Here is a 57,671-nt window from a genome sequence, read left to right as displayed (position 1 = left end):
ATGAGCTTGTTTCAAGAATTGTTCCGTTTCTTCGACCGTCCACGCTACGGTCAGTGTCCGATCATCGCGAAGCTGTGGTTTGGCCTGAGACTTACGAGTGTAATCCTTAGGCAATGCCTCTTGTGCAGCACCAGCTCGCTCCACCTGCTCCCAATACGCACGCTCCTTCTCTAATGCTGCGCTAGTCGCATAGGTTGACAGCTGATCCGCCCACAGACGGAAGGAATCCGTCTTATTCGGTAAACGGACAGACTCGCCCCGTAAAGCCTGTTCATAGCCGGATGCCAGATCCTCCAGCAAAATACGCCAAGACACGCCGTCGACCACCAAATGGTGGATCGCTACCAACAAATGGTCTCCATCGGTGCAACGGAACAGACCCAGCTTCACTAGCGGTCCTTCATGTAGATGGATGCTACTTTGAATTTCGCTAGCTTTGCTCTCCAGCAAATGGGCAAAGTCAGACTCCTGGGTATAATCCACCACTTCGAGGTTATACAGCTCTCCTTCTTGCACGCCACGGTTCCATGCTTCATAACCACCCTCTGCATTTTGGCGGAATACGATGCGCAAAGCATCATGATGCTCGACAATGCATTGCAATGTTTGATGAAGCGCCGTTTCGTCCAAACGATCCTCACGGTGCAGCATCAGAGCCTGGTTATAGTGCTCAGGATTAGATGGCTGCTGTTCAATAAACCAGTGCTGAATTGGTGTCAAGGCCACGTTTCCTCTGACTTCTCCTTGATCGGACACGCGGGTCACCCGCTGCACCCGTCCATTCAGCTCAGCAATCGTTGGATACTGGAACAGTTCTCTCATTTCCAGCTTGTAACCATTTTGCAGCAATCTCGAAGACACCTGGATGGCCTTAATCGAGTCGCCTCCCAAATGGAAGAAGTTATCCAGTACACCAATTTGTTCGATACCCAGTACAGATTGCCATACCGATACCAATATCCGCTCTACCTCATTACGGGCGGCTACATAATCCTCGCCGGAATCCACGCTTCCCTCCGGCTGTGGCAACGCCCGCCGATCCACCTTGCCATTCGGTGTCAACGGCAATTGCTCCATCTGTACAAAATACGACGGCACCATGTAACCTGGCAATTCCTGGCTCAAGGCGCTTCGTAGCTCACTTGCCGTAATATCCGCAAGGGTGACTACATATGCGCAAAGCTGTTTTTGTCCCTGCTCATCCTCACGTGCAATGACGACGGCTTCTTGCACCGCCTCCAGCTTCAACAGCTGCGCTTCCACCTCGCCCAATTCAATCCGGTAGCCACGGATTTTCACTTGCGCGTCGATCCGTCCTTTGTATTCCAGCGTCCCGTCCTCATTCCAGCGAACCAAATCGCCTGTACGGTAGCAACGCTCTCCACTGCGGAACGGACTATCTATGAACTTTTCAGCTGTTAAATCAGGACGATTCCGGTAGCCACGTGCCACCCCGTCGCCGCCGACGATCAGTTCACCCCATGCCCCCACAGGCTGAAGTTGCATGGAACGATCTACGACATACGCTGTGGAGTTGTGGATCGGACGCCCGATTGGCACTGCTTCCGATTGCACGCCAGCAATCGCATGAGTTGTAGAAAAAGTTGTATTTTCCGTCGGGCCATAGCCATTGATAATCCGTAGGGACGGATGAGCCTCAAGCACCCGGTTAATGTGCGGTACGGACAGCACATCACCGCCGACCAACAGTTCTTGTACCCCCTCAAACAACTCCAGATCCTGCTGGGATAGCTGGTTAAAGAGTGGCGCAGTCAGCCACATTGTTGTAATACCATGGCTGCGGACAGCTTCCTTGAGCTTCGGAGCGTCCAAAATAACATCCTGACTTACCAGTACAAGCTGTCCTCCATTCAGCAACGCACCCCAAATTTCGAAGGTGGACGCGTCAAAGACAACGGCGCCGGTTTGCAAAATGCGCGTGTCAGCACCCAGTTGCGCATAGTTTGTATTTTTCACCAAGCGCACAACATTGCGGTGTTCTACCATAACCCCTTTAGGCTGTCCGGTCGTACCCGAAGTGTACATAAGATAGGCAAGTCGATTACCAAATGTATGTGCTCCAGTAGTACTGTCTACGACAGACGAAGAAGATTCCTTTAAAAGGTCATTTTTCAGATTCGAATAATAGGTAAAATCTGCATGACTAGCTTCGTTTTGTTCCCCATGTATGTTATTTGCATCTTGATTATTCTCTGCCCCGTACACAGCGGCATCGCTCAGATCCAGCACAATTCCGGTGTAATCCTCCGGTTGCTGTTTCGCATGCTGCACCAGCAGCAACTCCGCTCCCGAATCTTCCAATAGGTAGCGCACACGTTCAGCCGGATAATCAGGGTCAATCGGCACATATGCGCCGCCCGCTTTGAGAATCGCCAGCATGCCGACGATCATATCTACGGAACGCTCAGCAACGATACCTACAGTTCGCTCAGCGGTAACACCGTTCCCGCGCAGCGTGTGAGCCAGCCGATTGGCTTTTACATTCAATTCGCCATAAGTTAAATGGGCGTTGTCAGACACAACTGCTGTCTGATTCGGTGTACGTGCCGCCTGTTCCTCAAACAGCTCATGAATGCCTGCTTCGTGTGGGTATTCCACTGCTGTAGCATTGAATACGTCGACGATTTCCACCCGTTCTTCCTCACTGATCAGCGACAATTCCTCTATCCGCTTGTGTGGGCCCTGTACCATATGCTCCGCCACACTCAAAAATTGTTGAATAATTCGAGCAATTTCCTGCTCACTAAACAGCTCGGTACGATAATCCAGGTATAATACGAGTCTATCGTCATCCAGCATTTCAACCATGTGAATATCGAAGTCGTTCACTGTATCTCCGCAGAAATCGTTATCCACCTGCTGAATCGCTTCATCAAAACGGGAGAAGCTCAAGGTACGGTACTGAATAGATGCCCCAAATAAACGTTGGATGTCCAGACTACTTTGCTGTTCGCGTAAATCTTGAATAATTTTGTTGTACGGGTAACGCTGATGCCGCAAAATGGACGCCTGCTCCTTCCCTACACCCTGCAAGAAGGCCAGCAGTTCGGATTCCGGTTCGACCAACAGACGAGTAGCCACGGTGCTGACGAACATGCCGATGGTATCCTTTTCTTTCTTAGACGTACGGTTGGCATAGAGAGTCCCTACGGTTAAGTCCTGCTCACCCGTCACTTTATGCAAATAAATATACAGAGCCGCCAGAAAGAACGTGAAAATACTGATTTTATGTTCCTCGCAAAAAGCCGTAACACCACGATACAATTCATGCTTCAGTATAAAACTCTCCCGGCGTGCAGCTGTGCTCAGTGTCAGCGGGTTATATGATTTTAAGCCTGTGGTCTCTGGCAAATCAGCAAACTTTTCCGTCCAATACGTCTTGTCCTTTTGATAACGGTCAGATTGCTCATAGCTTTGCTCTACCTGAATAAAATCCAGATAAGGATTGCCTTTGGTCGGTGCATCCTGACCTGTACCATGCACAATATTCATATAATGTCCGGTGATTTCATTAATGGCCTGATTCATGGACACGCCGTCCGAAATAATATGATGCATTTTAAAATTGAACCAGGTTTCTTCTACCCCTAGCTGTAAAATAACAAATCGGTACAGCTGCGAATCCAACAATGAGAACGGTTGTGGATTATGGCGCTTTAACCATTCATTCGCTTCTTCCGGGGTTACTTGAAGCGTTTCAATATTTTCCGCTGTAAACGGCTCTACATATTGATATGGGATTCCATCCTGAGCAGTGATTTTGATACGGAAAGAATCGTTTTGGGCAATCACTCGGTTCATTGCTTGCTGCAATGCATCTATACGAACAGTTCCTCTAATTTTTACAGTACCGATAATGGTTGAAGTGTTCCGATGAGGATACAAAAGCTCCGTATACCAAATACGTTGCTGTGGCTGGCTTAAGGAAAACAATTGAACATCTTGCTGTGTCATCCGTCTCTCTCCTCGCAAAATAGATATTTGGTAAAAAGAAAATTCGCATATTTATGCGGTTTGTTCCTCTGGATGCTTTCGAAACTGAAGCTCATACAGCTCCGCATAATGACCACCCTCAGCAAGGAGCTGGTCATGAGTTCCCTGTTCTTTGAGCTCGCCATCGGCAAGAACACAGATCGTATCCGCCCTCTCAATCGTAGACAATCGATGGGCAATAACTAATGTCGTACGATCCTTCATCAGCTCATCTAAGCCCTGCTGAACTTCATATTCCGACTCTGCATCCAGGGCCGAGGTGGCTTCATCCAGCAGCAAAATCGGCGCATTTTTGAGCAGAGCACGGGCAATCGCGATTCGCTGTCTTTGACCCCCGGACAAATTGGCTCCACGTTCACCGACAATCGTGTCATAACCCTCCGGAAGCTCAGCTATGAAGCCGCTGGCATAGGCTGTTTTGGCCGCAGCCTCTACTTCCTCATCCGTGGCATCCGGTGAGCCGAAGCGGATATTGTCTGCTACTGTACCGTGGAACAGTGTAGCCTCCTGTGGTACATAGGCCATTAAATCCCTAACCTCATCCAACCGAAATTCTTCTGCCAAGCGGCCTCGAACCCGCAGCACACCTTCATCCGGTGGGTAAAATCCCAGCAACAACTTCATCACGGTGCTTTTCCCACCACCACTCGGACCGACAATCGCGGTTACCTGCCCTTCTGGCACGACCAAGTTCAATCTTCGCAGCGTTGGACGGTCTGGCTGATAGCCAAAGCTGATATTGTGCAGCTCCAGCGCAGCAGCAGTCTGTTCAATAGAGAGGTCTGAATCCACAGTCTCGACACCGTCATAGGATTCCTTTGGTTCACGGGCTGATGAAGCTGACACCTCTGGATCGATAAGCCCGGTTACTGATTCCTTCTGTTTCGCCGCGGGAAACTGTTCCTCTTCCTTCGACTCATTCAAGATTTCGCGGATACGCGCCAAGCCTGCCAAAGAGTTTTGTAACAGGGATACAGCTGCCCCCAGCTCCAAAAATACCGTTGAAATACCCGTTTGCAGCTGCACAATCTGTCCCAAAACTCCGAGCTCCATTTGCTTCTGCGAAACCAAGATCAATCCAGCAACAAGCACACCGCCCAGCGTAATAAATTCAATAACAAAATTACACATATCCTGCAGTCCCATATGACGTCCCTGTCGGATACTGATGCGATTTATGTCCTCGCTTGCATCGTTGCAAAGTCCACCCACTTTTGTCCTTAACCCAAATAACTTCACCGTCTGTAAACCAGAAAGCAAATCACTCAATCGTTCCGTGAACCTGCTCATCCGTCCCTGTAATTCTTCACTCGTCTGTCGCATTTTCTTCGCAAAATGAGCATTTATCCAGGCTGAAGCCAGTCCTAGTAGAACCGCCATAATCCCAAATCGCCAATCCAGCACCATCAGAATGACTAGTGAGCCTAAGAAAAGCGAAGTTTCCAGTATAATCGAGCGAATATGAACGGTGTAAGCCTGCTCCAGCGTTTGGACATCGTTTGTCATGCGGGAAACAAGATTACCCGAATGGTGTTTTTCGGCTTTTTCATACGATAGCTTGACAACATGACCGAATAGTTTCATTCGTACATCGGCAATTGCGAGCTTGACACATCGTTTATACATATAGCTGCACACTGGGGAAATAAGACTTAACGCCAAAAATGTGCCGCTGACCAAATAGACCGCTCGGTACAGCTCCTGTACATCGCCATTAACCGCAAAATTCAGCAAATAATGCACCACAAAAGAAAGCAAAATTGTGATGCTGGCATTGGTCAGACTGTTGCCAACCAACCCCGTAAAATACCATTTTCGATGCGGCTTCATCAGGGACATCAATTGCTTAAATTCATAAAACCCCTGCTTGAAGGTCACGACGCTCACTCCTTTCCTCAGGCAGTGAATACCCGTTTTCCTCCGTTTGCTGTCCTTCAAAATTTTGCAAATACAGCTTTCGGTACACACCATCACGGCCTAGTAATTCCTCATGTGTACCCGATTCCACAATGCTCCCCTGATCAAGTACGATAATGCGGTTCGCCTGGCGTACAGTTGACAGTCGATGAGCTATGACCAGTACCGTCCGGTTTTGCATTGCTGCATTCATTGCAATCTGTACCTGAGCCTCCGACTGGCTATCGAGTGCTGAAGTCGGCTCGTCCAGTAGAAGCAGCGGAGCATTTTTCAGCAATGCTCTTGCTATAGAAATACGCTGTTTTTGTCCTCCAGACAATCCGCCTCCCCGTTCGCTCAACAGAGTTTCATAGCCCTCGGGTAGCTGAACAATAAAGTCATGCGCATGGGCCGCTTTCGCCGCCTCGACAATTTCTTTCCGGGTCGCCTCCAGACGTCCATATCCGATATTTTCTGCAATAGTGGCCGGAAAAAGCGACGATTCCTGAGATACCATCGAAATATGGCTACGCAGGCTTGTTAGGTTCCAATCTGTCAAATTCTTACCAAACAATTGAACGGTTCCGGCATGCTCTCCAGGTTCATTAAATCCGCAAAGCAGCTTGAAGATTGTGCTTTTACCGCCACCGCTGGCCCCAACAATCGCTACCGTTTCTCCTTGTCCTACCTGGAAGCTAATCTCCTTCAGCACCGTGTTCTCTTCGTTGTAGCCAAAGGTTAAATGCTCAAAGCTGACTACAGGAATGTCGTCCTTGCTTTCTGCATCGTCTTCCTCGAGATCTTGGCTTATTGAAGTGATTTTCCCGTCTTGCCGCTCATCTGGCCAATCCAGCACCTCAAACAAATGCTTCGCTGCTCCCCCCGCTTCCTTCATTTGCGAAATGATCGTCGGCAGCATGGCAACAGGCTGCAATATGAACGAAATAAGATATAAAAAAAGGACAATGCCACCAGCATTCAACTCACCTTGTTGAATCAAATATCCACCGTACACAATGACCAAAATAATCGGTGTTGCCAGCATCATCACACCTACTGGAGTTATGAACGCATAGCGTTTTTCTAGCCGCAATCCGCGCTTGATGACCTCCTCCGTAATCACCATATACTTCTTCAACAGCACAGCCTGCATATTAAATGCCTTGACGATAGGAATTCCTCCGATCGCATCCTGTCCCACCGCGTTCAAATGAGCAATTTTCTCCTGAAGCTCCTTGGAGTATTTCTCAATTGGCTTGCTCATCAGTGAGGTTATGATCATTCCTACAGGCATAAGCGCAAGACTTGCCAAAACCAGTTTCCAGCTTGTCAGTAAAAGCAACGTTAAGGATGCCGTAAACACAAGTGGCAAATAAAACAGATTAGCAAACTGCTGGATAAAAAAGTTCTGCAACAGCGCCGTATTGTTTGTTAGACGGGATACCAAATCTCCGGTGAACTTGCTCTCCACGCTGGAAACAGGTAAATCATAAAACTTATGTACGAGATCGCCTCTCAAGTCGCGCAGGGCACTAACACTAAAACGTGCCGAAGCGTACCTCATCACAAACTTACAAGGCATTCCAATTACCGTCATACCAACAACTAGATAGATCATGTTCTGGGTGGAGGAGAATGTTCCCTGTGCCATTTGCTCTATGGCCTTACCCAAAATAATATCAATAGCTGCCAAACACAAGGAGGAAATCACGGCTATAAAAACCCAAAGATTATAAGGCTTTATATAACGTGTGAGTCTCCGAAAAGCAGAATTTGATCGAAACAAAGGCATCCCTCTTTTTCATTGCCACACTTTAGCAGTGCGAACTTTTTAGATTGGCGATGGACGTCATTGAAGTAAACTCTGTGTCTGAAATGATGAGGGCCTGTACAGAAAAATTGGATTTTAATCTACGCTGGAAAATGCATCATGGTGGGCGGTTTTATCGGTTATTGCTGAGATGGTGATAACGAAGTGTATCGTGATGTGTGGGACATTCAACTCTGCCTGAATCGTGGTTGTGGAGTGCTTGTGTTGTAAGTTGTATGAGCTGCCGCAGCGTGGGCCATCGGCGAGGATGCGGAGAGAATGTCCTCGACTGCGCTCATAACCTCTTGCTCTTGTTCATGGATGAAAAAGTGATTGCCTTCGAACATCCGGACATCCATAGGTGACATCGTATGCTGCTGCCAGGCACGAAGTGAATCTGTGCTAACCTCAAAATCCCTCGTTCCCCCTAAAACCGTCATCGGGCATGCCAGTGGATCTCCCGGCTGATAAACATAAGTTTCACACACCTTAAAATCTGCACGCAGACGAGGCATAATAATTTGCATCAATTCTGCATTTTGCAGCACCTCTTCGGGGGTGCCCTGCATCAAGCGAAGCTCTTCGGTGAAAGAATCGTCTGCTAAATCATGGAGTCGTTTTTTGGAGTATGGAAGATGAGGGGCGGATTTACCGGATACGATAATATGCACAGGTAGTTTTCCAGCTTTGCTGTACAACTGCCGCGCTGTTTCAAATGCGATCAGTGCCCCCATACTGTGCCCAAAAAAGGCAAATGGCTTATGTATGTATGGAGCCATAGCGGGAACCAACGATTGGACGATGTCTTGAAGGGTTTCCATTGGAGCTTCAATGGAGCGGCTCTCACGTCCAGGGAGTTGTATTGGCAACACAGTAATATCAGGCGCGAGTCTGGACTTCCAAGAGTTAAATATGTAAGCACCACCACCGGCGTAGGGGAAGCAGAATAGTTGGAGCTTCGCAGCCGGTTGGGCCTCTGTTTTAGCGAACCAAGATTGTGATCGAGTCGTCATATGAATTCCTCCATCCTCTATGCAGTTCATAATTTTACAGTAAATCCTTATATCTCTTTTTTTCTTCCAACACTTTCTAGCTTTTTTAAATATACAAACTTTAAAACGGCTTGACACGGGACAAAAGGGCTAAATTACTAGACTTCATAAAAATAAAACAAAATCCATATTATGCTATTTGTTTCCAAACTACAAAAACAACAATTTGACTTTTTCGCTCATTATCTGCCCATCATGATCTGTAAATCTAGCCTAAAACATAATTTCACATTTTCACGAACATTGTAAAACTAAAATCATTATGATTTACAATTACGCCCAAACCCCTTATCCTATAACAATTTTATCTTTACATGCCATTAACATAAATGTAACAAATTCAACCTGATATCATCCGACAAATTCCGCCTTTTTTCGCGCTCACCTTCAACCTCCTATATAATGGAACTAATTTAAAACAAGCATACACAAACCAAAATTAATAACTCTTTAAATTTTTAATAAACCGGGTTTTTAAGTAGTTCTAAAGAACTATATTATGCATAATTTTTTTTGACTCTTCGTCTAAAAAAATTAGTTCTAATTGATTTTTTCGCTTCCAAAGCTATGTTTTTTTCTTTTCAAGCCTAATAGAAACTTTTCAATTTTACTTCATAAGTACCTGTTTTTTAGAAATTTATATCCTTGATTTTGCTCTTTCATCCCCTAAAAACAGTAACAGCAAACAGCAAGTCTCCCTTTAGTCAGAGACTTGCTGTTTTATAAGTTTATTATGATTGAATTCACCAGCGAGGGAAGTCTTGACTTCAAATTTCAAGAGGATACCGCTGCCGCGAGCGTACCGGAAGAATCAGCAGTATGATGAATACTTCGCACGAAACGAATCGTTTTTGTATCTGAATGCATTACAACTGAATGGGTTTCAGCTCTGTGACCAGGCAGAGAACGAACCCCCTGCAACCACTCACCAGGCGTCACGCCTGTAGCGACAAACATCACGCCTTGGCGTCCGACCATGTCCTCCATCGACAGCAACGCCCCTGGATCAGTAATACCCATGCGTTTGCAACGTGCAATCTCTTCTTCTCCATGAGGTAGCAAGCGGCCCTGTATTTCTCCGCCCATGCATTTCAGCGCGGCCGCGGCCAATACACCCTCAGGAGCGCCGCCAGAGCCGATATGCAAATCTACACCGCTGTCCAGGCAGGTTTCAATTGCACCCATCACATCCCCATGACCAAGCAGCTTGATCCGAACGCCGCTTTCCCGCAGAAGCTGAATGATCCCGGCATGCCGTGCACGATCCAGAATGGACACCGTAAGATCGGACAAGGATTTCCCCAGTATGCGCGCTGCTTTTGACAATGTAGTCGGGATCGTGTCTTCTAGTGACAGTTTTCCAGCCAATGCCGGACCAACAGCTAATTTTTGCATGTACATATCCGGAGCGTGTAGTAGACTACCACGAGGTGCAGCAGCAATGACCGACAGTGCGTTATTCAAACCGTTCGCCACAGTTTCCGTCCCCTCGAGAGGATCAACAGCAATATCCATGGCCGGCCCTCTGCGATTGCCTACTCTCTCCCCGATATACAGCATGGGAGCCTCATCCATTTCGCCTTCACCAATCACGACCGTGCCGTCCATGGATACCGCATTAAAATGAGTACGAATGGCTACTGTTGCCGCCTCGTCCGCGCTATTCTTATCTCCACGCCCTGTCCATTGTGCCGATTGCAGTGCCGCTGCCTCTGTTACCCGAACGAATTCCAATGCCATTTGACTCTCCATACCTATCCCTCCACCTCTCCTAAAAATAATTGTTACCCACAGGCAAATAATATTTCACGGCAGCTTTGCTGCCATTTTATATTTACACTCCTGTATCCTGTGATTCATATTTTCTTTATAAACGCTGCTTCTAAGTTGCTTCGCTTTATAGCATTCTGACAATCAAGCCTGCTGTCTCTTCAATTGCTTTATCTGTAACATCAATGACTGGACAATTCAGCTCTTTAAACAAAGACTGCGCATACGCGATTTCCTCTTCCACCCTCGTCGCTGTAGCATACTGCACATTATTCGGAAGCCCCATTACCTTCAGTCGTTCACTGCGTATTTTCAACAGTAGCTCCGGCTGGATCGTCAATCCGAACACTCGGCCACGCTGAACATCCTTCAACTGAACAGGTGGTGTCAGCTCCGGTACAACCGGTATGTTGACTGTTTTATAACCTTTATGTGCGAGAAACATGGATAAAGGAGTTTTGGAAATACGTGATACTCCAAGCAATACTATATCTGCTTTGAGAATGGCGCTCACATCTTTGCCATCATCGTATTGAACTGCAAAATCCAGTGCCTCTACACGCCGAAAATAGTTGTCGTCCAGTCGGTGCAGTAGACCAGGCTTCTCTTTGGGATCGTTATGAAACGTATCGGCAAACGCCTGCATCATCGGTCCCATAATATCGACAGCCCGCACATTCAGCCGGACAGCCTCTTCTTTCATCGCCTCTCTCAATTCCGGCTGTACCAGCGTATAAGCTACAAAGCCTTTACGCTCGGCAACTTCCTCCATTACCCGACTCAGCTCGTCTTCATCCCTCACGTTCATAAATCTTTTGATCTCTGTGTCTGGTAACTCAAATTGGCGCATGGTCGCCTGTACGACAGCTTCTGCCGTCTCGCCAATCGAGTCTGAACAGATCGCTATAAAATGACTGCTCGCCTGAACCATTCGATTCCTCCCATTAATCCTCTGCTACCATATCGAGCAACATTTTAATAATATTTGTTTTTGTAATACGTCCCACGACTTTCCAGTGCTCTCCTGGTTTGTCAGAATCCGAAGGGACGACGACAGGCAGGCTGTCGATTTGACGAGCAATAATTTTGCGTGCTGCCTCTAGTACGGTATCCTCTGGGGAAACAGTGACCACATTCGCCTGCCGGGTCATCACAAGACTGACAGGAATGGTTGCTGCATTGGGATTGCCTAACGTTACCTTGAGTAAATCCTTGCGGGAAGCCACCCCTGCCAAATCTCCGTCTTCATCGGTGACGATCAAATTGCTCACATTTTCCAAAAATAGAGCTACGACAGCTTCCTGAATTGTGGTTGTTTCACGTACGATGACTGGAACCCCGTGAAGATCACCGACTTTCATTTGCAAAAGCCGGAATTTTTCCTCCCGGTTCGGCGTGCCCCGCTTTCCAACAAAATAACCGACCTTGGGCTTAGCATCTATGTAATTCAGAATGCCCAATTTGGATAGGTCGGTCCGAATGGTCGCCTTACTGAGATTAAGCATTTCCGCAATCTGGTCACCCGTTATCGGGGCATGCTTTTGTACGATGTTTAAAATTTCTACTTGTCTTGCCGTAAGGTCGATGATGAACGCCCCTCCTTTTTTTGCTTGCGATCTGATATTGAATATAATACGTCATATATAATAATAAATCAACCTAAAAAAAGCATATAAAACATCACATATATAAAATTAAAGTGGTTATTCATGTTTTTTTATCATTTAAAACACTTATTCCATACAAAAAACGGGTGCTTTATCCCCCCTCTTTCGAGTAAGGCAAAGCACCCGCTTTCCTATTCGTATCTTAAAGCATCAATCGGACGCAGCTTCGAAGCCTTGCGCGCCGGATATACTCCAAACAGTACGCCGACTCCCATGCAGCACAGAAAAGAGTACAACACTGGCTCTATCGAATACACAATCGGCATTTGGACGAATTTCTCAAGCAGCTTTGCACCCCCAAGACCCACCATTACACCGACTAGTCCACCCATTAGACTAAGAAAAACAGCCTCAGCCACAAACTGCAGCATAATATCACTGCGCTGCGCACCAATCGCTTTGCGAATTCCGATCTCCCTTGTACGCTCCGTGACGGACACCAGCATAATATTCATAATACCAACACCGCCAACACCGAGCGCAATTGCAGCTACACCGATCAGCAGCATATTCATAACCCGGTCAACCCCAGACACTGTTTTTAAGATTTCCGTCTGGGTCATGATTTGAAAATCATCGCCCTCTGATGGCTTTAGCTCATGTCTGGCACGCAGCACCTGACGGATTTCAGCACTTGCCTGATCAATCCTGTCCTCCGTTGTTGCAGAGGCATTCACCTGCTGAATGCTCATATTGCCCAGCCGTTCCATTCCAGTTGTAATCGGTACATATACCTGCTGCCCGCTGTTGCTCATATTGGAATTGGAATTGGTCAGCACACCAACCACCTTAAAAGGCAACTGCTTGATCATGATGGTCTCACCGACTGCCCTGGAGGCATCCGGGCCAAAAATATTACGGGCTGCATCACTCCCCAGCACAGCCACATTCATCCGTTTATCCACTTCATAGTGAGTAAACGACCTGCCCTGAGCTAGCGACAGCTTTCTCACATGGACAAATGCCAGCGAAGTCCCCTCAATTTGCCCGCTGACCTTATTGCGACTCCACGTAATATCTGCACTGGTCATCGCACTTGGTGCTACCTCTGCGACTGCTTTTTGCTGCTCTAGCGCCTCGATATCCTCCAGAGATATTCCTTTCGTCTGATTAAACGACATGGAGCTGGACCCATCATATGGAGCATAAGGATAGATCATCAGCAGATTATTTCCCATACTATTGATCTGCGATGTAATTGTAGCGGTTGATCCTTTACCGATGGCTACAATCGCAATCACGGCGGCCACTCCGATAATAATGCCCACCATGGTCAGCAAGGATCGCAGCATATTGGTTCGCAAACTATTGAGTGATACACGAATAATTTCCTGAAATTTCATGCCTTCACTTCCTCTGCCGCCATTCTTCGTTTCTCAACAGGCTGATCCTTTTCAATCCGCCCATCTCGAAAATGAATCAGACGCTTGGCGTATTCCGCAACCTCCTGATCATGAGTAACCAGTACAACCGTTTTCCCCTGATCGTTCAGACGCTGAAAAATCCCCATGATTTCCACACTTGTTTTGGAGTCCAAAGCTCCTGTCGGTTCATCCGCCAAGAGAATAACCGGATTGTTCACAAGTGCCCGTGCAATGGATACCCGTTGCTGCTGACCGCCTGACAATTCGTTTGGCCTGTTGTTCATCCGGTCGCCTAGACCTACGCTAGTGAGGGCATCCATGGCTCGCAAACGACGCTCCTTGGCAGAAACCCCCGCATAGATCATAGGCAGTTCCACATTCTCCAAAGCTGTTGATCGCGGAAGCAAATGGAATTTTTGAAATACAAATCCGATTTTCTGATTACGTATAATAGCCAGTTCATCCTCGCGGGCATCTAAGATCGAATATCCATCCAAATAAAATTGTCCTGACGTAGGTAAATCCAGACAGCCGATAACATTCATCATCGTGGACTTGCCTGAACCAGACGGTCCCATAATCGCAACAAAATCACCGTCAGCAATATCAAGTTGAACCTCACGCAGAGCATGAATTTCCTGATCTCCGACATGGTACACTTTTTTCAAACCCTCAATCTGAATAACATATCTCATGCCCGTTTAAAAGCCCCCCTGCATGCCGCCCATTGCGGAAGGATCTGGCGGAGGTTCAGGAGCAGGCACAACAATCGTGTCCCCCTCCTTTACACCGGATTTAAGCTCTACTCGGTCTGGCGTGTAAAATCCGAGTTCTACGGGCTTAAATGTGCGTGCCCCGGGATTCGCAGCGTTAGCAGAAACATACACGCCATCCTGGCCTCCTTCGGATCTCAGTGCAGTCGCAGGAACGAACAGTACATTTTTGTGTACTCCCAAAATAACGGCCACATTCATAATCATGCCTGTTTTTAGCTTACCTTTCGGGTCATGTACAGACATCTCCATCAAATACGTCGTCATCCCTTCATCCGTAGAGGCTTCCGGTGAGACAAATTGCACCTTGCCTGGAAACGATTCACCCGGATATGCATTGGTCGTCAACACAGCCGTAAGCCCCTTTTTGACCTTGACAATGTCGGTCTGACTTACCTTCACAACTACCTTAAGGTCGTTGGAATCCGAGTTATTCATTACAATAAATGGAGCCGTCGGACTGGTCCCTACATCCCCGTTCACCTTTAAAATCACTCCGTCCCACGGCGCCGTGACCTGAAGCTTGTTTAACTCATTTTTTTTCTGCTCCAACTCAGTTGCCAGTCTTCGAACCTCTATCCGTGAGGATTGAATACTCGATGCATCAGCCGGAACCTGAGTCTTGTGAAGCTCAGCCATTGCAGCACGGTAGCCAATTTCAGCCTCTGAAATGGTGCGACGTTTTTGCGACATAATTTTGCGGAACTGTAAATCTAGATTATCATAGTCCGTTTGTGCTTTATCCAATGCTTGCTCAGCCTGCTCCAATTCACTATTGGATACTGCCCCGGCATCGTGTAAAAACTTTTGGTCTTCATATGCCTTCCGTGCCTGCTCCAACTGCTTTTTGGAAGCTTTCTTCTGACTTTCGGCTTCTTCCAGCTCAAATGATTCTTGCGCTGTATCGACAGCCATTTTGGCCCGAAGTACATTTGTTTTCTGAATTTCAATATCCTCCGCCTTCGGACCCTTCTCCAATTCAGCCAGCTTGGATTTCGATATCTCCAAAGAATCAGACGCACTTTGTATTTGCATTTTAATTTCTGAACTGTCCAGAAGCGCCAGCACTTGCCCTTTTTTGACCTTGTCCCCGGCTTTCACGTTCACCGCAGCCAGCTTGTTATCGCCTGCACTCGTAAAGTTCAGCTTCACTTCCTTGGATGCTTGCACGGTGCCGGACGTGTCCAGCTTCTCGCTCACATCGCCGCGCTCTACTTTAAACGTCTCGTCCTGAACTATAGGTGCTGCCTGCTCTTTGGGCATATTCAGATATACTGCTGCTCCGCCTCCGCCTACAACCAGCAAAACTATCGCAGTCCAGATCCACTTTTTTCTCCGTTTTCTCCGTAGCTTGATTAAAGCATCATTTAAAACCGTTTCTGCCAACGCCTTTTCCTCCCTATGTGCTCCATGGCTTGTTCAACGTATACTCATTTTGATCCAACTCGATCGCCAGCTCTTCCATTTGCCGTTCAATCTGGTTTACTTTCAACTGGTTGTTTTTCAATTCCATCTCAATAATTAGACCTCTGGCCCACTTTTTGTGTGATAACTCCAAGGCTTCTTTTGCTGTACGCAAGCTTTCTTCCAGTTGTACGTATTTCTTTTGGTTTTCCTTAACCGTGGCATACAAATTGCGGAGTGATTCAGCAAAATCCTTTTGCCCTTTGGCGAGCTCCTCCTTAGCTGTATCAACATCCATTTTAGCTAGATCGTAAGCACCTGCACCGTTATTAAAATCAAAATATCTCACATTGAGTTCCGAAGTTTTGATACTATCCTCCAGCTTCCATAAATTCGGATTCATGTCTGTCAGCTGTTGTATATGTAATTCAATATCCAGCTTCTTCGGTTCCTTGTACACGGGTCGATCCACCATTTCATAGGCTGTTCCGTTAGGCTGTCCCATGAGGAAGTTCAGAGCATCCCTGGATTTTTGCAACGCAATTTTTCCCTGCTCGACCGCTTGCTCCGCCTGGACTCTGGCCTGTGTACTCTCGTTTTTCGCATATTCAGACAGCTTGCCTCGCGCAAATTTGGCAAGTGCAATCTTTTCCTCCGCTTGGGCGATTTCAAGCGCCTCCAGATCATTTTTCACCTGATTCTCTGCTACAAACACACTTTGGTAGCTTTTCATTACATTAAAATAAATCTGGTCTTTGGCATATTGCGCTTGCTTTTTGCTGGCTAGATAGGATAGTGTCGAGGAACTGTAATTCCTCCAGGACGTTTCATTATCAACATACTCATTGTCTATATAATCGATAGGTGAATTACCCAGCTCCTTTTCGGCATTTTTCAGTTCAAGTCTACGGCGCTCTACATCCCGCTCGGCGGTACGCGTATTGTAGCTGTTCGTCTGTGCCCATTCCACTGCCTGCTTAAGCGTTAATGGAGGTAGAGCCTGTCCCGTTACGGATGATGTCTTTGACGTAGCTGCAGCAGATGAATTAACTGACATATTTGCTGACATGCTTCCTGATGGACTGTCAGCCTGTACAGTGGTGACCAAGCCTGTAGAAAAGGACAATACAAGCAGCACGGCAGCCGCTTTTTGCTTCATAAATGAATTTCTCCCCTTTCGGTGCATCTTCGAATCTTTTCCATTCTTTTCGACATAAATTTCCACGAATTCTCCGCATTCTAATTGTACTTTCAGGTTTATGTTGGTACAAGGTGTCAAAACAATACATTTTTGTAACCTTTACTGCCAGATTACTCATTGTATCTACTTTACATCCCATCAGACATAGATTTAATCTGTTTTTACCTGAACTTTACCTAAATTTCAGCTAATTTTAAGGAAACTAACAGCATCTATTAAGGTTTGGAACATATACTAGAGAAAGAATAACAGCCGCTCACTAGGAGGGTTAATAGATGATAAAAGAATCTCGCATGACAACTACTAACGAACCGTCTGATTTATGGATGACTCGCTTTCTACGCGAATCAGAACAAAAAAAGAAACAACTCATTCGGGAAGCCCGAAAAAATAATGATATACCGCTAATGAACAGTATTTCTTTTCACCTTGCCCAGCGTGACCAGCAGCATCTGATTGGATAAGCTTAACTGGGAAATCTAGTGCTATATATGAATACCCCCCTTCGTTAATCTACATGATACGCCAGTTTAAAAAGAGACGGGACAATTCAAAACTATGATTTGTCCCGTCTCTTTTTGGCGAGGATTCAGACTAGTGTTATATTGTGTCTCAAAAACAATGCCACCTTTGCTCGTTCCTCGCCTATTCTTCCATCTCCGCCTGCGGATGATATAGATATTGATCCAGCGGGATACGTCCGTTTGCATTAAACTGTATGCCCTCCTCTTCCAAGTACAGGCGCTGCAGGGATGCGGACTCATCCTCCTGCAAAGCAATCTCTCCCAAGCGGTTGACTACTCTATGCCATGGAAGTCGATGTTTTTGGCTCAGTGTATGCAAAATTCGCACCACCTGTCTAGCACCTCTTGGGCTTCCGGCCTCTGCCGCAATTTGACCATAAGTCATTACTTTTCCCTCAGGGATCAGCAATATAATTTGAAGCACTCGGGCAGTGAAAGGCTGCATGTTCTAATTCCTCCGCGTTACTATTGCTTTTTTCCATTATTATAGCACCCTGAACAGAGGCCAAAAACCCCTGCTCCTACAATTGTAAGAAGCAGGGGTAAAACCATCATTGAAATTTAGAATCCACTCAGACCCTGTCTTTGTAAATCCTGTGCTACCAATCGCGCCAGTTCCCTTGCACCCGCAAAGTTTGGATGTAGTGTATCACCGTTCATATACAAAGCTAGCGTAGCTTCTTTGCCAATAGAGGTGAAATAAGCTGAACTGAGAACATTCAGATCGACTAAAGGCGTTTGTTCCTCTTGAGCCAGCGCCAAAATAGCGCTTCTATACCATCTGTTTTCAGCGTTGTGTACATTGTTAGCATTAAAGTCAGTGGCTCGGCCTTGCGGTGTTGACAGAATTACCGTCGCCCCCTTAGCCTTCACCTGCCGAATCATATCCCGCATCCAATCCTTAAACTCCGCTTCGCTTTCGTTATGCTTTGGATTGGTGTCATTAATGCCTAATTGGAGAATAAAATAATCCCCTGGCTTGATATATTGAACGATCGCCTCTAACTGACCATCGTGATGGAAGCCTCTAGCAATCTGGCCCCCTGACGCCATATTGCGAATTTGAAAAGTATTCGTGTTTACAAACTCTGGAAACAGTTGACCCCATCCTGCCTGCACACTGCTATCTAGCGGATAATAGTTACATACCGTAGAATCCCCGCCGATATAAATCGTGCGATTCGTAACTGGATTGCTAGACAATTGCCTGATTTCCAGTGCACTGAGTGTGAAGACTGCGCCCTCTTTGCCTTCAGTAACTAGCAGATTTAATTGTCCGTCTGTCACTGGAATTTGAAAACGATCCTTGGCCCCATTTCCCGTCATATTTATGACCTGATACACCCCTTCGGCCGCAACACTCGAACGAGAAGTATTTCCTAAAGTAACCGACACCTCATACAAACCTGGAGGAAGATCGACGTCGAAAGTATTCTCGCTTTTCGTACCTGTAGCCAAGAATCGTACCGCATCACTTGCCACCCCAGTCCCCGATGCACTGACATTACGCATATTCTCAGGGGTACGAAAGCCATAGCCACGTGCAGAGTCATAGGACAGCGAAGCGCTCACTCCGGTATACCCCGTTTCGACCGTACCCCCGCCAAAATCAAACTTGTACTCGCCAGTTGATGCATGTGCCGGGGTAGCTATACCCAGCCCCGGCGCACCACATAAAAAGGCTGCTAAAAGCATACCAGTCAATCCTTTTTTCCACTTCATTCTTCATTCCTCCTCCAGATTTTTAATTGCATGAAGCAAAGATTTTTTTGTAAGCGCATACATAAAATTCTACCCATGGTTGCAGGGTTGTACCTATGTCATTCTTATGCAATTGAAAAGTAGCTTATTCGTTAAGCTGAACTTATACTTGTCAGCCTGCATAGTGAGTATGATCCAGTATATTATATGCCTGTACACAAAAAAGCTTCGCAGATCCAACTGCGAAGCTCCCTGAAGCAAAATTCCGTTAGTTCAAAACTACTGCATTAATCCGAAACCAAAATCCCGTCAAAGCTCTCTGGGCCTACTCGTATTGTACCCAGCAGGTTAGCTGATACAAAGGCTGTATACACCAATTGTGGCGTAATCGGTGGGTTAAAATCATCTGCTGAGAACGCAATAACCTGTGGAGCTAATAAACTTAAATTAAAAGTTGACGTAGCCGAATAAACAACAGGGTCTGTTATCTGCGTACCTCTGACAATAGTAATTGTAATCCCTACTAAAGCAAGTGGAATTTGGAGAGATATAGTTCCTTTAAGCAGAACCCGTGGTGTACCTGTAGCTCCTTGGGTGTTTAATCCGATCTGTCCGAACAATTGCGGCGTATTTAAAAGAGTGATTGGGATGGCAATAGAGTTGGCTGTCGAAGCATTTTGGGATGTTCTTCCATCAATAAATGTTCCCATAGTTTCTCCTCCTCTCTCTATCAGATACTCATAGTCTATGAAAAAATCAGTTTTGTGCTTGGACTGAATAACTTGTAAAACACACAACTTCTGATGAATAGGCGAATGTACAGCCCCTTCTCTGATCCTGTGAATACACTAAACCAACACTGGGAAAGGAGGGACGTAATGTCCAATAAGTTTAGAGCCACGTTGAGGGGGGCTAATGAAGTGCCTCCTGTCAGAACGAATGCGACAGGAACTGCGGAATTTCGTTACCGTCCAGCGAGCCAGCAATTAAGCTTTGAGCTGACGGTTCGCAATATTTCACGGGTAACTGAAGCGCACATTCATCTGGGACGAAGAGGTGAAAATGGTCCTGTTGTTGCTACACTGTTTGGCCCTTCGAAGTTTGGGATTACCGTAAGAAGAGGTGTCGTTACCGGCGTGCTGCGTGCAATTGATCTTACCGGTCCACTCAGAGGCAGAACCATTAATGATTTGGTATGCCAAATTAGAGAGGGCAATGCCTACGTCAACGTCCACACGATCCGTCATCCGAACGGTGCCATTCGTGGGCAAATCAGACGCGCACCTATCAAACGTTGCAAATAACGAATGAACATGAGTACTAAAAAGAACTTCCATGCTGCTCATTTTGAGCCTATGGAAGTTCTTTTTTTTAATTCTTAACAAAAGTTAAGAAGTTCATAAGCGATTCTTAAGCCGCTCCCTTTCAGGTTGTTAAGAACTTTATCTTTTAATAGAAAGAGTTCAACAAGATACAGTTCACTACTGAAAGGAAATGAAGCTTATGAAGCCTACGACCAAAGAAAAAATTCCTGAATTACAGTTGGTCAGAGCCATGGCGATTTTAGCCGTCTTAATGGTACATGCCACTTCCTATGCAACGGTCCAACTTACAAATTCCAGCCTTTATGTTGTATATAATGCGCTCAATGTGTTGATGAAGTACGGTACCCCTGTATTTATCGCGCTTAGCAGTATGGTGCTGTTCTATAACTATAAGGATCGTCCGCTGGGACGACAGCTCTTGAGGCGCTTTTATAAGCAGAGATTGCTGTACATCCTCTTACCTTATGTCATGTTTTCTCTGTTTTATTTCATCCTGTCCCTTATGGCTGGCAGTACCGAACCATGGAGTATAACTACACTTGCGGAAAACTTTGCTCTGAAACTGGTTACGGGCAAAGCGTACACCCATTTATATTATATTTTTATCATGATGCAATTTTATCTTGCATTTCCATGCATACTGTGGCTATTCCAGCGTTATCGGCAATTTCCGCAATGGTCTATTGTCATTGGGCTGCTGCTACAGTGGTCATTTATAATTAGCAACAAATTTCTCTTTCAGGTTCAAAATAAAGGCAGCTGGGCGCTGTCCTATGTGGCCTGCTACATGCTGGGCGCAGCTCTCGGCTATTACTATCCCCAGCTTCGAACTTGGTTTCTGATGCGTAAGGAGGAACGAAGCTTTACAAGTGTGCTGACATGGATCGCAATTTGGGCTTTATGGATGATTTCAGCCACCATTCATGTCTATCTGTGGTACGAAAATAGATTGTACGGAACCTCGTACAATTCGCTAGTTTTTGAACTTATGTATAACATGTACAGCCTGTCTAGTACGCTGGTATTACTACAGATTTCCTTTTTAATGTATAGAAGACAACATTCCTTTGTCATTCGCAAGCTGGAACGTCTGGGCACACTGTCCTTTGGTGTGTATCTCATACATCCATTTTTCCTACTCTTGTATCGGCAGTTTTCACCACACATTGGCTCACCGCAGCTTATTCATGTGTGGTACGCTGGAGGTTTTTTCTGTGCACTTCTTTGTTCTTGGCTCGTCGTGTCGGTCATCGCCCGCTTCCTGCCATGTGCGTGGATTTTGTTCGGTCAGCTACCGGGTACAGGAAAAAGGAACTTCAAGCAAGAAGAGCGCATGTCTTCGCCCGAAACGCTACTATTCAAAGGACGATGATATCCAACAAACGACCTGAGAAGAGTGTCCATAGCCTCCATCGCCAAAAAGGTATATAATACGCCCATATTGTATACTGCTGGAAAGAACAGAAAGGGTGCACAACCATGCATAACTTGCATAACGGAACCATTTTATTAGTAGACGATGAACCTGAAATTATTAAGCTCATGCAAATATATTTAGAAAATGAAGGATATCGCTTGCTCATGGCACGGGACGGACTGGAAGCACTGGAGCAGGTTAATCGGGAACAGATAGATGTAATGGTGCTGGATGTGATGATGCCCAACATGGACGGGATTGAAGCCTGCATGAAAATCAGGGAAACCGAGCATTTTCCGATCATTATGTTGTCTGCGAAGGGACAAGATATGGACAAAATTACAGGGCTTAGCGTTGGGGCCGATGATTATGTCACCAAGCCGTTCAGCCCGCTGGAGCTAGTGGCACGCATCAAATCCCATCTACGTAGAGTACGGAAATATACCCACTCCTCTCCTATATTGGAGCATGAAATGGTTCTGGATGAACTCTCCATTAACACTGTTACACATGAGGTCACTCTCGCTGGAGAATCCGTTAAGCTGACTCCGCGTGAATTCGCTATTGTTGAGCTTTTGGCTCGACACCGGGGTCAAGTGCTGAGCATGGAGCAGATTTATGAGAAGGTCTGGAAGGAACAATATCTGGAATCCAATAACACGCTAATGGTACATGTGCGTAAAATTCGCGAGAAAATTGAGACTGATCCAAGAAAGCCCAAATACCTGAAAACGGTGTGGGGCATCGGCTATAAAATGGAAAAATTCGATTAATGGAGGACTTGCGTCTTGAAGGCAAAACGATACGATACGCTGGGATGGAAGCTGGCAGCCCTTAGCCTTGCCGCCTTCACTTTAACTGGACTAATTTTAATGGTGTTTTATTATGGAGCGTCTTTGCTGTTATGGCTGAATCCCTCGCGTTCTTTTTTTGGCACTCGGCTGATCCGCTGGACCGTCAATCACATTGGTTCCTCACTGATCTTGCTGGTGTGTGGGCTGCCTTTATATATTTATTTCTTTTTCCTTTTTACCAAAAATACGATTGGCTATCTACGCGAGATTACGACAGGGATGCAGAATTTCGCGGACGGAAATTTATCCTATTCGATTCCGGTATCTTCCGCAGATGAACTGGCAACCTTGGCAAAAAATATGAACACCATGGCAGACAAGCTCCGTCTTTCAATAGAAGAAGAACGGGCTTCTGCCAAAGCGAAAAACGACCTGATCACTGGTGTATCCCACGATCTTCGCACCCCGCTAACATCGGTGATTGGCTTTTTGGAGTATATTGAAACCGACCGTTACCGGGATGAAATTGAGCTACGCTATTATGTAAACATTGCTTATGAAAAATCGCTGACGCTTAAAAAGCTGATCGACGAGTTATTTGAATACACGCGTGTGAGTGGTGGTAGCCTGCCACTGGAGCTGGAGCCTGTAGACCTCGGCAAATTGCTCACTCAACTTGCTGAGGAATTTGTACCCTCACTGGAACAGGCGGACATGTCCTATCGTGTCCGAATCGTTGAGCCTGTTCGGATTTTGGCCGACACGGGCGAGCTGGTGCGCCTGTATGAAAATTTATTTTCCAATGCGATTCGATACGGAAAGGATGGCAAGCGTCTCGATATCACGATAGGACGTGAAGGCGATGAAGCGATAGTGATTTGCACCAACTACGGTACCCCGATTCCACCGGAAGATGTCCCTCATCTGTTTGAACGGTTTTACAGAGTGGACAAATCACGCTCCAAGGAAACCGGAGGTACCGGGCTGGGCCTTGCTATTACCAAAAGCATTACCGAACTGCACAATGGCCGCATTTCGGTTAGGAGCAATCGTAGACAAACGGATTTTGAAACCCGTTTTCCGATCTATCGCGCCCGTTAGACGGGCAGCATAACGCTAACCAATCAACAACGTATAAACGATACCTGGTCCGTGTACACCGATCGTCAAATCATTTTCAATATCCGACGAGCGGCTCGGTCCAGTAATAAAATGAATGCCTGCGGGCAATTGCTCGCGCCCGGCTTCGTCAAAGCGGCTTAAAATCTCGCCCAGTCGTGTTCGCAGACGTTCCACGGGCAGGAGAATGATCAGCACGGTCGGCAGCAGACTGACCGAGCGCCCCTTCTCCGGCGAGGATAGCACTGCTACCGAGCCGGTGTAGGCGGCGGCCTCATCGGCCATGACGATGCCGATATCGGCCTCCGCGGCGCGTGCCTTCCAGTTTTGGGCTGGATCGGTGTTCCACACCGACAGTCGGACTTCCGGCAGCGCTGCTTCCAACTGGAGCGCATCCAGGTCCGGCTCATTCTGCCGGACGATATAGGCTGCTCCCAGCTCGCGCGCCTTGTGCGCGATCCAGTCTGCCGCCTTCTTCAGATCCGGCAGACGCACCACATGTCCGCCAACACTTGTAAAGTTGGCGGTGAACTCCTCGATGCGCTGCTCCGCACTCCATTCGAATTTGTGCCAAAACGCAGGTGCGCCACGAAACGGCTGCATCGGTGGCTCCGTCTGTCGCGGACGCTTGAGCCGCGCCGCAATGCCTTCCATAAAGCGCGCCTGCTTGACACGGGATTCTGCTTGCATTTGATGGAGCCATGCTTCATGCTCCGCTTTTGCTTGCATAGAAGGATTACGCTGTTCACTCATGCTGCATCCCTCCTTTTCTTCTATCCACCAAGATCGTCTCCATTCGGCTGAGAATGTCCGGATGCATGACCTTGCGTTCCTGCTCCAGCTCACGCGCTAGTGTGTTCCAGTGCTGACGGAAGGACTTATTCGCCAGACTTGGAGCCACACGATACGTATTCCAGCCTTTTAAGGGGCCAAGCTTAAGGGTAATTTCTCCCTTACGGACTACCGCTTTCTGTGCGATCTGTCCGAGTCTGATCGCCGCAGCGAATCGCTTCGAGCTGGAAACTACCGCTGCAAAACCTTTCATCCCGATCGTCTCCAGCTTATCCCCTTGTCCTGCCTCCACCTTGCGTCTACGCAAATAAACCAGCATATCATGCAGTGGTATTTTGACCGGACAGGCTTCATAACACGCTCCACACAGACTGGACGCACTCGCAATATCGTTCCACTCTTCAATGTTGCCATGAAGGGCAGGCGTAAGCACTGCACCGATAGGACCGCTATATGTCCCGCCATACGCGTGCCCCCCAATGTGTCGGTACACCGGACAAGCGTTCAGGCAAGCGCCGCAGCGGATGCAATTTAACAGCTCTTGAAACTCAGGATTGCCTAGCTGAAGCGAACGCCCGTTATCTACGATGATAATGTGCATTTCCTCCGGTCCATCGGCATCCTGGCTGCGCCGGGGTCCTGAAATACCGGACATATACATCGTCAGCTTTTGTCCGGTAGCGGAGCGTGGCAGCAATGTAGCCATCACCTCCAAATCTGTCCAGGATGGAATAATTCGCTCCATACCCATCAGTGTGATTTGCGTTTTGGGCAGAGTAGAAACCATGCGAGCGTTGCCTTCATTTTCAAACAAAACCATGGAACCCGTCTCGGCAATGGCAAAATTGCAGCCTGTCATGCCAATATCCGCTTCTAGAAACTTTTCACGCAGCTTTTTGCGGACAAAGCCCGCCAAAATCGTCGTATCTGCGGACAGCTCCTCCCCTGCTTCTTTAGACAGCAGCTCGGCAATCTGATAACGATTTTTGTGAATCGCAGGGATCACGATATGAGATGGTGCCTCTCCCGCCAGTTGAATAATATACTCACCGAGGTCACTTTCAATCGTCTCGATATCTGCACCTTCCAGCGCCTGATTCAAATGCAGCTCCTCCGACACCATCGACTTGGATTTGACGACAGAATGGGCTTGATTATGCGCGGCAATGTCCAGTGTAATGCGCACGGCATCCACTGCGGTGTCGGCAAAATGGATATGCACCCCGTTGGCACGGGCATTTTCTACAAACAGATTTAAGTAATAGTCCAGATGGGCAATGGTATGAAGCCGAATTTGACGCCCCCGCTCACGCCATTCCTCCCAATTTCCATGCTGCTCTGAAGCTGTCCGCTTGCCGTTGCGCAGTCGCTCGGTAGTGAAATGAACTGCATTCCGCAAAAAATCATCATTCAGAGCCAGCTCTGCACGTTTTTTGACCTTTTGATTCATAGAGTGCGTATGTACAGCGGTCATGCGTGCTTCACCCCTTCGTATAACAGCTCTGCCAGATGCATTACCCGAACTGGCTCTTTCCGATATCTGAGATTACCGGCGATATTCATCAAACAGGCCATGTCCAGTCCGACCAGTACCTCGGCTTCCGTCTCCCTGATATGGTCCACTTTTTCAGTCACCATCGCTCCCGAAATATCGGGCATTTTTACCGCAAAAGTACCACCAAACCCACAGCAGTCCTCCGCAAAAGGAAGCGGCACTAATTGCAAACCCTTTACGCTGCCAAGCAGCTTCATCGGTTCCTCCTTTACGCCGAGCAAACGTGTTCCATGACAAGACGGATGATAGGTTACCGTATGCGGAAAAGACGCACCCACATCGGTCACGCCAAGCACCTGCACCATAAATTGTGTAAACTCATACGTCTTTTGCTCCAGCCTCCGTGCCGACTCCAGCCACTCAGGCTCATCCTTGAACAACTCCGGGTAATGATGAATCATATATGTGCAGGAACCGGAAGGAGCTACGACAAAATCACTGTCATTAAACGCTTTCAAAATCGTTTTTGCCGCTGCCCTTGTTTCATCCCAATAGCCGCTGTTATAGGACGGCTGCCCGCAGCATGTCTGCACCTTGGGAAATTCCAGCTCGACACCATATCTGGCAAGCAAGCGGGCCATCGCTTCCCCTACCTTGGGATAAATCGCATCACTTAGACAGGTAATAAATAAATATACCTTCAAACGGCACACCCCTTCCGTCCATTTTCCAAAGGAAAACTTTCATCATAAGCATACGCTTGCAGTGGGATTCTCACCTAAGTAGATCTTACTCATCAGAGAATCCCGCTGCAACAGCGATCGTAAATCAAATGAACCGCAGAGCGACCTCACGCCGGAAACTACCTGCTTACACAATCGTAACCGGAATGGACAACTCTGCGAGCTGACTGCGAATCGGGTCCGACAGCCGCGAATCTGTAATAATTTCGGACACTTGCGTCAAATTCACGACATGGGTAAACGCCTGCTGCCCGAATTTGCTCGCATCTGCCAGTAAAATTACCCGATCCGCAATGCTGACCATTTTCTGCTTCAAACGAGCTTGCAGCTCATTTGATTCACTAATGCCACGATCCAGATGAACTCCCTGACTGGAAAAAAACAGCTTATCCACATAATAGGTTTCTAATGAACGCTCTGCAAGCGGGCCCACGAATGACAGTGAACGTTGAAGCAACTGTCCTCCCGTCGAAATGACCTCGATTTTTTCCTTACCTGCCAGTTCTGTAGCTACCCGAATCGAATTCGTCAGTATCGTTAAAGGAATATCCGGCAGACTGGACGCCATATACCAGGCAGTCGTACTGGCATCCAGCAAAATGCGATCGTGCGGCTGAATCTGCTTGACCGCTTCCTCAGCAATCCGACGCTTTTCCTCCGCGTTCATAATTTCCCGTACCGCATAGGGCGTTTCAGGCTGCTCGTTTTTGACACTAACCGCTCCCCCATGAGAACGGCGCAGTCGTCCCGCCTGCTCCAGACGATCGAGATCGCGGCGAATCGTTTCTTCCGTTACTTTACACAGCTCACTCAATTCGGACACCCGTATGCTTCCTCTTTCATTTACGAGCTGCACTATCATCTCATATCTTTCTGCGACCAGCATGGCAATCTCACTCCACATCTTTAATGTACAAAAAGTCCTGTCACCCGCCGGAACCGCCCGTAGGCATCCTCCCACGCTTCTGACTCGGCAGGTTCATATTCCTCTACGGTAATAGAATCCGCAATGACCCGGCGTGCTTCCCATATATCGGCGAACTTTCCCTGTGTCATCCATTGTACCGCAAGATTGCCGATTGCGCTCGCTTCTGCGGGTCCTGCCCATACGGGTTTTTGAATCGAATTGGCCGTCCATTGGCACAGCAAGCGATTTTGAATCCCTCCGCCGACCATATGCAAACCATTAAAACGCTGTCCTGACACCCGTTCTGTAAGCTCCAAAATGTAGCGATACTTTAACGCCAGACTTTCCAGAATGCAGCGCGTAATCTCTCCCGGCGTCTCCGGCATTAGCTGCCCGGTATTGCGGCAGTATTGGCGTATGCGTGTTTTCATATCCCCGGCATGCAGAAACAGTTCATCATCCGGGTCAATCAAACAAGTGAACGCTGGAGCCTGTTCCGCCATATGAACCAATTCAGGAAAAGAATAGGAGTTTCCCTGCCGTTCCCACTCTCTGCGCGCCTCCTGTAGAATCCACAGTCCCATGATATTTTTTAGCAGCCTGTAGGTTCGGCCTACGCCGCCTTCATTTGTAAAATTAAATCGAAGCGTATCATCATTAATTACTGGCTGTGCGGTCTCCGTTCCCATCAGGGACCATGTTCCGCAGCTCAAGTACGCAAAGGACCGCTCCAGCGCTGGTACGGCAGCCACTGCTGATCCTGTGTCATGCTCTGCTACTGCAATCACAGGAATCGCTCCAATACCCAGATCCGTCATGACCGATGAACGGATTGTACCTGCAACATTTCCCGGCTCCAGTACCTCTCCAAACCAAGAGCGGGGAATGTTGATTCCAGACAAAAGCTCATCATCCCATTTTTGCTGTAACGGATGATATAACTGCGTGCTGGTTGCATTAGAAAACTCATGATACATTTCACCTGTCAGAAAATACCGCAGCAAATCAGGGATCATCAGGAAATGTTCTGCCTGCTCCAGCAAGGGTGATCTTGCATTTCGCATAGCAGCCAGCTGATAAATCGTATTAAACGCCAAAAACTGAATGCCTGTGCGCTGAAAAATAAAATCTTTTCCCAGCCGTTCCTGTACTTCTTCCATTACTCCATGGGTGTGCCAATCCCGATAATGATAAGGGTTGCCCAGCAATTCGCCGGTTTCTCCAATCAGTCCAAAATCGACCGCCCAGGAGTCAATCGCCAGGCTGGATGGGTTCACTCTCATATGCTTGGCTTTGAGCAATCCTTGCTGAACCTCGTGATAGAGACGCAATATATCCCAGTGCAGGCGCTCCCCAACCTTGACCGGATTATTGGAAAAGCGATGGATTTCCTCCACCACGATACGTGAATCGGTTAATTTTCCGAGTAGAACCCTGCCGCTGCTTGCCCCCAAATCATAAGCGAGGATGCTCACCAGCTCGCACCACCCTTGCCTCTTTGCAAAATCTGCGTACCATACTCAGACGCCAAATAGGCTTTCATTGGATCTGCAGGTAATCCTTGCTCTTCACGGATTGCTTTGAGCAACGGGGCCACATCAAACTCAAATGCTTGGCGTACGGCATCCTCCGCACCCAGCACATCCTGACGGCTCACCGCTTCCTCTACCTCTGCATGATTGATCAAAAGTGCCTTCGCATATTGAGTCTGCACATTTAGGACCGAGCGAATCATGGCCGGAATTTTGGGTTCGATATTGTGCGACTGATCGATTAAATAAGCAATTTTATCGACAGTATGACGGATATCTGCATCGACATCCTGAGCTGCGTTCAAAATCTGATAAAAGATTAAAAACAGCTCATACGGATTGGAGGAACCCACGATCAGATCATCATCCGCATATTTATAACTGTTAAAATGAAAGCCACCCAGTCGCTTCTCATCCATTAAAAACGCAACAATGTGCTCCACGTTGGCTCCCGGCAGATGATGCCCTGTATCCACCAGCACCTGTGCCTGCGGCCCCAACTTGGTCGCGTAATGGTACGCCATGCCCCAATCGGCAATATCCGTATGGTAAAAAGCCGGCTCAAACGCCTTGTATTCAATCAGCATGCGCATATCCGGCGTAAGCGCCTTATACATTTCATGGAGCGCCTCCAGCATCCAATTTTTGCGTTTGCGAATGTCCCCCTGACCGGGATAATTCGTTCCGTCCGCAAACCATAGGCTAAAGTCGTTGGAGCCTGTTTCCTTTGCAATATCCACGCATTCCAGCAAATGGTTGATAGCCTTGCGACGGATTGCCGGGTCTACATTAGTTACGCTACCGAGCATGTAGTCCTCGTCTTGAAAGAGATTGGGATTTACCGCCCCAATTTGCAGGCCAAGACTTTCGGCATGACTGCGAAGCTTGCCGTAATTGTCAACTTTATCCCACGGGATGTGAATGGCAACGGACGGACATAAGCCTGTCAAGGCATGAACCTGTGCTGCATCCTCCAGCTTTTCGAACGGATCACGCGGCACACCCGTTTTCTGAAAGACTTTAAAACGTGTACCTGAGTCGCCATATCCCCAGGAAGGTGTTTCTATGCTAAGCGCTCTCAGTTTGGTCTTTACTTGCTCTAGGTCAATGTCTCGTTGTTGCTGCTGATCCTCGAATAAGGCGTACGCTTTGTCACTCATCGTGGTTCCTCCTTGGAAAATGAAGTGAGTTATGGGAGGCCGCTTCGCTGCTGACCACCCATAAAGTCACTTCTATTTTAAAGTGTTGATGTATATATAAAAGGATGAAAACACGCAAATAAGTGTTGTTGCTTATTTACGTGTTTCCCAGAGTATTTTTACATCCCTTCGGAACTATGGGCTTGTGCCCTCGATTAATGAAATGGATTAGTGAAATAGAAATGAGTCTATCGCTTACAGAGGTTCATTTGAATTAGGCTAGCGTGTAAAGGCTGCTGGGACGCCGCCGTCGATGGTCAGCATACAGCCTGTCGTTTTCTCTGCCTTGGATGAGGCGAAAAAGGCAATACCTTCTGCGATATCCTGCGGGTAAATGTTGACCAGCAGTGTCGTTCGCTTGCGGTAATGCTCCTCCAACTGGTCTGGCTCGATGCCGTAGGCAGCGGCGCGTTCATTGCGCCAATTGGAGTTCCAGATTGCCGAGCCTTGCAAAATCGCATCCGGCAAAATAGTGTTTACGCGGATACCGTATTCCCCGCCTTCTGCGGCAATACAGCGAGCCAGATGCGCTTCCAGCGCCTTGACCGAGCTGTAGGCCGTTACATTTTTGCCTGCGTAGATCGAGTTTTTGGAACCGACGAACACCATACTGCCGCCAAGTGTCTGTTCCTTCATCAGCTTGAACGCTTCACGCGCGACTAAAAAATAGCCTGTTCCCAGCACGTTTACATTTAAATTCCATTCCTTTAATGATGTCTCATCGAACGGACTGGATGTAGCAAGCCCTGCGTTGTTAACGATGACATCTACACCACCATAGATCAGCGCCGTCTCGGCATAGGCCGTCTGGATTTGCTCCTCCTGCGTCACATCCATTTTCACGGCAATTGCACGGTTTTCACCGTAACTGCTATTGATGTCTGCAGCTACCTTTTGCGCACCTTCCAGATTGAGATCTGCCAATACAACATGCGCACCTTCATCTACTAAACGCCGTGCGGTTGCACTGCCGATTCCGCCTGCACCACCCGTAATGAATGCAATTTTGCGTGAAAATTCTGCTTCTGCCGGCGCAAGTGACAGCTTATAAAGCTCCAGCGGCCAGTATTCCACGTTGTAAGATTCATTTTCACTAAGCGAAACAAATTCTCCTAACGCCGTTGCTCCTCGCATGACAGCAATGGCACGATGATATAAGGCGCCGCTCACCTGCGCATTGCTCCAGCTTTTGCCTGTGTTGATCATACCGATACCCGGAATTAAGATGACACGCGGTGCTGCTTCAAATCTCACGTCTCCTTCATGTCGATTGCGCTCAAAATAAGCTTGGTACTGCTCCTTATAGGTTGCTATACCCTCGGCAAGCTTAACTTTCAACCCCTCTACATCCTCCATATCCGGTGTCCAATCTACATAGAGCGGCTTCATTTTGGTATGAACCAGATGATCCGGGCACGCTGCCCCAATCTGAGATAAAGCAGCAGAATCCTGGCCGTTCACAAACTCCAGCACATCCTCCGCGTCATCAAAAGTGAGGATCATCCTTTTCTCATCACTGACTGCACCTCGAACGGATGGCATGATCTGGGACACCATGCTGCGCCGCTCCTCTAAAGTAAGCGCTTTATATTTTACGCCTCCAAATCCCTGCTTTTCTTCTTGGCGGGCTTTAATATAGCTTTCTGCTTCTTGGATGATTTCAATCGTTTTGGCATAAGCTGCTTCGGAAGTGTCTCCCCACGTAACCAAGCCATGCTTTTCCATCAGTACCAACTCAGCTTGTGGGTGCTCGAGCACCCCTTGGGCAATCATTTTCGACAGCTTAAAGCCAGGACGGATATAAGGTACCCATACAAAACGTTCACCGAAAATTTCCTTAGCGATTTCCTTGCCGTTATGCGCACAGCACAAGCTGATGATCGCATCCGGATGTGTATGATCGACATGCTTAAATGGCAAAAATGCGTGTAGCAATGTCTCAATTGAAGCCCGCGGATGCTTGGCATCTATCATACAGTTCGCCAAATATGCGGTCATATCCTCGTCAGACATCTCTTCCCGTTCAAACAGTGGACGAATATCCTCCATACGAAGCCCTGTGAAGTTATGCGCTTTCATTGTTGCGAGATCGGAACCGCTACCCTTAACATACATCACCTCTACTTCACGCCCGCGAAAATCTTGTATCGTCGTTTTGGCCGAAGTGTTGCCGCCTCCCCAGTTGCACACGCTCCGATCTGTGCCAATCAGGTTAGAACGATATACGAGCTGTTCCAGCGTGCTTTTCTGCTCAGATGCTTGCGAAGAATTCCATAGACTTTGTACCATAGGAAAAAGACCTCCAAGTTCTGTTTTGGTTTTGAATGGCTTTATTAAGGTGGATATTTTTATTTACGGAGACTATAACATTTTTGTTTAAATTTGAAAATATAAAATACAAAAATAATCAAAAATAATTTTTAATTTTATCCATATGTAAACACGAATATATTCATCTGTAAAACAATCATGACCACACAGACACACACAGACAATAAAGGCCGTGCCAGGAATGGTTATAAGAACCTCTCTGGCACAGCCTCGTTTGTTTAACTCATTTATTTACTCATCTATGCGCATCACTTGGGCTAGTAGCTCGTACGAACGCAAACGTGCCTGGTGATCATATACCTGAGCGGTGGTAATCAACTCATCGGCTCTCGTCTGGTTGATTATAAAATCCAGCCTTTGCTTGACTGTGTCAGGACTACCGATTGCTGAATACCCCAGCATATTACCACGAACCATCTCCTTCTCCTGCTCACTCCAAAGCTTATCCATGTCATCGACTGGTGGTTTTAGTCCTCCGCTATGTCCGCGCAGCACATTTAAAAATTGTTGTTCTTGTGAAGTAAAAAGCCGTTGTGCTTCTTCATCAGAATCTGCAGCAACCACATTCACACCAACCATCACATACGGTTGATCCAGTGCCTTGGACGGCCGGAAATTACGGTGATACAATTCCAGCGCCTGTAGCAAATGAGCCGGGGCAAAGTGGCTAGCGAACGCAAACGGCAGCCCAAGCTGACCTGCCAGCTGAGCACTGAATCCGCTTGAGCCCAACAACCAGATAGGTATATCCATCCCTTCTCCTGGAATCGCTCTCACCCCCGGCACGGCTCCGTTTAACGCTGGATTCAGGTAAGAGCGCAGCTCATTCAGTTGCTCGGGGAAATCTTCCCCCGTGGTGTGCAGCCCTCGCCGCAATGCTCTCATTGCAGGTTGATCCGTGCCGGGAGCCCGACCAAGTCCCAGATCAATTCGCCCCGGATAAAGCGACTCTAAGGTTCCAAACTGCTCCGCAATTATGAGTGGAGCATGGTTAGCCAGCATAATACCACCTGAACCGACCCGAATCTTGTGGGTATGTGCAGCCACATGTCCGATGATCACAGAAGTAGCAGCGCTGGCAACCGCCTGCATATTATGATGCTCCGTTAGCCAATAGCGTCGGTACCCCCATTGCTCAGCATGCTGGGCAAGATCCACCGTATCACGAAAAGAATCGGCAGGAGTACCGCCTTCAATGACAGGTGCAAGATCTAATATAGACAGTGCAACATTCCGCGTGGTCATTTTATATAAACCTCCTGTCAAACTATTATTTTACGTATTTCTTTCAACGCCTTAATTCTTTGACCTATCAATTGATGCATCAACTATAATAATGCGTCCCTTTATGAATTGCAAATAATTTTAATTTTTAGTATTTATCAAAAAATAGTTTACTTTTACGATCAGCTCGTCTATCATGCTCATATGTGGATAATAATTATCCATGTTAGCCTGGTTATAACATATTGAGGTGATTGCTAGTGCATATGAAAACAGGTGTCGAACAATCTGTCTACGCTCTCCTTCTGCTCACGATGCTACCGGACAAAGCCGTTTTACCTGGAGAGGCCATTAGCCAGCAGTTAGGCGCTTCACCTACTTATTTTCATAAGCTGTTACGAAAATTGGTTAGCTCTGATTTGATTACTTCTGTACCTGGTGTCAAGGGCGGATTCAAATTAAAGAAAAAACCTGAGGATATACGAGTATTTGATATTTATCTGGCGATTGAGGGACAGCAAACCCTCTATTCTTCCAGCGGTATATACAACGATATGCTTGAATTAAAGAAAGACGATCAGTGCTGTTTACTGGCAAATTTGATGGAAGAAGCGGAAGCCTCCTGGAAAGCCGTTCTGAAAAGAGAAACCATCGCGTCACTCTCTGCTGACTTTTTTAAAGAAGGATATGATGCGAAAATTACTTCTTTGAAGAACTGGATTCAAGAAAAAATGGTCTTGTAAAGAACTTCAAAAACAGAAAGGGATATGAACATGAATGATTATTTAGTAAAAGCTCTTGCCTACAATAACCAGGTGCGGGCTTATGCTGTGAGAACAACGGAAACGGTAAGTGAAGCCCAGCAGCGTCATTATACCTGGCCAACAGCATCGGCTGCATTGGGACGTTCCATGACGGTGGGCGTGATGCTGGGAGCTATGCTTAAACATGAGGATAAACTGACGATTCGGATTAACGGTGGAGGGCCCATCGGCACTATTCTTGTCGATACCAACGCCAAAGGAGAAGTTAGAGGTTATGTAAAAAATCCGCAAACCCATTTTGAGCTTAATCAGATCGGGAAATTAGATGTCGCCAGAGCCGTAGGAACAGATGGAGCGCTGATTGTATCCAAAGATATCGGCCTAAAACAACCATTTGTTGGACAAGTCCCTCTCATATCGGGTGAACTGGGCGAGGACTTCACCTCTTATCTCGTTCAATCCGAACAAATTCCTTCTTCTGTGGGAGCAGGGGTTATTGTTAACCCGGATAACTCCATTCAGGCGGCTGGAGGTTTTATTATTCAGCTGATGCCGGGTACACCGGAAGAGGTTATCAGTTTTATCGAGAGACGGATTGAGAGCATTCCGAGCATCTCCGCAATGGTCATGGAAGGTCTTACGCCAGAGCAGATTCTGGTCCAGATTTTGGGAGAAGGCAACATGAACATACTGGAAACCATGCCTGTACAATTTCATTGTCCCTGCTCAGAAGAACGAGTTACCAATGCCATTATCAGCTTAGGGAATCAGGAAATAGAAGACATGATTCGTACCGATGGACAAGCTGAAGCCCATTGCCATTTTTGTAACGCACATTACCACCTTACCAAAGAAGATCTCGAAAACATGCTGGAAACAAACATCATTTAAATACGGGCTGTTCCCAAAAGTAGTTTTAGCTACTGGGGAACAGCTCTTTTCTTTCTCTCAATGCTTTCGATGGATGGTTTCCTTGACCAAAAACGGTAGACTTGTTTATGACGCAAGTGTTAATGTTATATTATTCCAATTACATGAGGTGAGATCCACTATGCTCGAAAAAGATACGCATGAAATTCTGGCTTATTATGATGGCGGTGCAGAAATAGGCAGATTAGAGCGAGGTATCGGAAAAATAGAGCTGGAAAGATCAAAAGAAATCATTTCCCGTTATCTCAGCAAGTCCACTCATGTTATTTATGATATCGGCGGCGGTGTAGGGGTCTACTCTTCGTGGCTGGCAGAACTGGGATATGAAGTTCATCTATTCGATCTCTCTTCGCAAGCCATTGAATTCGCTCGTCAGCAGCAACTGAATAAACCCATCATCAGCAAGCTGGAAATCGCAGATGCCAGAAATCTTGATCGTAAAGATGAAAGCGCGGACATCGTGCTTTTGATGGGACCTTTATATCATTTAACAGAACAGAAGGAAAGAGTAAAAGCACTGCAAGAAGCAGCGCGTGTCTTAAAGAAGGGGGGAACGCTGATTACTTCGGCTATTTCCAGGTTTGGCTCGCTACTGTGGGGGCTATCGGTGTACGACGAGTGCAATACCATTGTGGAGGAAGATGCGTTCATGGATATGGTCAGACAGGAGTTAACAGATGGTCAGCATGTACGACCGGCGGCTTATCCCTCTTTTATCACACGCTCCTACTTTCATACACCAGATGCCTTGCGTGCAGACTGGCAGGCGGCTGGATTGCAGGAGCCTCGTGTACTGGGTGTCGAAGGCCCCGTCTGGATTGCACCCGGATTTGAAGAGAAATGGGCCATTCCTTCTCATCGCAGACGTTTGCTGGATATAGCACAGCAGGTTGAAGAGCAGGATTCTGTCATCGGCATGAGCCCGCATATGCTTGCGGTAGGTATCAAGCAAAAAGACGAGCCAAACAGGCTCGCCTCTATATCATTCTAGATTACTGCTCCAAACTTTCCAATACGGTTTTAATTTCGCTGTTCAAACTAAGTGCATTATAAATCGCAGTCAAGGCTTCAGCACGTGACGCATGATACTTAGGTCCAAACTGACTCGTACTTATACCCGAAAGCACACCGGCTTGTGCTAATTGTTTAATCGTATCAGCCGCAAAAGAAGCGGACAAGTCGGTGAAGCTTTTTTCATTCAAGGTGTCCTTTTTCAATCGGTCTAAATCCAAGATCCGCGCCAAAATGACAGCCATTTCTTGACGGACAATTGTTTGATCCGGTTTAAAAGTACCATCCTCATAACCGTTTAATACTCCAGCTGCGGTCAATTTTGTTATGGCATCCTGCGCCCAGTGATCCCCAATATCGTTCAAAGCCACAGGCTGATTTCCACCACTAATATCGAAGATTCTAGAAATGATAGCAGAAAACTCCGCACGGGTAATTTCACCATCAGGTCTGAAACTGCCATCCTTATATCCATTTACGATACCCAGCTTAGAAAACGTGTCGACCGTCTTTTCTGCCCAATGTCCTTGTAGGTCTGACGGTTTAACACTAGTAGAAGAATTTAAAGCAGATTCTGCTTTGGACTTTATATTCTGCAGTACTTTGTTGTCTGCAACCACTACGTTACTGTTGAATATGTCTTGCACAGGATCAGTTGGCTCAGTCACCAATTCTTCAGATACAGGTACAGTTACTGGTTCTTTAGATACAGTCACCGATGGAGATGATACAGCTGATGTTGCCGTATTGCTGCTGGAATCATCGCTAGAACGGTCCCTGTTTCGATGCCCAGACCCGCCGCCACTGGAACTACTGGAATCACTGCCAGCATTATTGGGTGCGGGAGCAGCAACAGCTGTTACGGTAACTGGAACATTAAAGCTATATCCGCTGTATGTGGCGGAAATTACCGTGTTCCCTTCTGAAAGTGCTCTAATCTCTCCCTGAGTAACCGTAGCGACATTCGCATTGCTGGAAGTCCAAGTTGCTTCTTCACTGACATCAATCTCTGATGAGTCCGATTTTACAACTTTTGCTATAGCCCGTTCTGTACCCCCTACCAGCATTTGACCATTATTGATAGAAACACGCAATTCCGTGTGACTATCATCTGTTGGTATCGGATCTGGTGTTGGCACCGGATCTGGTGTTGGTACCGGATCCGGCGTTGGTACTGGATCCGGCGTTGGTACCGGATCTGGCGTTGGTACCGGATCTGGTGTTGGTACTGGATCTGGCGTTGGCACCGGATCTGGTGTTGGTACTGGATCTGGCGTTGGTACCGGATCTGGTGTTGGTACCGGATCTGGTGTCGGTGCTGGGTTGATAGTGAATGCAACGGTAGCTGTTGAACTCTTCGCATCTAATGCTCCGTTCGTTGTACCGTCATCAATCACAGTATAATCAAAACTTGCCGGGCCCTGGTAGCCTGAATTCGGAGTGAATAGTACAACCGCTCCGTCTAGAACTACCGTCCCACCTTGTGCATTTTCTACCGATGCGATGCTCAGATGTTGTAAGTTCTCGTTGACAGGGCCTGCCGTGTCGTTTGCTAAGAGTTCATCAATAGCGATAGATTGTGCCCCTGCACTTGCCGATAACGATGGTAGTGTATCATTCACAGCTATCGGACTGTTGTTTACCTCACTCACAGTGATTTTGGCTTGGTTCGGCTCGCTGATCCCTGTTCCACTCATATCTAGTGATGATTGTACGTCGAAACTGAAATGATCACCTGACGGAGAGTTAGCATAAAGATTTGGCGTAAATTTAAGCCCTGCTTCGCCATCCGCTACAGAAATAAATTGACCATCTCGGATTTCCATTACCCCATCATTTTTATAGAGGGTTCCACCAATAATGTTTGAGATTCTAAAGTACGACACGTCAGATCCATCCACTTGATTACGAGTAATGATCAAACCGTCAAAGCTTTGCTTGTCTTCCTCTGTCAAAGCATCAGTCACGTTAGGGACATCAGCGACGGAATTTACTGTAAAAGAGGCTTGCTTGACCACCGACTGCGGGACTGAGACGCCGTTCGATGTTCCATCATCGGTGACGGTAAAAGAGAAGCTAGCGGTTCCATTAAAATTCGGCTGAGGTGTAAAAATTACATTTGTTCCATCTAAACGTACAGCCCCTCCTGCGATGCTGCTGACTGAGGATACCGTTAGGTGTTGACCATTCTCATTCGGACCGGCAGACGCATGCGCAAGCAGTTCTGCAAAAGGAATTGTCCGCTCTCCTGAGTCTTCTGTAATGGAGGATAGCGTTTCGTCTTGCGCTGCCGGGGGATCGTTTACTTCCGTAACATGGACAACAGCCTTAGTGGCATCGCTCAGTCCATTACCCGTTGCACTCTGAGCCGCCTGCACATCAAAAGAGAAGGTATCTCCCGCTGCGTTGTTGGCGTTTGCCATAGGCACAAACCTCACGCCATCCCTAGCTTCTGCTGCTGTGATAAACGTTCCGTTGGAAATCTCGGTGATACCATCGCTATGATACAGCCTGCCTCCGATAATGTTCGTAATTTGATAATGTGTCACTACCGTTGAATCTTGCGGGTTTGGTGTAATGGTTATATTGGATGTTGGGATATCTTCCTCAGTAGTCACAGCGGCTACCTCAGGCATTTTAGACGAAACAGCCGAGGCTGATGTTTCCAATATCAACTGGGGAATATCTACGCCGTTGTCGTCGGCTGAATATGTAATTTCCGAATAGTCTCCAGGGTTCCCTGCTTCGTTGGCAAGCAATGCAAATGAGACCATACCATCCGTCTGTTGTTGTACAAAATGGGTAACATCAAAATCAACCCATCCTACTTGAAGGTCTGAGCCTGTTTTCGTATCCGAAGGCTGATCCAGCGGGTTTAGCGGAAAAGCTCCGCTGCTCCAAACATCAGCAGTCGATCCATACACGATCAAAAAAGGATTCTGGTTAGAGCTGTAGCTGATAGAAGAGATATGAATACGCAAGGTTGCCTTCGTTACAACCTTCCCAGTCAGCTCGGGCATTTTAAACTGAATCGCTGATCTGTAATATCCTAACACTGCATCCGAAGATCTGCCAACATAGTTTTCTGGTGCATCCATCCAAACGTCGGCAGACTTGCTCCATGTTCCATCTTGGATTAATTTGGGCTGTTCGGTTGGTGCCGCACCAGCATCCGCCACTAAAATTGCCGATGAAAAGATTAGTGATACTGCTGTTAATGCACATGTGAATCGTTTAGTAGACTTGCAAAAATGCATACCTTTCCTCCTGTTGAAATAAATCTATGATTGCTGCTTGATATTATACAATTTCGTCACTGAACAAATTCTGAACAATTGCATTTTATCCTTCTATTCAACCAGCTCAGCAAGAATACGAGCAATTTGCCCGCTGTTTATTCAGTTGAATGGCTTCCGTGGATGAGCTATTGTAAGGATAGGATACTTTTGCCAGATAAAACAACTTACAGGAGGTCGTTTTTCTTGATGATCCTTGAACTGGTGGGCTTTATTTCTACTGCTGTCTTATCTACGTTTTTTTCCTTTCGATACCGCTTGTGGAGACAACTATAGTGAGAAGTGAACAAGAGATGCTGCATACCATTCTCCAATTTGCTCAAGAAGATGAACGGGTACGTGCCGTGATTATGAATGGTTCACGCGCCAATCCACATGCTCCACGAGATATTTTTCAGGATTATGACATCGTCTTTCTCGTATCTTCCATGGACAGCTTTATTCAGGAACGTCACTGGATTCGCCGCTTTGGAGAATTGATCATTATGCAGACACCCGATGAGCATGTGGAGCCTACTGTGACGTTCCGTGATCGCTTTGCTTTTCTCATGTTATTTACGGATGGCAATCGCATTGATCTTACCCTCTGCCCTGTGACTAACATCGCCAATTGGCCTCGAGACAGCTTAAGTGTACTGCTGCTGGATAAAGACGGCCTGGTGGAGCCTTTCCCACCGCCAAGTCTTCAGGATTATAAGACGGTCCCTCCAACCGCCCAAACCTATGCGGATTCCTGCAACGAATTCTGGTGGGTCAGTACTTATGTGGCTAAAGGATTATGGCGACATGAGCTTCCCTATGCCAAATTCATGTTGGATCGACCTGTAAGAGATGCGCTTCACTTCATGCTGGAATGGCATATGGGTATACAAACTAACTTCACGGCAGATCCAGGTAAGCAGGGAAAATATTTCGAGAAGCACCTTGAGCCTGAACATTGGACGGCCTACATCCAAACGTTTGCGGATGCAGATTATGAACATATGTGGCAGTCTCTTTTTATCATGGGTAATTTATTTAGAGAAGTTGCCCAGAAGGTGGCGAACCATTATGGTTATAGATACCCGATTGAGGACGATCAACGTGTAACAAACTATCTCTATCACGTAAAAGCTCTCCCTGCAGATGCAACGGGCATCTATTAAAGAAAAAAACCAGTCGGGCACTTGATTTACATGTGCTAGCCTGGTTTTTTTATACTCTAACATTATTTGACCTATATACGTTTGGAATCTGCTGTCTCCTAATATTAGTTTTCGGTCAGCACCCGGTCGCCTCTGCTCGCAGGCTGAGAGATAACCAAAAATTCAACATCCTCACTCGTTTCATTAAACATTTGATGAGGCACCATAGGAGGAACCTCACACCCTTCCTGAGATCCTAATTGGATGCGTTCACCATCCACTTCAAGTACCGCTGCACCTGATAAAATAAAGAAAAATTGGCGCGCATGATGATGATAATGTCTGACTTCATGTGTATTTCCCGGCATGCGCTCATGAATAATACTCAAATCATCATTTTTCACCAAGCGCCAACCATCACATTGTTCTCCCCATATATAATGTTCAGAATTATGTTTACTTATTTTCAAATTGACTCCCCCTTTGTAGTTACAGTTTTATTGTAAATCTGGATTCACTGAGCTACAATCTTAATTATAAAAAACGATAGAACCCATGTAAAAAAACTCTGAGTCCGACCATTTTTAGATATCCGCCTCGATAATTTCCTCCAACTTAATCCAGCTAAAATCCTCTTCCCCACGAGATAGCTTCACTTCTCGACGACTTGTGTTAATCACTGTAACCAGTCCGCGCAGCTCCTCATCATCAAACGGATTAAACACTCTTAGTGTAATAGGCTTCCGTTCGTTATAGGATACGATAATGGCCTGTTCAATCTGCTGTATCTCCTGATCGTCCAGTGTCGGCTTGCCGCGTCTTCCCTGCTCCTTCATCAGTCTTACATATGCCTCCCGATGCTCAGGCAAAATCATACGCGAGCTTTCCCATATGCCATTTCCTTCAAGCTTTTTTCCCATCGTGAGCCCCTCCTATGCTGTTCTGGTTACCGGATGCCATGCCAATACATGATCTAATCGAAAAACACGTGGCTGACCAGTTTGCAAACAGGTGGCCCGGATTAAACCATTCTGCACACGATGCACCTCTATCTGCCGATGAGACAGTTTGCCCTTTCGGTCCATATACACGATTTCCACGATCTGTCCCACATATTTCTCCAGCATCATCCTTCACTCCTCATCAGAACGTTTGTTTGTATTATATGCGAACATGCGTTTGATTATCAATGTAAAAAAATCCCCTGAGGGAGTTGCCTCTCTCAAGGGATTTAAAACTCATAGGTGGACAGCTTAATATCCTCTTTATTCAAATCTTTCAGCGGATACACAGGGCCATTCCAATAAGTCAAAATATTAAGTGGCTCATTAGTACCATGCTCCTTTAAAGTGTGAGATAATTCGAGCAATACATGTGGAAGTTGATAAGAGCTTGTTAAAAATTGATATTCTTCTGGACTTTCGCAGTCTTCTGCTCGATAAAATACAAAGTAACCCTCGGTATAATCCCCAATGAGTACAATATAACGAGCAAGAAACATAATTTCACCATTGGCAAACGGAATGGAAAATGTCGAAGCAGAGATTAAATCTGTCTCTAATGCCTCTATACGAACGGTGAGTTCATTGTTTAGAGCATCCATTTTTCCCCTTTGTTCACTGATGAGGTGTTCATAATTTACAGGAACAAGCCCCCCACTCTTGATCGTAGCGATCAGTTCATCTATAAATACTTTTTGAGACAATACTCGATTGCTCATCCTATTCATCTCCATATTCGTGAAAAATAAGCATGAAACTCCCGCTTCAATATGTTCAATATTATGTATTAAAAGCTTGATTCATTAATTATCCAGCATTTTTGTGACGGCATTCACGACCCTTTCCATCTCAAATGGCTTCACAATAAAATCTTTTGCCCCTGCCTTAAATGCTTGTATAATTGCTTCCTGCTGACCCAAAGCGGAACACATTAAGATGTTGGCTTTAGGATCAAGCTCTACAATCTTTTTAACAGCCTCAAGCCCATCCATTTTAGGCATATTAATATCCATGGTAATTAAATCTGGTCGAAAGTGTGCATATTTCAAAACTGCATCATATCCATTTTCCGCTTCTGCAATAACAGAGTGACCTAAATCCAACAGAATATCCTTAAGCACAGAACGCATAAATAAAGAATCATCCACTATTATAACTGTTGCCAAGTTAACCTCTCCAATCCGTTGTCATATGATATGCACGCCCAAACTTCAATATCGGTGAAAAAACTAGTTATATTAATAGAAAGAATCTGTAAAAAGAAAAACGCTACCATTGAATTATAAAAGGAATTTGAAACTAGCTACTACAGCATTAATTTCAATAAAAACGTTTCGCAATGACGTAAATCATTCCTGTAGTATGAAGATTACAAAGTACTAGGTATTCAATGAACCCTTAGCACTATGCAGGAGAATTTAAAGTGAGAAGAATCATTGGGTCAACTCCTTAAACAGACATAAAAAAAGACATCGGTATCATACCGACATCTTTTTTTAAACTATTCGTTTAAAGTTTGCTTATTCATTCAGAGCTTTTTTCAAAGCCTCCAGATTGTTTTTCATCACACCAAGGTAATCCAGGTTTTTCTGCTTGTCTTCATCCGTCAGTCCTTCAAGCGGATTCAGCACATCCGTTTTCGAACCAATTTCTGTAGCTACGGTCTCAGCGACCTTCGGATCAACCAATGTTTCAAAGAAAATCGTCTTCACATTATTTTCTTTAGCAAACTTGATAATACCTGCCAACTTGTCCGGCGTAGGCTCCTGCTCTGGAGATAATCCGGCAATTGGCACTTGGGTCAGACCATATTGCTTAGCCAAATAGCTAAAAGCAGCATGCTGCGTAATAAAGTCTTTACGTTTTACATTTTTCAGACCCGTTTTGAATTCAGTATCCAGCTCTTTCAGCTTAGCAATATAAGCATCAGCGTTTTTCTCATAGTCCGCTTTGTTTGTAGGATCGGCTTTTACAAGCCCTGCTTCTATAGCTTCTACTTCTTTCTGAGCTAAGACTGGATCAAGCCATACATGAGGGTCCAGCACATGATCGTGATCATGGCCTTCCTCTGCGTGTGCTTCTTCTCCTTCTTCCTCCTCGGCAGATCCTTCCATCAGGTTCAACCCTTTGCTTGCTTCAACTACTACACGCTTATCATTCGATGCGCTGCTCAAAGCCTGTTCTGCCCAACCTTCGACGATCCCGTTATATACAAATACGTCAGCATCCTTAACCTGTGCCATATCCTTGGCGCTTGGCTCCCAATCATGCGGCTCAGCACCGGCAGGAATCAACGCGGTTACGTTAGCATGGTCTCCGGCAACTTGCTTGGTGAATTCATACATCGGATAAAAAGTGGTGACTACATTCAGCTTTTTACCACTGTCCGCTGTTTGTGCCGGATTAGGTTCAGTTTGAGATGCATTCGTGGCTGCATGATCAGATTTAGCTCCGCAACCGGCCAAAATAAGTGCTAGCCCCGCGGATAATACAAATGATTTTTTGAACCATGTATTCATATTCATAACTCCTTATGTGTTATTTTTCAAAAAACGCTTACTGACCTGCCGCATTCTTACGTCGGGAAGCCTGTTGCTTGCCAAGCTTACGGACCAGCTTTTGAATACTAGCTCCTACGATCAGGAATAATAAGAGCACCATAGCAATCGTCCCACCTGGGGGTGTACTGAGTTCATATGATGCGGTTAATCCCATAAATACGCCGATCAATGCGGTGATCATGGATATCCAGATAGCTGCCGCGAAGCTCGGTGCAATTCGAATCGCCAGCGCAGCAGGCAACACGATTAGTGAGGAGACAAGCAGTACACCGACAATCGGCATGGCGGCGGCTACAATCATCCCAGTCAAAATACTAAACGCAAACGAGATAGACTTGACAGGAAGACCATTGGTCTTTGCCGTTTCTTCATCAAAGGTAATCTGGTACAAAGGCCGTCGGAACACGAAAAAGAAAATACCTCCGATGACAGCCACAACGATCATCAACATCAGCTCGGTCTGATTGACGGCTACTACCGAACCAAACAAATAAGCGGAAAAGCCTTTGTTAATGCTCTGATTCAGATTCATTAAAATAACAGCCGTTGAGAGGCCACCTACCATAATAATAGCCACAGAAATCTCACTATACGTTTTATAAGATCTGCGGACGTATTCAACAATAATCGCACCGATCACTGCAACAATAAATCCAGTTATCGTCGGGTTAATCCCTAAATAGGCACCTGCTGCCACCCCTGCCAGCGATACATGCGATAGCATGTCCGCCATGAGAGCCTGACGCCGTAGCATCAGGTATACTCCAAGCACCGAGGCCAGCAGTGCAATTACCCCACCGGCACAAAATGCCCGCTGCATGAAGTCGTAGTGCAGCATTTCCATCCGCCATCTTCCTTCCTTTCAAGCTCAATAATACGATCCAAATAATGTTGTACTTCCGATAGTCCATGGGTAACCATGACTACAGTTCTTCCATATTCCTTAACCTGTTGATTCATCAGATCGTAGAAGTGATGTCGGCTTTCCTGATCCATTCCGGTCGTGGGCTCATCCAAAATGAGCAAATCCGATTCCTGAGCAAGTGCTCTTGCCACACAAATACGCTGCTTCTGTCCACCAGACAATTCGCCGATTTTGCGATGCCGTAAATCCCACATCCCTACCTGACGAAGCGCCTGCTCTGTCAGATCATGATCCTCAGCCCGCATCCGGCGCAGCCAAGAGCCATGAGTATATCTACCCGAACGGACAAATTCCAGGATGGTACTTGGAAACCCTCCATTAAAGGCAGCAATTTGTTGTGATACAAATCCGACAACGAGCTTTTTGCCTTCACCTGTACGGTCGGACATAAACACTTTGCCCTTCCAAGGCTGAAGTAAACCGAGCAGCAACTTGAGCATCGTCGATTTGGAAGCACCGTTTGGTCCGGTAATAGCCACAAATTCTCCGGAAAAAATTTCAACATTGGCATCCACCAAGTTAGGAACATCTCCGTAGCCAAATGTGACCTGTTCCAATGAGGCCAATAACATGACGCAAATCTCCTTTTCCTTTAAAAAGCCTGGAGCCATCTGAGCGGTCATCATAGCGCAGATTCTCCAGGTCGTTTATGATCATTAAACCATCTACCGTAATTATTACGATTTGGTAATAAAAAAATAAGCGCTTGATAAACGTAACCTTTACGCATTAGCAAGTTTAACAGTTTAGGCAAGGTTCGTCAATGTTTTGGCAACTCTTTTGTTTGTTTATTTCACTTTGTCCGGGTACAAGCCTGCTGCCAAGGTTTTCAGTGCAATCGGTGCTCGCACACCTTCAGCCGCTGCGGATAGAGGCAGCACCACAAATCGTTTGTTTTTGATCGCTTCGACACCAGCCAGCGCGGGCTTGCTCAACAGCAGCTTTTCTTTATCCGCCAGTGAAGTATCTCCGTAGTCGAGAATAATAATAACATCAGGGTTGCGGTTCACGACCTCTTCCCAGCTTACTTCCGTAAAACTTTTATCGATATCATCAAAAATATTTTTCGCCTTCACACTTTTAATCAAAGACGTCAGATAATTGTTGGCAGCCGTAAATGGCTTGTCTTCGCCGCTGTCATAAACAAAAACCTTGGGTGCCCGTTCAACCGTGCCAATTTGAGTCTGAATGGACTGCACTTGTGCACGAATGTCATTTACCAGTTTTTCTGCACGCTCCTCAACCCGGAAAATACGTCCAATATTTAGTATATCCCGATATACTTCTTCTAATATAGGACCCGGCTTATTGGAGGATTCCTGTACATAGGTTTGCACGCCCTGTTGGGCAAGCTCCTCCCGGGAACCCAGATTTTTATCATTAAAGGCACTCTTCCAGCCCGCATAGGCAAAATCCGGTGCAGCTGCCATAAACACCTCTTTGGACGGATATTGTTTGGCTAGAACCGGGATTTTATCATATTGAGTCTTATATTTCGGTAAAATCTGATCATCCAAATAGGCGGTTCCTACCATGGAAGATTCCAGTCCAAGGGCCAGCATAACTTCTGTCGCATGCTGGTTCAATGTAACCGCACGTTTGGGCGCTTCGGGAAATACCATTTTTACACCCATGTTCTCAATCTCTACTGCCTTCTCTTGGGTTGTTGATTGCGATGCATCAGATTGCTGCCCGTTTGCAGATGAATTTGTGGTTTGAGCCGTGTTTCCTGCTGCGCAGGCCGATAATAACAGCATCGCCAAAGCTAGCATAACCAGCGGTAATGCGGGTTTGCTACATTTATTCATATGTAACGTCTCCTCTTTCATTCACAGTTTTATCTTACCTTATCGAATCACCATTCTGCCTGTTAGTGTCATAGATGGTCTCCACCTCTAAGAGAATCCGGTAAAAAGGTAATACTCGGTTTCCCGGTTTTCGGATGAATGCGAATTTCTGTTTCCACCCCGAATACACTGCGTAGCAGGTCAGGCTGAAGCACATTCTCTGTTATGCCGGAGGCTACCACCTTGCCTTCTTTTAATACATACAATCGGTCACAATAACATGCCGCCAAATTTAAATCATGCAGTGCAGCTAAAGCAGTGATCTGAAGTGTTTTGACCAAATCGAGAATTTGCAGCTGATACCGGATATCGAGATGATTCGTCGGCTCGTCCAAAATGAGAAATTTCGCTTGTCCGGCCAAAGCCCTGGCGATTAATACCCGTTGCTTTTCACCGCCCGACAGGGTAGCAAACCCCTGATCCGCTTGAGCATTCATGCCTACCCGCTCCAGCGCCTGCTCAACCAGTTCATGATCGAAGACAGTATCTGCTTCCAGCAGTTTCTTATGAGGATGGCGGCCCATCAGGACGATGTCCCGTACTGAAAAATCAAACGTTTGGGGCGCATCCTGACTTACCACTGCCATTTGTCGTGCTGTCTCTTTGTACTTCATCCGTAGTAAATCCCGGCCATCCAGCGTCACCAAACCACTATCAGGTCTTAGCACACGATACATATTCTTAAGCAACGTCGATTTGCCACTGCCATTTGGACCGATCAGCCCGACCAGCTCTCCCGTTTTTACCTGGAGACTGATACCGTCGATCAATCGTTTATCGTGAATACTGAAGGTCACGCCTTCGACTTCTATATTCATTTTTCGCCTCCAAACGAGTAGGAACTGCGCCGCAGCAACCACACAAAAAAGGGTCCGCCGCACACAGCCGTTACAATACCAATCGGCAGCTCCTGTGGAGCCAGCACGAGCCGGGCACATACGTCTGCCCACACGACGAAGATAGCTCCCGAAAGCAGGCTGACAGGCAGGACACGCCGATGATCCGATCCCACTATTAGCCTAACGATGTGTGGAATCATAAGCCCGACAAAACCAATCGAGCCACTCACTGATACGACTGCCCCGGTTAAAAGGGAAGCGACAACAACCAATAATACACGGAACGCCTGCACGTTCACACCGAGCGTTACGGCGGCTTCTTCTCCTGTCAGCAAAGCATTCAATGAGCGGCATCGGGTCAAAAGGACAGCCGTTCCCACCGCTATAATAAGGCTTGGAATGAAAAGCGTATCCCATTGAGCGCCTGCCAGACTTCCCATCATCCAATACATCGCGTCACGGATGCCTTTTTCATTCGGGGCCATCGTAACGATAAAGCTAGTCACAGCCGACAGCATCATAGATACCGCCACCCCTGCCAACAGCAAGCGGGTCGTCGATATCCGTCCGGCCACACGAGCCAACGCAAACACCATAAGCATCGCAGCTAGAGAGCCTGTAAAAGCAGATATGGGCAGTGTAAGTCGTCCCAAAAATCCAAAAGCTCCAAACACAATAACTAACGTCGCTGTCACTGAAGCACCCGATGAGACTCCTAGAATATAGGGGTCCGCTAACGAATTGCGAATTAATGCCTGTATAGCCGCTCCGGTAACAGCAAGTCCTGCTCCCACGACAACACCTAGCAGCACACGCGGAAAGCGAATTTCCCAGACGATATATTGCTCCGGTTTGGTCCATGTCACGGGTATCCACTGATCCAGCCAGGGCAGATGGGACAGCGCAATTCGCCATACTGTCCCTGGAGCGACAGCCACAGGACCCAGCATGACCGCAAGTGTAACTGACAGCACCAGTCCCGCAGTTAATAGCAGCAGAATTGTTGTAAATCTCCATGGAGGCTTCCCTGCTAGATCAGCTCGAGAATGAGGCTTGGATGAATAAACGCTATTTGTTCTCGAAATCATGAACTAGCCAGTGGCTTTGCAGCCGCTTCAAGCTTTTTCAATCGTTCCCCGATCTCAGAAGCAGAGAAATTCTCGCCCATGATCACCACTACATCGTTCACTGGCTTTTGCGGTCGGATCGGGATGATTTCCAGCTCACGATAGGCAAATTGAAACATCATTTGACCCTCCGATTCCAAAAATCGCACGATTCCTTTGGCCCGGTAAATTTCAGCAGGCAAACTGCGGAACAACTGTTCAAACTCGGAGCGTGACACAGGTTGTCCAAAAAAATGCGTATGAACAACTACATGGTCGTAGGAATGATAATGCTCTCCGTGTTCATGTTTATGGTCGTGATGCTCGGGCTCATGATAGTCATGAGGATGATGGCCTGTATGATCATCATGACCATACGTGTGAAAATGAGCTTCCGCATGCTGATGATCATTCGCGATATCGACTGTGGACTCCTTTTGCCGTGAAACATCCATCCGTTTCTCTCCTTGAATGGAGAAAAAGGCACCCAAATCTACGTCACTACGCTCCGTGCTTACAGTCAAAGCATAAGGATTTAATTCTTTTACAAGGGCCTGTACTTTTTGCAATTCTCCCGCAGCCAATAAATCAGTCTTGTTAATAATCAGTTTGGAAGCACATCGCAGCTGATCCTGCATCAAACGAAACGACTTGCTTCTCTCACTACCCAAGGAGAAATCCAGAAATTGACGCGCATCCACGACCGTGATAACAGATTGTAAAACCATAGAAGAATATATGGAGGCATCTGTCACTGCATCTACAATCTCCATTGGATTAGCCACTCCGGTACATTCTACAATAATCACATCTGGCTTATATTCCTCGACAAGATTCATGAGCTCGACGCCCAAATCTCCGCGAATGGTACAGCATATACAGCCACTGAGCATTTCCTTCATGGGGGCTTGGTCGTTCACCAAACTGCCGTCCAGATTAACATCACCCAACTCATTCATCAGAATAGCTGGCTTGAGCCCCTGCTCCTTGTAGTAAGCCAGCGCATGCTGAAGAAGAGTTGTTTTCCCGCTGCCCAAAAATCCGGATAAAACAACAATCGGTATCATATAATCCTCCTTGTCTTTACAGCACTAATATGGATCGTACCGTAAAAGTTTTCTTCTTGCAATCATTTATCGAATTTTAATCGTAATAATTACTATTAACAAACATAAATATATATGACCACGCTTTGAATTGTCAATATAGGAGGTGATTCAAGCATAATCCTGCGGCATGATTGTCCCAACACAGGCATAGGATGTAGATAAGAACCCTTATTCCCAAGGAGATGTGGAATGAAAAACCGTACGCTGTTGAAGATGCTGCCTTTTATGATTCCGTTTGCCTTTCTCATCCCTGTGCTTATTACGCTATCTCCTCAGTGGCTTCGTTTGTTAGATATAGGGCAGCTGCAGTCATTAAAGACGGTATTTATGGGTATTTTTCTGGAGGCTGTTCCGTTTCTCCTGATCGGTGTGCTTGTTTCATCCCTTTTACAGTGGCTTGTACCGGAGACATGGATTCGTAAAATAGCGCCTGCCCATCCTGTGTCGGGTGTCCTGCTCGCCTCCTTGCTAGGTATGCTGTTTCCCATCTGTGAGTGCGGCATGATCCCTGTCGTTCGCCAATTAATGCTCAAGGGAATGCCTGCCTATATGGGTATCACTTTTATCTTAAGCGGACCTATTATCAATCCCGTAGTACTGGCTGCGACGATGATGGCTTTCCCTTCCCATCCTGAGGTCACTGCCGTTCGAATGGGTTTGGCCTTTGTCGTTTCCGCGACCATCGGATTGATCATATATGCCTTTGTGCGTGTGCATCCGCTCAAACGGTCTTTGCTCTCTTTTAACCAACAAAAGCAGAACAATCAGACTCATCGGCATAACCGCACATGGCGGGGATTTTTTGTACATGCTGGCGACGAGTTTTTAGACATGAGTAAATATCTCATTATCGGTGCATTATTGACAGCTTGTATCCAAACCTTTATCCCACGTGACGAAATGCTTTCGTTAAGCAATGGAACGGCTGGCTCGTACGCCTTTATGATGGGCTTTGCCTACGTGCTATCGCTATGTTCCACCTCTGATGCCTTTGTAGCTACTGCTTTTTCGCATACCTTTACACTGGGTCCGCTGGCAGCCTTTCTTGTACTCGGCCCGATGCTTGATTTCAAAGGCACACTCATGCTGCTCAGCACCTTTCGCACCAAATTTGTCGTGATCTTGGGCTTACTCATTATTTTACTCGTCCTGATGGGATCTATAGCTGCTGAATGGTTATTGGGGAGGTAAATACAAACGTGAATTCAACCTTTAGCATCCGCTGTCAATATGGCATGCGCTCCTTGCTCATGATCGGATTAGCTGTATACATCATCACATTACATCGCACAAGTGCACTTCATTACTACTTGGCTCCGCACATGCAAAAGCTGCTTTTACTCTGTCCTGTGCCACTCATATTCATCGCTTTGGCGATGGCATGGCACGTAATCGTGGGAAGCCGGGATGGTGAAGATGTATGCGATTGCGAACATCCTTTACCGCAAAGCTGGTTCAAAAAAACTCTCGTATATGGAATGCTGCTCATTCCGTTGCTGTTCGGATCACTGCTGCCCAATCAGGCGCTTGGCAGTGATATGGCAGCCAAAAAAGGTATGTCCTTCACCTATCCCAACCCGGATATCCGACGAAAAACAGACATACAAACCACGAACACACCCGCAGCCTCCCTTTTATCCACTCCATCTTTCACACCAACTTCGCTCCCTCTAAAGGGAAAATGGAGTCAGGAAGCGCTGGATAAGCTGTTCGTTCCACCCGATGAGTACAATGTAGAATTCGCCGAGCTGGCGAAACGTCTGTATCAGCAACCCATTATACAGATCCATCCGGAGATTTTTTCCGAAACTATAGGAGCGATCGAACTGTATAAGCACGCTTTTCAAGGAAAAAAAGTACAGGTGACTGGCTTTGTCTATAAAGACGACAACCTACCGGGTAAAGGTCTATTTGCAGTAGGAAGGTTCCTCGTTATGTGCTGTACTGCCGATGCCATGCCATTCGGGGTTATCGTCCAATCCCAGAACCCTCCGTCCTTTGACAAGGATACCTGGGTGACTATTGAAGGAACACTGCATGCAACGCAAAAGGATAATGCACCCGTACTTGAAATTCGATCCGATAAAATAACGACTGTCAAGCAGCCAGAATCCCCTTATGTCTATACCCAAGCAGACTCGGTAGCAACCTATGATCGCTTGAATACGGCACACTAAACCCGCCAAGGAGGAAAAATGATGAACAAAGTTCCTGTTATATTAATCAGTGGTTTTCTTGGAAGCGGCAAAACGACACTACTTTTGCGGCTGTTAGCCTATACTCGTCAGATTCCTCTTCGTGCTGCTGTTTTAATGAACGAAATGGGCGAATATGATGTAGACAGCGCTATTATTTCAGAGGAAATGCCTGACGTAACAGTGGAAGGACTGCTAGAGGGGTGCATTTGTTGCAGCAAAAGAAATGAGCTGGCTGGCGCACTGCACACCCTGCTCAGCCAAGAGCCAGATGTGATCTTCATGGAGACCACCGGAGTAGCCAACCCCGAGCAGGTGTTGGAGGAACTTCGCTCTCCACTGCTGGCAGATCGGCTGTATCTGGTTCACGGCATCAGTGTGGTGGATGCTGAGCTGTTCCATGAATACAACAGCCGCTTCACTGCAGACAAAGAGCTGGTTCGGACTCTGCACGGACAGCTTCGCTCCGCCGACTTTATTGTTGTGAACAAAACGGATGTCGCAAATAGCCGTGAAGTGGCTAAGGTCGTCAAGAACATCCGCAAGCTCAACGATACGGCCAAGTTGCAAACTACTGAGTATAGCCGCATTGACCTTGAACCACTGCTGGAACCTGTCCTGAACTCCGTATGGGTTGACCCGAAACCTGTACAAGTATTTCAACATACATCGGCACAGATGCAGCCCAACGATGCAGAAGCATCGCCTATCCCAATTCCCGCTAAAGATAACGAAAGACCTAGCAATGCCTCCAGAAGTACCGCATTCAAAGTAATTTCTGCACACCGTCAAAACCACAGTCACGATCACGACCTCCCCCATTCCTTTTCTCGTCTGGAGAGCTTAACACTGCATCAATATTCTCCTCAGCCATTGGAAAAGCAACGATTAGAAGACTTCCTGACTGGGCTAGGTTCCTCGCTGCTTCGTGCGAAAGGTTATTGTGTGCTTCCGCATGAGGGTACAATGCTTTTGCAATTCTCAGGAAGTCACTTGGAATGGCAGCCCACCGCACTTCCGGTGAGCCAGGGATATGTCACACTCATTGGAGAGCAGCTTGACAAAGCGTCCATTACCGAGCAATGGGAACAGTGCTTCGTTTCGCTGTAGTCGACAGATTCGGCTCGAAATGAAATTCCCCTCCAAAATGTCTACGAAATTAAATTATAAAAGGCTGTTCCTTTGACCTTTAAAAGTCATGGAACAGCCTTTTTTTGTAACTATCATAAATTTGCATATACGCAGTATATACCTTATAGGATGTTATGTTGAATGATGGGAAAATAAAAAAAGCCGTCGAGGCATTCTCGACGACCTGAGTACGACTTGCAGAGTCATACTATTATTTGCTTGGCAACGTCCTACTCTCCCAGGACCCTGCGGTCCAAGTACCATCGGCGCTGGAGGGCTTAACGGTCGTGTTCGGGATGGGTACGTGTGGAACCCCTCCGCTATCGCCACCAAACATGAATTTGCCTCGCAAATTCTTCCGTAAGCTTATTCGGTTATCACAGATTGTGTGAATGAATCGCCATACGCTTGTCGTATGTACTTCTACATACTTTCAAGGTTACACCCTGAAAACTGGATCCGAAACTCATTGCGCCTTATCTTAGGATAAGCCCTCGACCGATTAGTATTGGTCAGCTCCATGCATTACTGCACTTCCACCCCCAACCTATCTACCTCGTCGTCTTCAAGGGGTCTTACATACTGGGAAATCTCATCTTGAGGGGGGCTTCACGCTTAGATGCTTTCAGCGCTTATCCCTTCCGTACATAGCTACCCAGCGGTGCTCCTGGCGGAACAACTGGTACACCAGCGGTACGTCCATCCCGGTCCTCTCGTACTAAGGACAGCTCCTCTCAAATTTCCTACGCCCACGACAGATAGGGACCGAACTGTCTCACGACGTTCTGAACCCAGCTCGCGTACCGCTTTAATGGGCGAACAGCCCAACCCTTGGGACCTACTTCAGCCCCAGGATGCGATGAGCCGACATCGAGGTGCCAAACCTCCCCGTCGATGTGGACTCTTGGGGGAGATAAGCCTGTTATCCCCAGGGTAGCTTTTATCCGTTGAGCGATGGCCCTTCCATGCGGTACCACCGGATCACTAAGCCCGACTTTCGTCCCTGCTCGACTTGTAGGTCTCGCAGTCAAGCTCCCTTCTGCCTTTGCACTCTTCGAATGATTTCCAACCATTCTGAGGGAACCTTGGGGCGCCTCCGTTACTCTTTAGGAGGCGACCGCCCCAGTCAAACTGCCCACCTGACACTGTCCTCGTACCGGATCACGGTACCAAGTTAGAACCTAGATACGATCAGGGTGGTATCCCAAGGATGCCTCCCCTCAAGCTGGCGCTCAAAGTTCTACGGCTCCCACCTATCCTGTACAGATCGTACCCAAATTCAATATCAAGCTGCAGTAAAGCTCCATGGGGTCTTTCCGTCTTGTCGCGGGTAACCTGCATCTTCACAGGTATTAAAATTTCACCGGATCTCTCGTTGAGACAGCGCCCAAGTCGTTACGCCATTCGTGCGGGTCAGAATTTACCTGACAAGGAATTTCGCTACCTTAGGACCGTTATAGTTACGGCCGCCGTTTACTGGGGCTTCGGTTCATAGCTTCGCCCGAAGGCTTACCACTCCCCTTAACCTTCCAGCACCGGGCAGGCGTCAGCCCGTATACTTCGCCTTGCGGCTTCGCACAGACCTGTGTTTTTGCTAAACAGTCGCTTGGGCCTTTTCACTGCGGCCCCCTCGGGCTATTCACCCTACCGAGGCACCCCTTCTCCCGAAGTTACGGGGTCATTTTGCCGAGTTCCTTAACGAGAGTTCTTCCGCGCGCCTTAGAATTCTCTTCTCGCCTACCTGTGTCGGTTTGCGGTACGGGCACCTTCTCCTGGCTAGAGGCTTTTCTTGGCAGTCTGAGATCATGACCTTCGCTACTGTAATTTTCGCTCCCCATCACAGCCCAGCCTTACGATGTGCGGATTTGCCTACACATCAGCCTCACTGCTTAGACGGACATCCATCAGTCCGCGTCACTACCCTACTGCGTCACCCCATCGCTCATAGCGGATTACGGTGGTACAGGAATTTCTACCTGTTGTCCTTCGACTACGCCTATCGGCCTCGCCTTAGGTCCCGACTTACCCTGAGCGGACGAACCTTCCTCAGGAACCCTTAGGCTTTCGGCGGATCTGATTCTCACAGATCTTTTCGTTACTCATACCGGCATTCTCACTTGAATGCAGTCCAGCGCTCCTTCCGGTACACCTTCAACCCGCATTCAACGCTCCCCTACCCCTGATGCAAAGCATCAAGCCATAGCTTCGGTGGTGTGTTTAGCCCCGTTACATTTTCGGCGCAGAGTCACTCGACCAGTGAGCTATTACGCACTCTTTCAATGGTGGCTGCTTCTAAGCCAACATCCTGGTTGTCTGTGCAACTCCACATCCTTTCCCACTTAACACACACTTGGGGACCTTAGCTGATGGTCTGGGCTGTTTCCCTTTCGACAATGGATCTTAGCACTCACTGTCTGACTCCCGGAACTAAATCTATGGCATTCGGAGTTTGACTGAGCTTGGTAACCCTTGCGGGCCCCGCACCCAATCAGTGCTCTACCTCCACGATTCTTCTTTCCGAGGCTAGCCCTAAAGCTATTTCGGGGAGAACCAGCTATCTCCGGGTTCGATTGGAATTTCTCCGCTACCCCCACCTCATCCCCGCATTTTTCAACATGCGTGGGTTCGGGCCTCCAGTGCGTGTTACCGCACCTTCACCCTGGACAGGGGTAGATCACCCGGTTTCGGGTCTACGTCCACGTACTCATTCGCCCTATTCAGACTCGCTTTCGCTGCGGCTTCAGCTCTTCACCTTAACCTTGCACGGGAACGTAACTCGCCGGTTCATTCTACAAAAGGCACGCCATCACCCATAGATCGGGCTCTGACTTCTTGTAAGCACACGGTTTCAGGATCTATTTCACTCCCCTTCCGGGGTGCTTTTCACCTTTCCCTCACGGTACTGCTTCACTATCGGTCGCCAGGGAGTATTTAGCCTTGGCAGATGGTCCTGCCGGATTCATACGGGGTTTCACGTGCCCCGCACTACTCGGGATCCGTCTCGGAGGGAACAGGTTTTGAACTACAGGGCTTTTACCTTCTCTGGCGGGCCTTTCCAGACCTCTTCATCTAACCGGTTCCTTTGTAACTCCATGTGAGACGTCCCACAACCCCAAGGAGCAAGCTCCTTGGTTTGGGCTAATCCGCGTTCGCTCGCCGCTACTGACGGAATCACTATTGTTTTCTCTTCCTCAGGGTACTTAGATGTTTCAGTTCCCCTGGTCTGCCTCTCACTCACCTATGAATTCAGTGAGTAGTGACTGTCGATGAAGACAGCCGGGTTTCCCCATTCGGACATCCCCGGATCAAAGCTTGCTTACAGCTCCCCGAGGCCTTATCGTTGTTCGCCACGTCCTTCGTCGGCTCCTGGCGCCTAGGCATCCTCCGTGTGCTCTTTGTAGCTTAACCTAGACTTTTCTTTCACAGAAAGAAAATGTCGATATCTGCTACCTTTATTTCACTTGTTTACACAAGATCAGCTTAAAGGAATATTCTAAAACGCAATTTCGTTTCGGTATCCAGTTTTCAAGGTGCAATTCGCTTCGTCGAAGCGAAGCCCGATGAATATTTCGGTTCCACACGATGTGTGAATGAAACATTCGTCGAATCTTGAGAGTTTGAACTCTCAAAACTGAGCAACGAGTGAGTAAGTTCAGGATATCCATTTCATTCACACGAACGTGATGAACCGAATTGAATATCCGATCGCAGGTACATGTACCTGCTGATTTGAATGTTTCCATTGCAGGAAACGATTCTCCATAGAAAGGAGGTGATC

47 protein-coding genes and 3 rRNA genes (2 of these 50 running past the window's edge) are annotated in these 57,671 nt (G+C 47.0%); 12 read left to right on the top strand and 38 right to left on the bottom strand.

From position 1 onward, the window contains the following. From ACH59B_RS11555 to ACH59B_RS11505, 11 genes are all read right to left on the bottom strand, one after another. Positions 1 to 3,975, bottom strand: the start of a protein-coding gene (locus tag ACH59B_RS11555) for a non-ribosomal peptide synthase/polyketide synthase (protein WP_404303795.1). It extends 38,391 nt beyond the left edge of the window; 3,975 of the gene's 42,366 nt are visible here — the first part of the coding sequence; it begins with the start codon at positions 3,973 to 3,975; its stop codon lies off the left edge, out of view. A gap of 51 nt (positions 3,976 to 4,026) precedes the next feature. Next, positions 4,027 to 5,892: an ABC transporter ATP-binding protein gene (locus tag ACH59B_RS11550; RefSeq protein ID WP_126666935.1), complete on the bottom strand. Its 1,866-nt coding sequence runs from the start codon at positions 5,890 to 5,892 to the stop codon at positions 4,027 to 4,029. Continuing rightward, the gene (locus tag ACH59B_RS11545; RefSeq protein WP_139625383.1) at positions 5,867 to 7,696 is read right to left on the bottom strand and encodes an ABC transporter ATP-binding protein; all 1,830 of its coding nucleotides are present in this window, start codon (positions 7,694 to 7,696) and stop codon (positions 5,867 to 5,869) included. Before ACH59B_RS11545 ends, ACH59B_RS11550 begins: the two co-directional genes overlap by 26 nt. Before the next feature lie 212 nt (positions 7,697 to 7,908). Beyond that, the gene (locus ACH59B_RS11540) at positions 7,909 to 8,733 is read right to left on the bottom strand and encodes a thioesterase II family protein (RefSeq protein ID WP_126666933.1); all 825 of its coding nucleotides are present in this window, start codon (positions 8,731 to 8,733) and stop codon (positions 7,909 to 7,911) included. Positions 8,734 to 9,546: 813 nt separating this feature from the next. Continuing rightward, positions 9,547 to 10,524: a class II fructose-bisphosphatase gene (gene glpX, locus ACH59B_RS11535; RefSeq protein WP_126666932.1), complete on the bottom strand. Its 978-nt coding sequence runs from the start codon at positions 10,522 to 10,524 to the stop codon at positions 9,547 to 9,549. A 145-nt stretch (positions 10,525 to 10,669) separates the two neighbouring features. Further along, positions 10,670 to 11,473 carry a pyruvate, water dikinase regulatory protein gene (locus tag ACH59B_RS11530; RefSeq protein ID WP_013370995.1) on the bottom strand — a complete coding sequence of 268 codons (804 nt, stop codon included), beginning with the start codon at positions 11,471 to 11,473 and terminating at the stop codon, positions 10,670 to 10,672. A 13-nt stretch (positions 11,474 to 11,486) separates the two neighbouring features. After that, a complete protein-coding gene (locus tag ACH59B_RS11525) occupies positions 11,487 to 12,101 on the bottom strand; it encodes a helix-turn-helix transcriptional regulator (RefSeq protein ID WP_223822107.1) in 615 nt (204 codons plus the stop codon). A 239-nt stretch (positions 12,102 to 12,340) separates the two neighbouring features. Then, positions 12,341 to 13,552 carry an ABC transporter permease gene (locus ACH59B_RS11520; RefSeq protein ID WP_017428484.1) on the bottom strand — a complete coding sequence of 404 codons (1,212 nt, stop codon included), beginning with the start codon at positions 13,550 to 13,552 and terminating at the stop codon, positions 12,341 to 12,343. Next, positions 13,549 to 14,268 carry an ABC transporter ATP-binding protein gene (locus ACH59B_RS11515; RefSeq protein WP_016818473.1) on the bottom strand — a complete coding sequence of 240 codons (720 nt, stop codon included), beginning with the start codon at positions 14,266 to 14,268 and terminating at the stop codon, positions 13,549 to 13,551. Before ACH59B_RS11515 ends, ACH59B_RS11520 begins: the two co-directional genes overlap by 4 nt. Positions 14,269 to 14,274: 6 nt before the next feature. Next, complete coding sequence (locus tag ACH59B_RS11510; protein WP_117289918.1) at positions 14,275 to 15,732, bottom strand: efflux RND transporter periplasmic adaptor subunit; 1,458 nt, start codon at positions 15,730 to 15,732, stop codon at positions 14,275 to 14,277. Positions 15,733 to 15,745: 13 nt separating this feature from the next. Continuing rightward, positions 15,746 to 16,909, bottom strand: a complete 1,164-nt coding sequence (locus tag ACH59B_RS11505) for a TolC family protein (RefSeq protein ID WP_243537636.1) — start codon at positions 16,907 to 16,909, stop codon at positions 15,746 to 15,748. A gap of 317 nt (positions 16,910 to 17,226) precedes the next feature. Between ACH59B_RS11505 and ACH59B_RS11500 the strand changes: the two genes are divergently transcribed. Then, on the top strand, positions 17,227 to 17,415 hold the full coding sequence (locus ACH59B_RS11500; protein ID WP_013370989.1) for a hypothetical protein: 189 nt from the start codon (positions 17,227 to 17,229) through the stop codon (positions 17,413 to 17,415). Positions 17,416 to 17,596: 181 nt separating this feature from the next. On the opposite strand, the gene ACH59B_RS11495 is transcribed toward ACH59B_RS11500, so the two are convergent. The 3 genes from ACH59B_RS11495 to ACH59B_RS11485 all read right to left on the bottom strand — a co-directional run bounded on the left by ACH59B_RS11495 (position 17,597) and on the right by ACH59B_RS11485 (position 19,886). Beyond that, positions 17,597 to 17,920 (bottom strand): MGMT family protein, encoded by a 324-nt coding sequence (locus ACH59B_RS11495; RefSeq protein WP_107735257.1) that lies wholly within the window; start codon positions 17,918 to 17,920, stop codon positions 17,597 to 17,599. Positions 17,921 to 18,036: 116 nt separating this feature from the next. Further along, positions 18,037 to 19,197 (bottom strand): rhamnogalacturonan acetylesterase, encoded by a 1,161-nt coding sequence (locus ACH59B_RS11490; protein WP_404303789.1) that lies wholly within the window; start codon positions 19,195 to 19,197, stop codon positions 18,037 to 18,039. Positions 19,198 to 19,463: 266 nt separating this feature from the next. Then, entirely contained in the window at positions 19,464 to 19,886 is a 423-nt protein-coding gene (locus ACH59B_RS11485; RefSeq protein WP_016818468.1) for a hypothetical protein, read from the bottom strand. 168 nt (positions 19,887 to 20,054) lie between these two features. On the opposite strand from ACH59B_RS11485, the gene ACH59B_RS11480 reads away from it, so the two are divergent. The 4 genes from ACH59B_RS11480 to ACH59B_RS11465 all read left to right on the top strand — a co-directional run bounded on the left by ACH59B_RS11480 (position 20,055) and on the right by ACH59B_RS11465 (position 23,813). Continuing rightward, positions 20,055 to 20,480 carry a CHRD domain-containing protein gene (locus tag ACH59B_RS11480; RefSeq protein ID WP_016818467.1) on the top strand — a complete coding sequence of 142 codons (426 nt, stop codon included), beginning with the start codon at positions 20,055 to 20,057 and terminating at the stop codon, positions 20,478 to 20,480. A 199-nt stretch (positions 20,481 to 20,679) separates the two neighbouring features. Further along, positions 20,680 to 21,873, top strand: coding sequence for an acyltransferase (locus ACH59B_RS11475; protein WP_016818466.1), 1,194 nt, complete (start codon positions 20,680 to 20,682; stop codon positions 21,871 to 21,873). A gap of 107 nt (positions 21,874 to 21,980) precedes the next feature. After that, positions 21,981 to 22,691: a response regulator transcription factor gene (locus ACH59B_RS11470; protein ID WP_016818465.1), complete on the top strand. Its 711-nt coding sequence runs from the start codon at positions 21,981 to 21,983 to the stop codon at positions 22,689 to 22,691. Positions 22,692 to 22,706: 15 nt separating this feature from the next. Beyond that, positions 22,707 to 23,813: a cell wall metabolism sensor histidine kinase WalK gene (locus tag ACH59B_RS11465; RefSeq protein WP_016818464.1), complete on the top strand. Its 1,107-nt coding sequence runs from the start codon at positions 22,707 to 22,709 to the stop codon at positions 23,811 to 23,813. Positions 23,814 to 23,828: 15 nt separating this feature from the next. Here the strand turns inward: ACH59B_RS11465 and ACH59B_RS11460 are convergent, their stop codons facing one another. The 8 genes from ACH59B_RS11460 to ACH59B_RS11425 all read right to left on the bottom strand — a co-directional run bounded on the left by ACH59B_RS11460 (position 23,829) and on the right by ACH59B_RS11425 (position 34,075). Continuing rightward, a complete protein-coding gene (locus ACH59B_RS11460) occupies positions 23,829 to 24,584 on the bottom strand; it encodes a lactate utilization protein (RefSeq protein WP_016818463.1) in 756 nt (251 codons plus the stop codon). Further along, entirely contained in the window at positions 24,577 to 26,097 is a 1,521-nt protein-coding gene (locus tag ACH59B_RS11455) for a LutB/LldF family L-lactate oxidation iron-sulfur protein (protein ID WP_016818462.1), read from the bottom strand. Before ACH59B_RS11455 ends, ACH59B_RS11460 begins: the two co-directional genes overlap by 8 nt. After that, a complete protein-coding gene (locus ACH59B_RS11450) occupies positions 26,094 to 26,822 on the bottom strand; it encodes a (Fe-S)-binding protein (protein ID WP_404303785.1) in 729 nt (242 codons plus the stop codon). Before ACH59B_RS11450 ends, ACH59B_RS11455 begins: the two co-directional genes overlap by 4 nt. A gap of 166 nt (positions 26,823 to 26,988) precedes the next feature. After that, the gene (locus ACH59B_RS11445) at positions 26,989 to 27,747 is read right to left on the bottom strand and encodes a DeoR/GlpR family DNA-binding transcription regulator (RefSeq protein ID WP_016818460.1); all 759 of its coding nucleotides are present in this window, start codon (positions 27,745 to 27,747) and stop codon (positions 26,989 to 26,991) included. A 20-nt stretch (positions 27,748 to 27,767) separates the two neighbouring features. Beyond that, the gene (locus ACH59B_RS11440; protein ID WP_017428473.1) at positions 27,768 to 29,243 is read right to left on the bottom strand and encodes a rhamnulokinase family protein; all 1,476 of its coding nucleotides are present in this window, start codon (positions 29,241 to 29,243) and stop codon (positions 27,768 to 27,770) included. Next, positions 29,240 to 30,460 (bottom strand): L-rhamnose isomerase, encoded by a 1,221-nt coding sequence (gene rhaI, locus ACH59B_RS11435; protein WP_404303782.1) that lies wholly within the window; start codon positions 30,458 to 30,460, stop codon positions 29,240 to 29,242. Before rhaI ends, ACH59B_RS11440 begins: the two co-directional genes overlap by 4 nt. A 258-nt stretch (positions 30,461 to 30,718) precedes the next feature. Next, positions 30,719 to 32,788 (bottom strand): bifunctional aldolase/short-chain dehydrogenase, encoded by a 2,070-nt coding sequence (locus tag ACH59B_RS11430; protein WP_123797152.1) that lies wholly within the window; start codon positions 32,786 to 32,788, stop codon positions 30,719 to 30,721. A 273-nt stretch (positions 32,789 to 33,061) separates the two neighbouring features. Further along, complete coding sequence (locus ACH59B_RS11425; RefSeq protein WP_090891571.1) at positions 33,062 to 34,075, bottom strand: LLM class flavin-dependent oxidoreductase; 1,014 nt, start codon at positions 34,073 to 34,075, stop codon at positions 33,062 to 33,064. A 245-nt stretch (positions 34,076 to 34,320) separates the two neighbouring features. Here ACH59B_RS11425 and ACH59B_RS11420 point away from each other — a divergent pair, with 245 nt between their 5' ends. The 3 genes from ACH59B_RS11420 to ACH59B_RS11410 all read left to right on the top strand — a co-directional run bounded on the left by ACH59B_RS11420 (position 34,321) and on the right by ACH59B_RS11410 (position 36,739). Further along, positions 34,321 to 34,797, top strand: coding sequence for an Rrf2 family transcriptional regulator (locus ACH59B_RS11420; protein WP_016818455.1), 477 nt, complete (start codon positions 34,321 to 34,323; stop codon positions 34,795 to 34,797). Positions 34,798 to 34,827: 30 nt separating this feature from the next. Beyond that, entirely contained in the window at positions 34,828 to 35,709 is an 882-nt protein-coding gene (hslO, locus tag ACH59B_RS11415; protein WP_025364754.1) for an Hsp33 family molecular chaperone HslO, read from the top strand. 160 nt (positions 35,710 to 35,869) lie between these two features. Continuing rightward, on the top strand, positions 35,870 to 36,739 hold the full coding sequence (locus ACH59B_RS11410) for a class I SAM-dependent methyltransferase (protein ID WP_404303779.1): 870 nt from the start codon (positions 35,870 to 35,872) through the stop codon (positions 36,737 to 36,739). A 1-nt stretch (position 36,740) separates the two neighbouring features. On the opposite strand, the gene ACH59B_RS11405 is transcribed toward ACH59B_RS11410, so the two are convergent. Beyond that, on the bottom strand, positions 36,741 to 40,016 hold the full coding sequence (locus ACH59B_RS11405) for an S-layer homology domain-containing protein (RefSeq protein ID WP_025364752.1): 3,276 nt from the start codon (positions 40,014 to 40,016) through the stop codon (positions 36,741 to 36,743). A gap of 314 nt (positions 40,017 to 40,330) precedes the next feature. Here ACH59B_RS11405 and ACH59B_RS11400 point away from each other — a divergent pair, with 314 nt between their 5' ends. Next, entirely contained in the window at positions 40,331 to 41,200 is an 870-nt protein-coding gene (locus ACH59B_RS11400; protein WP_031463435.1) for an aminoglycoside 6-adenylyltransferase, read from the top strand. Between the two features lie 104 nt (positions 41,201 to 41,304). Here ACH59B_RS11400 and ACH59B_RS11395 read toward each other — a convergent pair whose 3' ends face one another. The 12 genes from ACH59B_RS11395 to ACH59B_RS11340 form a co-directional block, all read right to left on the bottom strand. Beyond that, positions 41,305 to 41,649, bottom strand: a complete 345-nt coding sequence (locus ACH59B_RS11395; protein ID WP_031463434.1) for a cupin domain-containing protein — start codon at positions 41,647 to 41,649, stop codon at positions 41,305 to 41,307. A 114-nt stretch (positions 41,650 to 41,763) separates the two neighbouring features. Further along, the gene (locus ACH59B_RS11390) at positions 41,764 to 42,099 is read right to left on the bottom strand and encodes a YolD-like family protein (RefSeq protein WP_016818450.1); all 336 of its coding nucleotides are present in this window, start codon (positions 42,097 to 42,099) and stop codon (positions 41,764 to 41,766) included. A 12-nt stretch (positions 42,100 to 42,111) separates the two neighbouring features. Next, positions 42,112 to 42,306 carry a hypothetical protein gene (locus ACH59B_RS11385; RefSeq protein ID WP_017428465.1) on the bottom strand — a complete coding sequence of 65 codons (195 nt, stop codon included), beginning with the start codon at positions 42,304 to 42,306 and terminating at the stop codon, positions 42,112 to 42,114. Between the two features lie 104 nt (positions 42,307 to 42,410). Continuing rightward, complete coding sequence (locus tag ACH59B_RS11380) at positions 42,411 to 42,899, bottom strand: hypothetical protein (RefSeq protein ID WP_016818449.1); 489 nt, start codon at positions 42,897 to 42,899, stop codon at positions 42,411 to 42,413. A gap of 84 nt (positions 42,900 to 42,983) precedes the next feature. Next, entirely contained in the window at positions 42,984 to 43,346 is a 363-nt protein-coding gene (locus ACH59B_RS11375) for a response regulator (protein WP_014599711.1), read from the bottom strand. A gap of 354 nt (positions 43,347 to 43,700) precedes the next feature. Further along, the gene (locus ACH59B_RS11370) at positions 43,701 to 44,699 is read right to left on the bottom strand and encodes a metal ABC transporter substrate-binding protein (protein WP_016818448.1); all 999 of its coding nucleotides are present in this window, start codon (positions 44,697 to 44,699) and stop codon (positions 43,701 to 43,703) included. Between the two features lie 37 nt (positions 44,700 to 44,736). Beyond that, the gene (locus tag ACH59B_RS11365) at positions 44,737 to 45,585 is read right to left on the bottom strand and encodes a metal ABC transporter permease (RefSeq protein WP_016818447.1); all 849 of its coding nucleotides are present in this window, start codon (positions 45,583 to 45,585) and stop codon (positions 44,737 to 44,739) included. Beyond that, positions 45,531 to 46,238, bottom strand: a complete 708-nt coding sequence (locus ACH59B_RS11360) for a metal ABC transporter ATP-binding protein (protein WP_170973163.1) — start codon at positions 46,236 to 46,238, stop codon at positions 45,531 to 45,533. Before ACH59B_RS11360 ends, ACH59B_RS11365 begins: the two co-directional genes overlap by 55 nt. A gap of 216 nt (positions 46,239 to 46,454) precedes the next feature. Then, the gene (locus ACH59B_RS11355; RefSeq protein WP_404303774.1) at positions 46,455 to 47,474 is read right to left on the bottom strand and encodes an ABC transporter substrate-binding protein; all 1,020 of its coding nucleotides are present in this window, start codon (positions 47,472 to 47,474) and stop codon (positions 46,455 to 46,457) included. Positions 47,475 to 47,542: 68 nt separating this feature from the next. Beyond that, positions 47,543 to 48,331 carry an ABC transporter ATP-binding protein gene (locus ACH59B_RS11350; protein WP_016818444.1) on the bottom strand — a complete coding sequence of 263 codons (789 nt, stop codon included), beginning with the start codon at positions 48,329 to 48,331 and terminating at the stop codon, positions 47,543 to 47,545. After that, positions 48,328 to 49,440 carry an iron ABC transporter permease gene (locus ACH59B_RS11345; RefSeq protein ID WP_017428463.1) on the bottom strand — a complete coding sequence of 371 codons (1,113 nt, stop codon included), beginning with the start codon at positions 49,438 to 49,440 and terminating at the stop codon, positions 48,328 to 48,330. The genes ACH59B_RS11350 and ACH59B_RS11345 overlap by 4 nt, the downstream gene beginning before the upstream one ends. Beyond that, positions 49,437 to 50,525 carry a CobW family GTP-binding protein gene (locus tag ACH59B_RS11340; RefSeq protein ID WP_404303771.1) on the bottom strand — a complete coding sequence of 363 codons (1,089 nt, stop codon included), beginning with the start codon at positions 50,523 to 50,525 and terminating at the stop codon, positions 49,437 to 49,439. Before ACH59B_RS11340 ends, ACH59B_RS11345 begins: the two co-directional genes overlap by 4 nt. Before the next feature lie 231 nt (positions 50,526 to 50,756). On the opposite strand from ACH59B_RS11340, the gene ACH59B_RS11335 reads away from it, so the two are divergent. Genes ACH59B_RS11335 through ACH59B_RS11325 form a run of 3 tightly spaced genes read left to right on the top strand, consistent with a single transcriptional unit; the run spans position 50,757 to position 53,872 of the window. Continuing rightward, complete coding sequence (locus ACH59B_RS11335) at positions 50,757 to 51,758, top strand: permease (RefSeq protein WP_123797149.1); 1,002 nt, start codon at positions 50,757 to 50,759, stop codon at positions 51,756 to 51,758. A gap of 8 nt (positions 51,759 to 51,766) precedes the next feature. Further along, positions 51,767 to 52,744, top strand: coding sequence for a TIGR03943 family putative permease subunit (locus tag ACH59B_RS11330; protein WP_117289950.1), 978 nt, complete (start codon positions 51,767 to 51,769; stop codon positions 52,742 to 52,744). Between the two features lie 18 nt (positions 52,745 to 52,762). Next, entirely contained in the window at positions 52,763 to 53,872 is a 1,110-nt protein-coding gene (locus tag ACH59B_RS11325; RefSeq protein ID WP_123797148.1) for a GTP-binding protein, read from the top strand. Between the two features lie 238 nt (positions 53,873 to 54,110). On the opposite strand, the gene rrf is transcribed toward ACH59B_RS11325, so the two are convergent. The 3 genes from rrf to ACH59B_RS11310 form a co-directional block, all read right to left on the bottom strand. After that, positions 54,111 to 54,227: ribosomal RNA gene (gene rrf / locus ACH59B_RS11320) — 5S ribosomal RNA — on the bottom strand. A 148-nt stretch (positions 54,228 to 54,375) separates the two neighbouring features. Further along, positions 54,376 to 57,301 (bottom strand): 23S ribosomal RNA (locus tag ACH59B_RS11315). Positions 57,302 to 57,658: 357 nt separating this feature from the next. Beyond that, a 16S ribosomal RNA gene (locus tag ACH59B_RS11310) occupies positions 57,659 to 57,671 on the bottom strand; it runs 1,541 nt beyond the window's last position. Together the 16S, 23S and 5S rRNA genes form the textbook arrangement of a ribosomal RNA operon.

Source organism: Paenibacillus sp. DP01 (genome assembly GCF_044784315.1).
Taxonomy (GTDB): Bacteria; Bacillota; Bacilli; order Paenibacillales; family Paenibacillaceae; genus Paenibacillus; species Paenibacillus polymyxa.
Note: the sequence above shows the minus strand (reverse complement) of the source record. Positions and strands in the feature narration are given on the sequence as shown.

What these genes read in the sequence shown, in the direction of transcription:
- ACH59B_RS11540 (WP_126666933.1), bottom strand. Translation starts at nt 8,733, where the DNA reads ATGACGACTCGATCACAATCTTGGTTCGCTAAAACAGAGGCCCAACCG.
- glpX (WP_126666932.1), bottom strand. Translation starts at nt 10,524, where the DNA reads ATGGAGAGTCAAATGGCATTGGAATTCGTTCGGGTAACAGAGGCAGCG.
- ACH59B_RS11530 (WP_013370995.1), bottom strand. Translation starts at nt 11,473, where the DNA reads ATGGTTCAGGCGAGCAGTCATTTTATAGCGATCTGTTCAGACTCGATT.
- ACH59B_RS11520 (WP_017428484.1), bottom strand. Translation starts at nt 13,552, where the DNA reads ATGAAATTTCAGGAAATTATTCGTGTATCACTCAATAGTTTGCGAACC.
- ACH59B_RS11515 (WP_016818473.1), bottom strand. Translation starts at nt 14,268, where the DNA reads ATGAGATATGTTATTCAGATTGAGGGTTTGAAAAAAGTGTACCATGTC.
- ACH59B_RS11505 (WP_243537636.1), bottom strand. Translation starts at nt 16,909, where the DNA reads ATGAAGCAAAAAGCGGCTGCCGTGCTGCTTGTATTGTCCTTTTCTACA.
- ACH59B_RS11500 (WP_013370989.1), top strand. Translation starts at nt 17,227, where the DNA reads ATGATAAAAGAATCTCGCATGACAACTACTAACGAACCGTCTGATTTA.
- ACH59B_RS11495 (WP_107735257.1), bottom strand. Translation starts at nt 17,920, where the DNA reads ATGCAGCCTTTCACTGCCCGAGTGCTTCAAATTATATTGCTGATCCCT.
- ACH59B_RS11490 (WP_404303789.1), bottom strand. Translation starts at nt 19,197, where the DNA reads ATGAAGTGGAAAAAAGGATTGACTGGTATGCTTTTAGCAGCCTTTTTA.
- ACH59B_RS11485 (WP_016818468.1), bottom strand. Translation starts at nt 19,886, where the DNA reads ATGGGAACATTTATTGATGGAAGAACATCCCAAAATGCTTCGACAGCC.
- ACH59B_RS11480 (WP_016818467.1), top strand. Translation starts at nt 20,055, where the DNA reads ATGTCCAATAAGTTTAGAGCCACGTTGAGGGGGGCTAATGAAGTGCCT.
- ACH59B_RS11475 (WP_016818466.1), top strand. Translation starts at nt 20,680, where the DNA reads ATGAAGCCTACGACCAAAGAAAAAATTCCTGAATTACAGTTGGTCAGA.
- ACH59B_RS11470 (WP_016818465.1), top strand. Translation starts at nt 21,981, where the DNA reads ATGCATAACTTGCATAACGGAACCATTTTATTAGTAGACGATGAACCT.
- ACH59B_RS11460 (WP_016818463.1), bottom strand. Translation starts at nt 24,584, where the DNA reads ATGAGTGAACAGCGTAATCCTTCTATGCAAGCAAAAGCGGAGCATGAA.
- ACH59B_RS11455 (WP_016818462.1), bottom strand. Translation starts at nt 26,097, where the DNA reads ATGACCGCTGTACATACGCACTCTATGAATCAAAAGGTCAAAAAACGT.
- ACH59B_RS11445 (WP_016818460.1), bottom strand. Translation starts at nt 27,747, where the DNA reads ATGCTGGTCGCAGAAAGATATGAGATGATAGTGCAGCTCGTAAATGAA.
- rhaI (WP_404303782.1), bottom strand. Translation starts at nt 30,460, where the DNA reads ATGAGTGACAAAGCGTACGCCTTATTCGAGGATCAGCAGCAACAACGA.
- ACH59B_RS11430 (WP_123797152.1), bottom strand. Translation starts at nt 32,788, where the DNA reads ATGGTACAAAGTCTATGGAATTCTTCGCAAGCATCTGAGCAGAAAAGC.
- ACH59B_RS11425 (WP_090891571.1), bottom strand. Translation starts at nt 34,075, where the DNA reads ATGACCACGCGGAATGTTGCACTGTCTATATTAGATCTTGCACCTGTC.
- ACH59B_RS11420 (WP_016818455.1), top strand. Translation starts at nt 34,321, where the DNA reads ATGAAAACAGGTGTCGAACAATCTGTCTACGCTCTCCTTCTGCTCACG.
- hslO (WP_025364754.1), top strand. Translation starts at nt 34,828, where the DNA reads ATGAATGATTATTTAGTAAAAGCTCTTGCCTACAATAACCAGGTGCGG.
- ACH59B_RS11410 (WP_404303779.1), top strand. Translation starts at nt 35,870, where the DNA reads ATGCTCGAAAAAGATACGCATGAAATTCTGGCTTATTATGATGGCGGT.
- ACH59B_RS11405 (WP_025364752.1), bottom strand. Translation starts at nt 40,016, where the DNA reads ATGCATTTTTGCAAGTCTACTAAACGATTCACATGTGCATTAACAGCA.
- ACH59B_RS11390 (WP_016818450.1), bottom strand. Translation starts at nt 42,099, where the DNA reads ATGGGAAAAAAGCTTGAAGGAAATGGCATATGGGAAAGCTCGCGTATG.
- ACH59B_RS11385 (WP_017428465.1), bottom strand. Translation starts at nt 42,306, where the DNA reads ATGCTGGAGAAATATGTGGGACAGATCGTGGAAATCGTGTATATGGAC.
- ACH59B_RS11380 (WP_016818449.1), bottom strand. Translation starts at nt 42,899, where the DNA reads ATGAGCAATCGAGTATTGTCTCAAAAAGTATTTATAGATGAACTGATC.
- ACH59B_RS11370 (WP_016818448.1), bottom strand. Translation starts at nt 44,699, where the DNA reads ATGAATACATGGTTCAAAAAATCATTTGTATTATCCGCGGGGCTAGCA.
- ACH59B_RS11365 (WP_016818447.1), bottom strand. Translation starts at nt 45,585, where the DNA reads ATGGAAATGCTGCACTACGACTTCATGCAGCGGGCATTTTGTGCCGGT.
- ACH59B_RS11360 (WP_170973163.1), bottom strand. Translation starts at nt 46,238, where the DNA reads ATGTTATTGGCCTCATTGGAACAGGTCACATTTGGCTACGGAGATGTT.
- ACH59B_RS11355 (WP_404303774.1), bottom strand. Translation starts at nt 47,474, where the DNA reads ATGAATAAATGTAGCAAACCCGCATTACCGCTGGTTATGCTAGCTTTG.
- ACH59B_RS11350 (WP_016818444.1), bottom strand. Translation starts at nt 48,331, where the DNA reads ATGAATATAGAAGTCGAAGGCGTGACCTTCAGTATTCACGATAAACGA.
- ACH59B_RS11345 (WP_017428463.1), bottom strand. Translation starts at nt 49,440, where the DNA reads ATGATTTCGAGAACAAATAGCGTTTATTCATCCAAGCCTCATTCTCGA.
- ACH59B_RS11340 (WP_404303771.1), bottom strand. Translation starts at nt 50,525, where the DNA reads ATGATACCGATTGTTGTTTTATCCGGATTTTTGGGCAGCGGGAAAACA.
- ACH59B_RS11335 (WP_123797149.1), top strand. Translation starts at nt 50,757, where the DNA reads ATGAAAAACCGTACGCTGTTGAAGATGCTGCCTTTTATGATTCCGTTT.
- ACH59B_RS11325 (WP_123797148.1), top strand. Translation starts at nt 52,763, where the DNA reads ATGATGAACAAAGTTCCTGTTATATTAATCAGTGGTTTTCTTGGAAGC.